Annotated in this window: 52 protein-coding genes and 1 pseudogene (2 of these 53 running past the window's edge); 35 read left to right on the forward strand and 18 right to left on the reverse strand. The window is 65.7% G+C overall.

Translation table 11 applies throughout. From position 1 onward, the window contains the following. A protein-coding gene (locus tag PM1_RS07065; RefSeq protein ID WP_009616624.1) for a Na+/H+ antiporter crosses the window boundary here: on the forward strand, positions 1-907 show its 3' portion. It extends 755 nt beyond the left edge of the window; 907 of the gene's 1,662 nt are visible here — the last part of the coding sequence; its start codon lies beyond the left edge, outside the window; the stop codon is at positions 905-907. A gap of 306 nt (positions 908-1,213) precedes the next feature. Here PM1_RS07065 and dapC read toward each other — a convergent pair whose 3' ends face one another. From dapC to map, 3 genes are all read right to left on the reverse strand, one after another. Then, complete coding sequence (dapC, locus tag PM1_RS07070) at positions 1,214-2,434, reverse strand: succinyldiaminopimelate transaminase (protein WP_009616626.1); 1,221 nt, start codon at positions 2,432-2,434, stop codon at positions 1,214-1,216. Positions 2,435-2,446: 12 nt separating this feature from the next. Further along, positions 2,447-5,149 carry a [protein-PII] uridylyltransferase gene (locus PM1_RS07075; RefSeq protein ID WP_009616628.1) on the reverse strand — a complete coding sequence of 901 codons (2,703 nt, stop codon included), beginning with the start codon at positions 5,147-5,149 and terminating at the stop codon, positions 2,447-2,449. Between the two features lie 141 nt (positions 5,150-5,290). Continuing rightward, the gene (gene map, locus PM1_RS07080; RefSeq protein ID WP_009616630.1) at positions 5,291-6,073 is read right to left on the reverse strand and encodes a type I methionyl aminopeptidase; all 783 of its coding nucleotides are present in this window, start codon (positions 6,071-6,073) and stop codon (positions 5,291-5,293) included. 307 nt (positions 6,074-6,380) lie between these two features. Between map and rpsB the strand changes: the two genes are divergently transcribed. From rpsB to ispD, 26 genes and pseudogenes are all read left to right on the forward strand, one after another. After that, a complete protein-coding gene (gene rpsB, locus PM1_RS07085; protein WP_009616632.1) occupies positions 6,381-7,121 on the forward strand; it encodes a 30S ribosomal protein S2 in 741 nt (246 codons plus the stop codon). 125 nt (positions 7,122-7,246) lie between these two features. Next, on the forward strand, positions 7,247-8,116 hold the full coding sequence (gene tsf / locus PM1_RS07090; protein WP_009616633.1) for a translation elongation factor Ts: 870 nt from the start codon (positions 7,247-7,249) through the stop codon (positions 8,114-8,116). Positions 8,117-8,320: 204 nt separating this feature from the next. Next, positions 8,321-9,058: a UMP kinase gene (pyrH, locus tag PM1_RS07095; RefSeq protein WP_009616635.1), complete on the forward strand. Its 738-nt coding sequence runs from the start codon at positions 8,321-8,323 to the stop codon at positions 9,056-9,058. A 1-nt stretch (position 9,059) separates the two neighbouring features. Then, complete coding sequence (frr, locus tag PM1_RS07100) at positions 9,060-9,617, forward strand: ribosome recycling factor (RefSeq protein WP_009616637.1); 558 nt, start codon at positions 9,060-9,062, stop codon at positions 9,615-9,617. 16 nt (positions 9,618-9,633) lie between these two features. Further along, a complete protein-coding gene (locus PM1_RS07105; protein ID WP_009616639.1) occupies positions 9,634-10,389 on the forward strand; it encodes an isoprenyl transferase in 756 nt (251 codons plus the stop codon). Beyond that, a complete protein-coding gene (locus tag PM1_RS07110) occupies positions 10,383-11,198 on the forward strand; it encodes a phosphatidate cytidylyltransferase (protein ID WP_009616641.1) in 816 nt (271 codons plus the stop codon). Before PM1_RS07105 ends, PM1_RS07110 begins: the two co-directional genes overlap by 7 nt. After that, positions 11,195-12,385, forward strand: coding sequence for a 1-deoxy-D-xylulose-5-phosphate reductoisomerase (gene ispC / locus PM1_RS07115; protein WP_009616643.1), 1,191 nt, complete (start codon positions 11,195-11,197; stop codon positions 12,383-12,385). The genes PM1_RS07110 and ispC overlap by 4 nt, the downstream gene beginning before the upstream one ends. Positions 12,386-12,407: 22 nt before the next feature. After that, positions 12,408-13,760: an RIP metalloprotease RseP gene (rseP, locus tag PM1_RS07120; RefSeq protein ID WP_009616649.1), complete on the forward strand. Its 1,353-nt coding sequence runs from the start codon at positions 12,408-12,410 to the stop codon at positions 13,758-13,760. Positions 13,761-13,832: 72 nt separating this feature from the next. Next, a complete protein-coding gene (gene bamA, locus PM1_RS07125) occupies positions 13,833-16,223 on the forward strand; it encodes an outer membrane protein assembly factor BamA (RefSeq protein WP_009616650.1) in 2,391 nt (796 codons plus the stop codon). A gap of 48 nt (positions 16,224-16,271) precedes the next feature. Further along, positions 16,272-16,775: an OmpH family outer membrane protein gene (locus tag PM1_RS07130; RefSeq protein WP_009616651.1), complete on the forward strand. Its 504-nt coding sequence runs from the start codon at positions 16,272-16,274 to the stop codon at positions 16,773-16,775. Next, positions 16,775-17,836, forward strand: coding sequence for a UDP-3-O-(3-hydroxymyristoyl)glucosamine N-acyltransferase (gene lpxD, locus PM1_RS07135; RefSeq protein WP_009616652.1), 1,062 nt, complete (start codon positions 16,775-16,777; stop codon positions 17,834-17,836). The genes PM1_RS07130 and lpxD overlap by 1 nt, the downstream gene beginning before the upstream one ends. 48 nt (positions 17,837-17,884) lie before the next feature. After that, on the forward strand, positions 17,885-18,325 hold the full coding sequence (gene fabZ, locus PM1_RS07140) for a 3-hydroxyacyl-ACP dehydratase FabZ (protein WP_009616653.1): 441 nt from the start codon (positions 17,885-17,887) through the stop codon (positions 18,323-18,325). Continuing rightward, positions 18,322-19,098 carry an acyl-ACP--UDP-N-acetylglucosamine O-acyltransferase gene (gene lpxA, locus PM1_RS07145; protein WP_009616654.1) on the forward strand — a complete coding sequence of 259 codons (777 nt, stop codon included), beginning with the start codon at positions 18,322-18,324 and terminating at the stop codon, positions 19,096-19,098. Before fabZ ends, lpxA begins: the two co-directional genes overlap by 4 nt. A gap of 2 nt (positions 19,099-19,100) precedes the next feature. Further along, complete coding sequence (gene lpxB, locus PM1_RS07150) at positions 19,101-20,243, forward strand: lipid-A-disaccharide synthase (protein WP_009616656.1); 1,143 nt, start codon at positions 19,101-19,103, stop codon at positions 20,241-20,243. After that, on the forward strand, positions 20,243-20,854 hold the full coding sequence (rnhB, locus tag PM1_RS07155; protein ID WP_009616658.1) for a ribonuclease HII: 612 nt from the start codon (positions 20,243-20,245) through the stop codon (positions 20,852-20,854). Before lpxB ends, rnhB begins: the two co-directional genes overlap by 1 nt. A gap of 145 nt (positions 20,855-20,999) precedes the next feature. Next, positions 21,000-23,500, forward strand: a pseudogene (locus tag PM1_RS07160) (type VI secretion system Vgr family protein). A 39-nt stretch (positions 23,501-23,539) separates the two neighbouring features. Further along, positions 23,540-25,276: an esterase/lipase family protein gene (locus tag PM1_RS07165; protein WP_009616664.1), complete on the forward strand. Its 1,737-nt coding sequence runs from the start codon at positions 23,540-23,542 to the stop codon at positions 25,274-25,276. After that, entirely contained in the window at positions 25,273-26,520 is a 1,248-nt protein-coding gene (locus PM1_RS07170; RefSeq protein WP_024128517.1) for a T6SS immunity protein Tli4 family protein, read from the forward strand. Before PM1_RS07165 ends, PM1_RS07170 begins: the two co-directional genes overlap by 4 nt. 217 nt (positions 26,521-26,737) lie before the next feature. After that, complete coding sequence (gene dnaE / locus PM1_RS07175; protein ID WP_009616667.1) at positions 26,738-30,265, forward strand: DNA polymerase III subunit alpha; 3,528 nt, start codon at positions 26,738-26,740, stop codon at positions 30,263-30,265. Between the two features lie 116 nt (positions 30,266-30,381). Further along, positions 30,382-31,332 carry an acetyl-CoA carboxylase carboxyl transferase subunit alpha gene (accA, locus tag PM1_RS07180; protein ID WP_009616669.1) on the forward strand — a complete coding sequence of 317 codons (951 nt, stop codon included), beginning with the start codon at positions 30,382-30,384 and terminating at the stop codon, positions 31,330-31,332. A 132-nt stretch (positions 31,333-31,464) separates the two neighbouring features. After that, positions 31,465-32,778, forward strand: a complete 1,314-nt coding sequence (tilS, locus tag PM1_RS07185; protein WP_009616670.1) for a tRNA lysidine(34) synthetase TilS — start codon at positions 31,465-31,467, stop codon at positions 32,776-32,778. A gap of 170 nt (positions 32,779-32,948) precedes the next feature. After that, positions 32,949-34,577, forward strand: a complete 1,629-nt coding sequence (locus PM1_RS07190; protein ID WP_009616672.1) for a CTP synthase — start codon at positions 32,949-32,951, stop codon at positions 34,575-34,577. A gap of 2 nt (positions 34,578-34,579) precedes the next feature. After that, positions 34,580-35,425 carry a 3-deoxy-8-phosphooctulonate synthase gene (gene kdsA, locus PM1_RS07195; RefSeq protein ID WP_009616675.1) on the forward strand — a complete coding sequence of 282 codons (846 nt, stop codon included), beginning with the start codon at positions 34,580-34,582 and terminating at the stop codon, positions 35,423-35,425. Between the two features lie 191 nt (positions 35,426-35,616). Continuing rightward, the gene (gene eno / locus PM1_RS07200; protein ID WP_009616677.1) at positions 35,617-36,906 is read left to right on the forward strand and encodes a phosphopyruvate hydratase; all 1,290 of its coding nucleotides are present in this window, start codon (positions 35,617-35,619) and stop codon (positions 36,904-36,906) included. A 75-nt stretch (positions 36,907-36,981) separates the two neighbouring features. Continuing rightward, a complete protein-coding gene (ftsB, locus tag PM1_RS07205) occupies positions 36,982-37,260 on the forward strand; it encodes a cell division protein FtsB (RefSeq protein ID WP_024128518.1) in 279 nt (92 codons plus the stop codon). Next, complete coding sequence (gene ispD / locus PM1_RS07210; protein WP_009616681.1) at positions 37,257-37,970, forward strand: 2-C-methyl-D-erythritol 4-phosphate cytidylyltransferase; 714 nt, start codon at positions 37,257-37,259, stop codon at positions 37,968-37,970. The genes ftsB and ispD overlap by 4 nt, the downstream gene beginning before the upstream one ends. A 233-nt stretch (positions 37,971-38,203) precedes the next feature. Here the strand turns inward: ispD and yedF are convergent, their stop codons facing one another. The 3 genes from yedF to PM1_RS07225 form a co-directional block, all read right to left on the reverse strand. Continuing rightward, a complete protein-coding gene (yedF, locus tag PM1_RS07215; RefSeq protein WP_009616683.1) occupies positions 38,204-38,452 on the reverse strand; it encodes a sulfurtransferase-like selenium metabolism protein YedF in 249 nt (82 codons plus the stop codon). Then, positions 38,418-39,644 carry a selenium metabolism membrane protein YedE/FdhT gene (gene yedE, locus PM1_RS07220; RefSeq protein ID WP_009616685.1) on the reverse strand — a complete coding sequence of 409 codons (1,227 nt, stop codon included), beginning with the start codon at positions 39,642-39,644 and terminating at the stop codon, positions 38,418-38,420. The genes yedF and yedE overlap by 35 nt, the downstream gene beginning before the upstream one ends. A 69-nt stretch (positions 39,645-39,713) precedes the next feature. Next, complete coding sequence (locus PM1_RS07225) at positions 39,714-40,604, reverse strand: LysR substrate-binding domain-containing protein (protein ID WP_009616686.1); 891 nt, start codon at positions 40,602-40,604, stop codon at positions 39,714-39,716. A 190-nt stretch (positions 40,605-40,794) separates the two neighbouring features. On the opposite strand from PM1_RS07225, the gene PM1_RS07230 reads away from it, so the two are divergent. The 8 genes from PM1_RS07230 (at position 40,795) to rpoS (ending at position 48,189) form a co-directional block, all read left to right on the forward strand. Then, on the forward strand, positions 40,795-41,907 hold the full coding sequence (locus tag PM1_RS07230; RefSeq protein WP_009616688.1) for an S-(hydroxymethyl)glutathione dehydrogenase/class III alcohol dehydrogenase: 1,113 nt from the start codon (positions 40,795-40,797) through the stop codon (positions 41,905-41,907). Between the two features lie 414 nt (positions 41,908-42,321). Next, on the forward strand, positions 42,322-43,158 hold the full coding sequence (gene fghA / locus PM1_RS07235) for an S-formylglutathione hydrolase (RefSeq protein WP_009616690.1): 837 nt from the start codon (positions 42,322-42,324) through the stop codon (positions 43,156-43,158). Positions 43,159-43,214: 56 nt separating this feature from the next. After that, a complete protein-coding gene (ispF, locus tag PM1_RS07240) occupies positions 43,215-43,688 on the forward strand; it encodes a 2-C-methyl-D-erythritol 2,4-cyclodiphosphate synthase (protein WP_009616692.1) in 474 nt (157 codons plus the stop codon). Continuing rightward, positions 43,685-44,743: a tRNA pseudouridine(13) synthase TruD gene (truD, locus tag PM1_RS07245; RefSeq protein WP_009616694.1), complete on the forward strand. Its 1,059-nt coding sequence runs from the start codon at positions 43,685-43,687 to the stop codon at positions 44,741-44,743. Before ispF ends, truD begins: the two co-directional genes overlap by 4 nt. Beyond that, positions 44,731-45,489 (forward strand): 5'/3'-nucleotidase SurE, encoded by a 759-nt coding sequence (surE, locus tag PM1_RS07250; protein WP_009616696.1) that lies wholly within the window; start codon positions 44,731-44,733, stop codon positions 45,487-45,489. The genes truD and surE overlap by 13 nt, the downstream gene beginning before the upstream one ends. 22 nt (positions 45,490-45,511) lie before the next feature. Continuing rightward, positions 45,512-46,147 (forward strand): protein-L-isoaspartate(D-aspartate) O-methyltransferase, encoded by a 636-nt coding sequence (locus PM1_RS07255; RefSeq protein ID WP_099049128.1) that lies wholly within the window; start codon positions 45,512-45,514, stop codon positions 46,145-46,147. A gap of 66 nt (positions 46,148-46,213) precedes the next feature. After that, positions 46,214-47,092, forward strand: a complete 879-nt coding sequence (locus tag PM1_RS07260) for a peptidoglycan DD-metalloendopeptidase family protein (protein WP_052059035.1) — start codon at positions 46,214-46,216, stop codon at positions 47,090-47,092. Positions 47,093-47,187: 95 nt separating this feature from the next. Then, a complete protein-coding gene (rpoS, locus tag PM1_RS07265; protein ID WP_009616703.1) occupies positions 47,188-48,189 on the forward strand; it encodes an RNA polymerase sigma factor RpoS in 1,002 nt (333 codons plus the stop codon). Positions 48,190-49,157: 968 nt separating this feature from the next. Here the strand turns inward: rpoS and fdxA are convergent. The 12 genes from fdxA to PM1_RS07325 all read right to left on the reverse strand — a co-directional run. After that, positions 49,158-49,481 (reverse strand): ferredoxin FdxA, encoded by a 324-nt coding sequence (gene fdxA / locus PM1_RS07270; protein WP_009616706.1) that lies wholly within the window; start codon positions 49,479-49,481, stop codon positions 49,158-49,160. A 66-nt stretch (positions 49,482-49,547) separates the two neighbouring features. Next, positions 49,548-52,127, reverse strand: a complete 2,580-nt coding sequence (gene mutS / locus PM1_RS07275) for a DNA mismatch repair protein MutS (protein ID WP_009616708.1) — start codon at positions 52,125-52,127, stop codon at positions 49,548-49,550. After that, positions 52,127-53,389 (reverse strand): site-specific integrase, encoded by a 1,263-nt coding sequence (locus PM1_RS07280; RefSeq protein WP_009616710.1) that lies wholly within the window; start codon positions 53,387-53,389, stop codon positions 52,127-52,129. Before PM1_RS07280 ends, mutS begins: the two co-directional genes overlap by 1 nt. Further along, positions 53,386-53,583 carry a hypothetical protein gene (locus PM1_RS07285; RefSeq protein ID WP_009616712.1) on the reverse strand — a complete coding sequence of 66 codons (198 nt, stop codon included), beginning with the start codon at positions 53,581-53,583 and terminating at the stop codon, positions 53,386-53,388. Before PM1_RS07285 ends, PM1_RS07280 begins: the two co-directional genes overlap by 4 nt. Before the next feature lie 54 nt (positions 53,584-53,637). Continuing rightward, complete coding sequence (locus PM1_RS07290) at positions 53,638-53,892, reverse strand: DUF551 domain-containing protein (protein ID WP_009616714.1); 255 nt, start codon at positions 53,890-53,892, stop codon at positions 53,638-53,640. After that, entirely contained in the window at positions 53,889-54,323 is a 435-nt protein-coding gene (locus tag PM1_RS07295) for a hypothetical protein (RefSeq protein WP_009616716.1), read from the reverse strand. The genes PM1_RS07290 and PM1_RS07295 overlap by 4 nt, the downstream gene beginning before the upstream one ends. Beyond that, on the reverse strand, positions 54,323-54,568 hold the full coding sequence (locus PM1_RS07300) for a hypothetical protein (protein WP_009616718.1): 246 nt from the start codon (positions 54,566-54,568) through the stop codon (positions 54,323-54,325). The genes PM1_RS07295 and PM1_RS07300 overlap by 1 nt, the downstream gene beginning before the upstream one ends. After that, positions 54,565-54,789 (reverse strand): hypothetical protein, encoded by a 225-nt coding sequence (locus tag PM1_RS07305; RefSeq protein WP_024128522.1) that lies wholly within the window; start codon positions 54,787-54,789, stop codon positions 54,565-54,567. The genes PM1_RS07300 and PM1_RS07305 overlap by 4 nt, the downstream gene beginning before the upstream one ends. Continuing rightward, positions 54,782-55,225 (reverse strand): hypothetical protein, encoded by a 444-nt coding sequence (locus PM1_RS07310; RefSeq protein ID WP_009616722.1) that lies wholly within the window; start codon positions 55,223-55,225, stop codon positions 54,782-54,784. The genes PM1_RS07305 and PM1_RS07310 overlap by 8 nt, the downstream gene beginning before the upstream one ends. A gap of 274 nt (positions 55,226-55,499) precedes the next feature. Further along, a complete protein-coding gene (locus PM1_RS07315; protein WP_009616724.1) occupies positions 55,500-55,877 on the reverse strand; it encodes a Lar family restriction alleviation protein in 378 nt (125 codons plus the stop codon). Positions 55,878-56,084: 207 nt separating this feature from the next. Beyond that, positions 56,085-56,489, reverse strand: coding sequence for a hypothetical protein (locus PM1_RS07320; RefSeq protein WP_009616728.1), 405 nt, complete (start codon positions 56,487-56,489; stop codon positions 56,085-56,087). 2 nt (positions 56,490-56,491) lie between these two features. Beyond that, positions 56,492-56,888, reverse strand: the 3' portion of a protein-coding gene (locus PM1_RS07325; protein ID WP_024128525.1) for an HNH endonuclease. The gene runs 119 nt beyond the window's last position; only the last 397 of its 516 coding nucleotides appear in the window; the start codon falls outside the window, past its right edge; it ends in the stop codon at positions 56,492-56,494.

A 56,888-nucleotide genomic window follows, 5' to 3' on the forward strand; every position in this document is an offset into this window, starting at 1 on the left:
GACCGATCTGCTGCCGCGGCAGACCCACACCCGCGTGCTCAACCGCAGCGTCTGGTCGATGCTGGAGTTCGCCTTCAACGGCGTGGTGTTCCTGCTGCTGGGCCTGCAACTGCCGGACATCCTCAAGTCGGTGACGCACCACGCCGGCGACAGCCTGTGGCGTTCCTCGCAGTTGCTGTTCTACGTGCTGGCGGTGTATGCCGTGCTGATCCTGCTGCGCTTCGCCTGGGTCTGGTGCTACTGGAAGCTGTCGCTGCGCTTCGAGCGCTGGTGGGGCATCGAGCTGGGCGGCAAGCCCGGCGAGCCGGTGCTGCGGCTGTCGGCGATCTCGGCGCTGGGCGGGGTGCGCGGGGCGGTGACCCTGGCCGGCGTACTGTCGGTGCCGCTGCTGCTGGGCAGCGGCGAGGCCTTCCCGCAGCGCGACCTGATCATCTTCATCGCCGCCGGGGTGATCCTGGTGTCGCTGCTGGCGGCCACCCTGGGCCTGCCGGCCTTGCTCAAGGGGCTGCCGGTGGCCAGCAACGACCAGTCCGAACTGGAGTACCGCTCGGTATGGCGGCGCACCGCGGTGGCGGCCATCCGCATGCTGGAGAAGGAGGAAATGCCAGCCGGCGAGAAGGTGGATGCCGAGGAGGCCGCGCGGCTGGCGGAGGTGAAGGCGCGGCTGATGGCCGAGTACCGCCAGCAGCTCGACCCGGCTCCGGACAGCGCCGAGGCGCGGGAGCGGGCGCGCAGCCTGGAGCTGGCCGACCAGGCCCTGCGCATCAAGGCGCTGCGTACCCAGCGCCTGGAGCTGTACCAGCTGCGCCGGGAGAACCTGGTGGACGACGAGACCATGCGCAAGGTGCTCGGCGACCTGGACTCCCAGGAAGCCTGGCTGACCAGCAAGGCGGGGCGGTGGGTGTAGGGCGGCGGCAGGTTGCAGGCGGCTTCGAGCTTGACCGCGGCGCGGGCTGAGGCCCAGGTGAAACGGCGGATAACCGCGAACGGTTATTCGCCCTACGTTGCCGGTGGGCTTGGCGTAGGGCGGATAACGCCTACGGCGTTATCCGCCGTTTGGCCTTGGCTGCAGGCGGCTCCGAAGTTGATCTGGGCGCGGGCTTTGGTCTGGGTGAAGCGGCGGATAACCGCGAACGGTTATACGCCCTACGTTGCTGGCGGGCTTGGCGTAGGGCGCATAACGCCTACGGCGTTATCCGCCGTTTGGCCTTGGCTACGGGCGGCTCCGGGTTTGATCTGGGCTGGCCTGGACGAAGCGCTTGATCCGCTCGGCCGCTTCCACGCATTCCGCCAGCGGCGCGACCAGGGCCATGCGCACGCGGTTGGCGCCGGGGTTCTCGCCGTTCACTTCGCGGGACAGATAGGAGCCCGGCACCACGGTGACGTGCTGCTGGTCGAACAGGCCGCGGCAGAACTCGGTGTCGGCGATGGGCGTCTTCGCCCACAGGTAGAAGCTGCCGTCCGGACGCTGTACGTCGAGCACGCCGGCGAGGATGTCCAGCACCGCGGCGAACTTCTCGCGGTACAGGTCGCGGTTGGCGCGCACGTGGTCCTCGTCCTGCCAGGCGGCGATGCTGGCCAACTGGGTCTGCACCGGCATGGCGCAGCCGTGGTAGGTGCGGTACAGGAGGAATTTCTTCAGCACCTCGGCGTCGCCGGCGACGAAGCCCGAGCGCAGGCCCGGCAGGTTGGAGCGCTTGGACAGGCTGTGGAACACCACGCAGCGCCTGAAGTCCGAGCGGCCCAGTTCGGCGCAGGCGCTGAGCAGGCCGGGCGGCGGGTTCTGCTCGTCGAAGTACAGCTCGCTGTAGCACTCGTCGGCGGCGATCAGGAAGTCGTGCTCGTCGGCCAGGGCAATCAGCTTCTTCAGGGTTTCCAGCGGGACCAGCGCGCCGGTGGGGTTGCCCGGGGAGCAGAGGAAGAGGATCTGGCAGCGCTGCCAGACGTCCGCCGGCACCGCGTCGAAGTCCGGATTGAAGCCGTTCCCGGCGCGGCAGGCCAGGTAGTGCGGCTGCGCGCCGGCCAGCAGGGCCGCGCCTTCGTAGATCTGGTAGAAGGGGTTGGGGCTGATCACCAGGCCGTTCTTGCTGCGGTCCACTACCGCCTGGGTGAAGGCGAACAGCGCTTCGCGGGTGCCGTTCACCGGCAGCACGTGGCGCGCCGCGTCCAGCCAGCCGGCGGGGACGCCGAAGCGGCGTTCGCACCAGGCGGCGATGGTTTCGCGCAGCGCCGGCAGGCCCAGGGTGGTCGGGTACACCGCCAGTTGGTCGAGGCTGTCGGCCAGGGCCTTGGCGACGAATTCCGGCGAGCGGTGCTTGGGTTCGCCGATGGACAGCGCGATGTGCGCAAGCCCGGCCGGCGGCTGGGCGCCGGCGAGCAGGGCGCGGAGCTTCTCGAAGGGGTAGGGCTGGAGCAGGTCGAGGTCTGGGTTCATGTGAATCGCTCGTCAGATGCTGATGCGGACCGGAACGGTTTCCTGGCCGTTGGCCTGTGAAAGCTGCTCGACCAGGGCCGCCTGCAGTCGCTTGCACAGGTCCGGGTCGGAGAGTGGCTGGTTGTGCGCGTCGGTGACGTAGAACACGTCTTCCACGCGCTCGCCGAGGGTGGCGATCTTGGCGTTGCGCACCGACAGGTCGAAGTCCAGGAACAGCCCGCCGATGCGCGCCAGCAGGCCCGGGCGGTCGGGGGCGATGACCTCGAGCACGCTGACTTGGCGCGAGGCGTCGGTGGAAATGGTCACCAGCGGCGCGAAGGCGAAGTGCTTGAGCTGCCGGGGCACGCGGCGCTGGATGATGTTCGGGTAGTCGTCGGGGTTCTTCAGCGCGTCCACCAGGCCCTGGCGGATTTCGGCGATGCGCTGGGGATTGTCGCCGATCGAGCCGCCATCGGCGTCGAGCACTATGTAGGTGTCGAGGGTGAACAGGCTGGTGGAGGTGATGATCCGCGCGTCCTGGATGTTCAGGTTGAGCTGGTCCATCGCCGCCACGGTCACGGCGAAGAAGTCGTGCTGGTCGGCGGCGTAGATGAAGATCTGCGTGCCGCCCTCGAACTCGCGCTGGGTGGTTTCCTTGATCAGCACCAGCGGCGTGCCGTCGTCCGGGTGCTGGAGGATGGCCTCGGTATGCCAGGCCACGTCGGCGGCGCTGTGGCGCAGGAAGTAGTCGTCGCCCAGTTGGCTCCAGAGCTGCTCGGCGTCGTCCTGGTCGATGCCGTCGCGCACCAGGATGTCGATGGCCGCGCTCTGCGTCTGGCGAATCTGCTCCTCGCGGTCCAGCGGGTTCTCCAGGCCGCGGCGCAGGGCGCGCTTGGTCTCGGTGTAGAGCTGGCGCAGCAGGCTGGCGCGCCAGGAGTTCCACAGGCTCGGGTTGGTGGCGTTGATGTCGGCCACGGTGAGCACGTAGAGGTAGTCCAGGCGCGTCTGGTCGCCGACCAGTTGGGCGAAGTCGAAGATCACCTGCGGGTCGGAGAGGTCCTTGCGCTGCGCGGTGGTGGACATCACCAGGTGGTTCTGCACCAGCCAGCTGACCAGTTGGGTGTCCCACTGCGGCAGTTGGTGGCGCTGGCAGAACAGCTCGGCGTCCACCGCGCCCAGCTCGGAATGGTCGCCGCCACGGCCCTTGGCGATGTCGTGGTAGAGCCCGGCGAGGTAGATCAGCTCGGGCTTGGGCAGGCGCTCCATGATCTTGCTGGCCAGCGGGTACTTCTCGGCCATGTCCGGGCGCTGCAGCTTGCGCAGGTGCTTGATCAGGTTGAGGGTGTGGGCGTCCACCGTATAGATGTGGAACAGGTCGTGCTGCATCTGCCCGATGATCAGGCCGAACTCCGGCAGGTAGCGGCCGAGGATGCCGTAGCGGTTCATCCGCCGCAGGTTGCGATGGATGCCTTCGCGGCACTTGAACAGCTCGATGAACAGGCTGGTGTTGCGGATGTCGTGGCGGAAGTCGTCGTCGATCAGGTGCCGGCTGTCGCGCAGCAGGCGGATGGTGTCGGCGCGCACGCCCTTGATCGCCGGGTGCTGGGCCATCAGCACGAAGATTTCCAGGAGGGCGAAGGGGGTGCGCTTGAAGACGTTGGAGTTGGTCACCTCCAGGTAGCCGTCGCGGACCTGGAAGCGGCTGTTCAGCGGCGTCACCTGCCCGCCTTCGCCGGCGCGCAGGATGACTTCCTCGAAGTGCTGCATGATCAGGTCGTTCAGCTCGGAGACCGCCATCACCACCCGGTAGTACTTCTGCATGAAGCGCTCGACGGCCAGCTTGGCGTCGTTGTCCTGGTAGCCGAGCATCCCGGCGATGCGCCGCTGGTGGTCGAACAGCAGGCGGTCCTCGGCGCGCCCGGCGAGCATGTGCAGGGCGTAGCGGACCTTCCAGAGGAATTCCTGGCAGGAGGCCAGCACGCTGGACTCGCTTTCCACCAGGAAGCCTTCCTTGACCAGCGCGTGCAGGTTGAGGCTGCCGAAGTGCCGGCGCGCCACCCAGAGGATGGTCTGGATGTCGCGCAGTCCGCCGGGCGAGCCCTTCACGTTGGGCTCCAGGTTGTATTCGGTGTCGTTGTATTTGGTGTGGCGGTGGATCTGTTCCTTGCGCTTGGCCAGGAAGAACTGGCCGCTGGGCCACATCTGGCTGCTGGCCGTGGCTTCGAGCATGCGCTGGCGCAGGTGGTCGGGGCCGGAGATGGTCCGGCACTCCATCAGGTTGGTCACCACCGTCAGGTCGGCACGCGCTTCCTCGGCGCATTCGGCCACCGAGCGCACGCTCTGGCCGACTTCCAGGCCGATGTCCCAGAGCAGGGTGAGGAAGCCCTCGATGGGCTCGCGGAAGACCTCCTGGTCCTCGCTGTCGAGCAGCACCAGGATGTCGATGTCCGAGTGCGGGTGCAGCTCGCCACGGCCGTAGCCGCCCACCGCCACCAGGGCGATGTCGGCGTCCTCGCACCAGGCGAAGCGCTGCCAGGCCTGCTGCAGGATCTGGTCGACGAACCAGGCGCGGTCCTCGATCAGCCGGCGGATGTCACGGCCGCCGTTGAAGCGCGCGTCCAGCACCTCGTTGGCCTGGCGGATGGCCTTCTTGAAGGCGGGGATGGGGCTGGATTTGAGGGCCAGTTCCGCCTGGAACTGCCCAGGGTCGAACAACTCGGGATCCACCTGCGGCATGGCGGCCTTCCTGATTCTGGGATGGGGGAGGGCAGGGGCAAGTCATCGTCCGGGCCTGGGGCGCGTGGCGCCAGGCCCGGCGAGGGTGCCGGGCCGGGATTTCCATGTTCTACCCAGCCGTCGGCGAGATTGCAACGCCGCTCACGCGCTGGTGCGCGGGAAGCTCTCGTCGTTGCGCAGGGTGAGGATCTCGTAGCCGTCGGCGGTCACCAGCACGGTGTGCTCCCACTGGGCGGAGAGCTTGCGGTCCTTGGTGATGGCGGTCCAGCCGTCGCCCAGCAGGCGGGTTTCCGGGCGGCCCTGGTTGATCATCGGCTCGATGGTGAAGATCATCCCTTCCTTGAGTTCCAGGCCGGTGCCGGCGCGGCCGTAGTGCAGCACCTGGGGCTCCTCGTGGAACACCTTGCCGATGCCGTGGCCGCAGTACTCGCGGACCACCGAGAAGCCGTTCTTCTCGGCGTACTTCTGGATCACCTCGCCGATGTCGCCCAGGCGCGCGCCGGGCTTGACCACGGAAATGCCCTTGTACATGCATTCCTGGGTGATCTGGCACAGACGGTCGGCCCACTCCGGGGTCTTGCCCACCAGGAACATCTTGCTGGTGTCGCCGTGGTAGCCGTCCTTGATGACGGTGATGTCGATGTTGACGATGTCGCCTTCCTTGAGCGGCTTCTCGTTGGGGATGCCGTGGCAGACGACGTGGTTGATCGAGGTGCAGATGGACTTGGGGAAGCCCTTGTAGTTCAGGGGCGCGGGGATGGCCTGCTGGACGTTGACTATATAGTCGTGGCAGATGCGGTCCAGTTCGTCGGTGGTGACCCCGGGCTTGACGTGCTCGCCGATCATTTCCAGCACCTCGGCGGCCAGGCGGCCGGCGATGCGCATTTTCTCGATGTCTTCGGGCGTCTTGATGGTGACGGTCATAGAATTCTCGGACGCGGGCGGAAAAAGGCAATGGTAACAGTTTCGCAGGCGGCAGGCTGCCATGGAGGCTGGAGGCTGGAGGCTGGAGGCTGGAGGCTGAACGAAAGAACGTCCTCTGCGTTCCCGCCTCCAGCTTCTAGCCTCCAGCGGCTTTGTGTGATATAAAGCGCCCCGCTTTTGCAGGCTATGGCCTGTTCAAGCCTAACCCACACATGCATCGACACGATGACCTGGGTGCCCTGCGATGCGTTCGGGGGTTGGTCATTGGGATGCATGGAGGCCCAACCCGACTTATCGAGGAACTATCATGTCCCAAGTCAACATGCGCGATATGCTGAAGGCCGGTGTGCACTTCGGCCACCAGACCCGTTACTGGAACCCGAAAATGGGCAAGTTCATTTTCGGCGCGCGCAACAAGATCCACATCATCAACCTGGAAAAGACCCTGCCGCTGTTCAACGAGGCCCTGACCTTCGTTGAGCGCCTGGCCCAGGGCAAGAACAAGATCCTGTTCGTCGGCACCAAGCGTTCCGCCGGCAAGATCGTTCGCGAAGAAGCCGCCCGTTGCGGCATGCCTTACGTCGACCACCGTTGGCTGGGCGGCATGCTCACCAACTACAAGACCATCCGTCAGTCGATCAAGCGCCTGCGCGAGCTGGAAACCCAGCAGCAGGACGGCACCTTCGACAAGCTGACCAAGAAAGAAGCCCTGATGCGCACCCGTGATCTGGAAAAACTGGATCGCAGCCTGGGCGGCATCAAGGACATGGGCGGCCTGCCGGACGCGCTGTTCGTGATCGACGTCGACCACGAGCGCATCGCCATCACCGAAGCCAACAAGCTGGGCATCCCGGTCATCGGCATCGTCGATACCAACAGCAGCCCGGACGGCGTCGACTACGTCATCCCCGGTAACGACGACGCCATCCGCGCCGTTCAGCTGTACCTGGGTTCGATGGCCGAAGCCGTACTGCGCGGCCGTCAGAACGCCCAGGGCGGTGCTGACGAGTTCGTCGAAGAAGCGCCGGCCGAATCCGCCGAAGGCTGATTCCGGGACGTCCAGACGTCCAGCGGTGCGCAAAAAGGGGGCCTGGCCCCCTTTTTGCCACTCCCGAATTCCGCCCGGCCCGCCGGGCGATCTGGTTTTGAGAACCAACTCAAGAGGATTTGCAAATGGCAGAGATCACTGCAGCACTGGTTAAAGAACTGCGCGAGCGCACCGGCCAGGGCATGATGGAGTGCAAGAAGGCCCTGGTTGCCGCCGAAGGCGACATCGAGAAGGCCATCGACGACATGCGCGCTTCGGGCGCCATCAAGGCTGCCAAGAAGGCCGGCAACATCGCCGCCGAAGGTTCCATCGCGGTGAAAGTGGCCGACGACGCCAAGGCCGCCACCATCATCGAAGTCAACTCGCAGACCGACTTCCTGGCCCTGCAGGACGACTTCAAGAACTTCGTCGCCGCCAGCCTGGACAAGGCTTTCGCCCAGAAGCTGAGCGACGCCGCTCCGCTGATCGCCGAGCAGGAGTCCGCCCGTGAGGCCCTGGTCGCCAAGTGCGGCGAGAACGTCAACATCCGTCGCCTGGCACGCGCCGAAGGCGACGTGGTCGGCGCCTACCTGCACGGTCACCGCATCGGCGTACTGGTCACCCTGAAAGGCGGCAACGCCGAACTGGCCCGTGACATCGCCATGCACGTCGCCGCCAGCAACCCGCAGTTCCTGGACCCGTCGCAGGTTTCCGAAGACGCCGTGGCCAAGGAAAAGGAAATCTTCCTGGCGCTGAACGCCGACAAGATCGCCGGCAAGCCGGAAAACATCGTCGAGAACATGGTCAAGGGCCGCATCAACAAGTTCCTCGCCGAAGCCAGCCTGGTCGAGCAGCCGTTCGTCAAGGATCCGGAAGTCAAGGTCGGTGAACTGGCCAAGAAAGCCGGCGCCGAGATCGTCTCCTTCGTTCGCTTCGAAGTGGGCGAGGGCATCGAGAAGGCCGAGGCCGACTTCGCTGCCGAGGTTGCTGCTCAAGTAGCTGCATCCAAGCAATAAGACGGTTTCCACCGTCGCCCCGGAAGAGGCTGCCCGCTCGCGCGTGCGGCCTCTTCGTCAAAGTGGGGAGACCATTCGGGGCGGTCTCCGCGGCTTCGCACCGTTCGTCGGTTCGCGGCGCTGCTAGCCTGGTAGGGCCAGGCTTCCCCGACAGGCGCCCGGTCAGGCGCCACGCATTCCACATCGCCGCAGGAGAAAAAGGTCATGGCTCAGCAGCTGAGCGCACGTCAACCTCGCTATAAACGCATTCTTCTAAAACTGAGCGGCGAAGCCCTGATGGGCAGCGAAGAGTTCGGTATCGACCCCAAGGTCCTGGACCGCATGGCCCTGGAGATCGGCCAACTGGTCGGCATCGGCGTGCAGGTCGGCCTGGTCATCGGCGGCGGCAACCTGTTCCGTGGCGCGGCCCTGTCGGCGGCCGGCATGGACCGCGTCACCGGCGACCACATGGGTATGCTGGCCACCGTGATGAACGGCCTGGCCATGCGCGACGCCCTGGAGCGCTCGAACATCACCGCCATCGTCATGTCGGCCATCAGCATGGTCGGCGTCACCGACCACTACGACCGCCGCAAGGCCATGCGCCACCTCGCCAGCGGCGAAGTGGTGATCTTCTCCGCCGGTACCGGCAACCCCTTCTTCACCACCGACTCGGCCGCCTGCCTGCGCGCCATCGAAATCGATGCCGACGTGGTGCTGAAGGCGACCAAGGTCGATGGTGTGTACACTGCCGATCCGTTCAAGGACCCGAACGCCGAGAAGTTCGAGCGCCTGACCTACGATGAAGTGCTCGACCGCAAGCTGGGCGTGATGGACCTGACCGCCATCTGCCTGTGCCGCGACCAGAAAATGCCGCTGCGGGTGTTCAACATGAACAAGCCGGGCGCGCTGCTGAATATTGTTGTTGGTGGTGCCGAAGGCACCCTGATCGAGGAGGATTGACATGATCAACGAGATCAAGAAAGAAGCGCAGGAGCGCATGGGCAAGGCCCTGGAGGCCCTGGGCCACGCCTTCGCCAAGATCCGCACCGGCCGTGCGCACCCGAGCATCCTGGACAGCGTCATGGTGTCCTACTACGGCTCCGACACCCCGCTGCGCCAGGTCGCCAACGTCACTGTCGAGGATTCCCGCACCCTGGCCCTGAACGTGTTCGACAAGAGCATGATCCAGGCGGTCGAGAAGGCCATCATGACCTCCGACCTGGGCCTGAACCCGGCCACCGCCGGCACCACCATCCGCGTCCCCATGCCGGCCCTGACCGAGGAAACCCGCAAGGGCTTCACCAAGCAGGCCCGCGCCGAGGCCGAGCAGGCCCGCGTCTCCGTGCGCAACATCCGCCGCGACGCCCTGGCCCAGCTCAAGGACCTGCAGAAGGAAAAGGAAATCAGCGAGGACGAAGAGCGTCGCGCCGGGGACGAGGTGCAGAAGCTCACCGACAGGTTCGTCGCCGAGATCGACAAGGCCCTCGAGGCCAAGGAAGCGGATCTGATGGCCGTCTGACGGCCAGGTTGCAGTCATGGACAAGACCAAGCAGGTGGCCGCGGTGCCACGTCACGTGGCCATCATCATGGACGGCAACAACCGCTGGGCGAAGAAGCGCCTGCTGCCCGGCGTTGCCGGGCACAAGGCCGGCGTCAGCGCGGTGCGTGCGGTGGTCAAGACCTGCGCCGAGGCCGGTGTCGAGGTCCTGACGCTGTTCGCCTTCTCCAGCGAGAACTGGCAGCGCCCGGTCGACGAGGTCGGTGCGCTCATGGAGCTGTTCCTCATGGCCCTGCGCCGCGAGGTGCGCAAGCTCGACGAGAACGGCATCCGCCTGCGCATCATCGGTGATCGCAGCCGCTTCCACGCGGAGCTGCAGGCCGCAATGCGCGAGGCGGAGAACCTCACCGCCGGCAACAAGGGGCTGCTGCTGCAGGTGGCGGCCAACTACGGCGGCCAGTGGGACATCACCCAGGCCGCCCAGCGCCTGGCCCGCGAAGTGCAGGCCGGGCACCTGGCGCCGGACGACATCACCCCCGAGCTGATCCAGGGTTGCCTGACCACCGGCGACCAGCCCTTGCCGGACCTGTGCATCCGCACCGGCGGCGAGCACCGCATCAGCAACTTCCTGTTGTGGCAGCTGGCCTACGCCGAGCTGTACTTCTCCGATCTCTACTGGCCGGACTTCAAGAGCGCGGCGATGCGCGAAGCGCTGGCCGACTATGCCACCCGCCAGCGTCGCTTCGGCAAGACCAGCGAGCAGGTGCAGGCCGAGGCCCCCCCGTCATGCTGAAACAACGGATCATCACGGCGCTGGTGCTGCTGCCCATAGCGCTGGGTGGTTTCTTCCTCCTCGATGGCCTCGCCTTCGCGCTGTTCATCGGCCTGGTGGTGACCCTCGGCGCCTGGGAATGGGCGCGCCTGGCCGGCTACAACGAGCAGCCGGCCCGCGTCGGCTATGCCGGCGGGGTCGCGCTGCTGATGCTGCTGCTGTACTGGCTGCCGCAGCTGGCCGGGGCCGTGCTGCTGCTGGCGGTGCTCTGGTGGCTGCTGGCTACCGTGATGGTGCTCACCTACCCGGACAGCGCCTCCAGCTGGGGCGGCCGCTGGCGCCGCCTGCTGATCGGCCTGCTGATCCTGCTGCCGGCCTGGCAGGGGTTGGTGGTGCTCAAACAGTGGCCGCTGGCCAACTGGCTGATCGTCGCGGTCATGGTGCTGGTCTGGGCCGCCGACATCGGCGCCTATTTCTCCGGCAAGGCCTTCGGCAAGCGCAAGCTGGCGCCGCGGGTCAGCCCCGGCAAGAGCTGGGAAGGCTTCTACGGCGGCCTGGCGCTGAGCCTGGCGATCACCTTCGCGGTGGCCATCTACCGTGACTGGTCGGTGCGCGAACTGCTGATGGCGCTGCCCTGCGCGGCCGTGGTGGTGGCGCTGTCGGTGGTCGGCGACCTGACCGAGAGCATGTTCAAGCGCGAGTCGGGCCTGAAGGACAGCAGCAACCTGCTGCCGGGCCACGGCGGCGTCCTCGACCGCATCGACAGCCTGACCGCGGCCATCCCGGTCTTCACCGTGCTGCTCTGGGCCACCGGCTGGGGCACGCCATGAGCGCGCCGCAGCAGGTCTGCGTGCTGGGGGCCACCGGCTCCATCGGCCTGAGCACCCTGGACGTCCTCGCGCGGCATCCGCAGCGCTACAGCGTCTTCGCCATCACCGGGCATTCCCGTCTCGCCGAGCTGGAGGCCCTGTGTTTGGCCCACCGGCCGCGTTTCGCGGTGGTCGCCAGCGACGAGCAGGCCCGCCATCTGCGGGGCGCCCTGCAGGCCGAAGGCCTGGCCACTCGCGTACTGGTGGGCGAGCCGGGGTTGTGCGAGGTCGCCGGCCATCCCGAAGTGGACGTGGTCATGGCCGCCATCGTCGGTGCCGCCGGCCTCAAGCCGACCCTGGCGGCGGTGCAGGCCGGCAAGCGCGTGCTGCTGGCCAACAAGGAGGCGCTGGTGATGTCCGGCGCCCTGTTCATGCACGAAGTGCAGGCCCACGGCGCGGTGCTGCTGCCGATCGACAGCGAGCACAATGCCATCTTCCAGTGCATGCCTGGCGACTACGCCCGGGGCCTGGGCCAGGTCGGCGTGCGACGCATCCTGCTGACCGCCTCCGGCGGCCCGTTCCGCGAGACGCCGCTGGATCAACTGTCGGAAGTTTCCCCGGAGCAGGCCTGTGCCCACCCCAACTGGTCCATGGGGCGGAAGATTTCCGTCGACTCGGCGAGCATGATGAACAAGGGCCTGGAGCTGATCGAGGCCTGCTGGCTGTTCGATGCCCCGCCGTCGAAGGTGGAGGTGGTGATCCACCCGCAGAGCGTGATCCATTCCCTGGTCGACTACGTGGATGGCTCGGTGCTCGCCCAGTTGGGCAACCCCGACATGCGCACACCCATCGCCCACGCCCTGGCCTGGCCCGAGCGCATCGACTCCGGGGTGTCGCCGCTGGACCTGTTCGGCATCGCCCGCCTGGACTTCCAGGCCCCCGACGAACAGCGCTTCCCCTGCCTGCGCCTGGCGCGCCAGGCGGCCGAGGCGGGCGGCAGCGCGCCGGCGATGCTCAATGCCGCCAACGAGGTGGCGGTGGCCGCATTCCTCGAACGGCGCATCCGTTTCACCGAGATCGCGGTTATCATCGACGAGGTGCTGAACCGCGAGGCTGCCACGCCGGTCGAAAGCCTCGACGTGGTGCTGGAGGCCGACCGCCGTGCGCGCGAGGCCGCGCAGGCCTGGTTGCATGGGCGTGGTCGCTAGGCCCTGAGCCCTGGAGGTAGAGATGAGCGCACTTTACATGGTCGTCGGGCTGATCATCGCCCTTGGCGTCCTGGTGACATTCCACGAGTTCGGTCACTTCTGGGTGGCGCGCCGCTGTGGGGTCAGGGTGCTGCGCTTCTCGGTGGGCTTCGGCACGCCCCTGGTGCGCTGGCACGATCGCCACGGCACCGAATTCGTGGTGGCCGCCATTCCCCTGGGCGGCTACGTGAAGATGCTCGACGAGCGCGAGGGCGAGGTGCCCCTCGACCAGCTCGACCAGGCCTTCAACCGCAAGACGGTATTCCAGCGCATCGCCATAGTCGCGGCGGGCCCCGTGGCCAACTTCCTGCTGGCCATCCTGTTCTTCTGGATCCTCGCCATGCTGGGCACCCAGCAGGTGCGCCCGGTCATCGGCTCCATCGTGCCCGACAGCCCGGCGGCGCTGGGCGGCCTGGCCGCCGGCCAGGAAGTGCTGGCGGTGGATGGCGAGCCGGTGGACGGCTGGGCGGCGGTCAACCTGCGCCTGGTGCGGCGCCTGGGCGAGACCGGCGAGCTGAGCGTCAGCGTGCGCGAGCCGGGCTCCTCGGCGCAGAGCCTGCACCAGTTGCCGATCAAGGCCTGGCTGAAGAGCGCGGACAACCCCGATCCCATCGGCGGCCTGGGCATCCAGCCGTGGCGCCCGGCCATGCCGCCGGTGATCGCCGAACTGGACCCGCAGGGCCCCGGCAAGGCCGCGGGCCTGGCCATCGGCGACCGGCTGCTGCGAGTGGACGGCCAGGCGGTGGACGACTGGCAGCAGGTGGTCGACAAGGTACGCGCCCGTCCGGAGCAGTCCGTGAGCATCGCCCTGCTGCGCAACGGCCAGGAGCGCGAGCTGACCCTGAAACTGGCGGCGAAAGGCGAGGGCAAGGCCCGTGCCGGTTACCTGGGGGCCGGTGTGGCCGGTGGCCAGTGGCCGGCGGAAATGCTCCGCGAGGTCAGCTTCGGTCCGGTCGCCGCAGTGGACGAAGCGCTCTCCCGAACCTGGTCGATGAGTCTGCTAACCCTGGATTCTCTAAAGAAAATGGTGCTGGGCCAGCTCTCGGTAAAAAACTTGAGCGGGCCGATAACCATTGCTAAAGTGGCGGGCGCTTCGGCCCAGTCCGGCGTAGGGGATTTTCTGCATTTCCTCGCCTATCTGAGCATAAGTTTGGGGGTTCTCAACCTGTTGCCGATACCCGTCCTCGATGGCGGGCATCTGTTGTTCTACCTGGTCGAGTGGGTGCGTGGCCGCCCATTGTCAGAGCGGGTCCAGGCTTGGGGGATGCAGATCGGCATCAGCCTGGTCGTTGGGGTCATGTTGCTGGCCCTGGTCAACGATCTGAGTCGACTGTAGCTGCCATTGGGTTTCGGATCTGCCGCCTCACGCGGCAGATTCTTTATTTGTCAGTTGGAAAAAAAGGACTCCATGAAACGCTTTCTGTTACCCGCGGCTCTTTCCGCGTTGATGATCGCCCAGGTTCACGCAGAGTCCTTCACAGTTTCCGACATCCGCGTCAACGGCCTGCAGCGCGTATCCGCGGGTAGCGTGTTCGCCGCCCTGCCGCTGAACGTCGGTGACCAGATCGATGACCGCCGTCTGGTCGAGGCGACCCGCTCGCTGTTCAAGACCGGCTTCTTCCAGGATATCCACCTCGGCCGCGATGGCAACGTACTGGTCATCGACGTGGTCGAGCGCCCGTCCATCTCCAGCATCGAGATCGAAGGCAACAAGGCCATCAGCACCGAGGACCTGATGAAGGGCCTCAAGCAATCCGGCCTGGCCGAAGGCGAAATCTTCCAGCGCGCCACCCTCGAAGGCGTGCGCAACGAGCTGCAGCGCCAGTACGTGGCCCAGGGCCGCTACTCGGCCAACATCGAGACCCAGGTCACTCCGCAGCCGCGCAACCGCGTGGCGCTGAAGATCACCGTCAACGAAGGCACGGTTGCAGCCATCGCCCACGTCAACGTGGTCGGCAACACCGTGTTCTCCGACGAGGACCTGACCGGCCTGTTCGAGCTGAAGGAAAGCAACTGGCTGTCCTTCTTCAAGAACGACGACAAGTATTCCCGCGAGAAGCTCTCCGGCGACCTGGAGCGCCTGCGCTCCTACTACCTGGACCGCGGCTACATCCACATGGACATCGCTTCCACCCAGGTGTCCATCACCCCGGACAAGAAGCACGTCTACATCACCGTCAACATCAACGAGGGTGAGAAGTACAAGGTCCGCGACGTGAAGCTGACCGGCGACCTCAAGGTGCCGGAAGAGGAAATCAAGAAGCTGATGCTGGTCGAGCCGGGCCAGGTGTTCTCGCGCAAGGTGATGACCTCCACCTCCGACCTGATCACCCGCCGCCTGGGCAACGAGGGTTACACCTTCGCCAACGTCAACGGCGTGCCCGAGGCCCATGACGACGACAAGACCGTGTCCATCACCTACGTGGTCGACCCGGGCAAGCGCGCCTACGTCAACCGCATCAACTTCCGCGGCAACACCAAGACCGAAGACCAGGTGCTGCGCCGCGAGATGCGCCAGATGGAAGGCGGCTGGGCCAGCACCTACCTGATCGACCAGTCCAAGCAGCGCCTGGAGCGCCTGGGCTACTTCAAGACGGTCAACGTCGAGACCCCGGCGGTGCCCGGCACCGACGACCAGGTGGACGTCAACTACAGCGTGGAAGAGCAGCCCTCCGGCTCCATCACCGCCAGCATCGGCTTCGCCCAGGATGCGGGCCTGATCCTCGGCGGCTCGATCAGCCAGAACAACTTCCTGGGTACCGGCAACAAGGTCAGCATCGGCCTGACCAAGTCCGACTACCAGACCCGCTACAACTTCGGCTTCGTCGACCCCTACTGGACCGTCGACGGCGTGAGCCTGGGCTACAACGCCTTCTACCGCAAGACCGACTACGACAAGCTCGACGTCGACGTCTCCGACTACTCGGTGAACAGCCTCGGCGCCGGCGTCAGCATCGGCTACCCGATCAGCGAGACCTCGCGCCTGACCTACGGCCTGACCGTGCAGCGCGACACCATCGACACCGGCGCCTACACCGTCGACGAGATCTTCGACTTCCTCGAGAAGGAAGGCGACAACTTCACCAACTTCAAGGCCTCCATCGGCTGGTCCGAGTCCACCCTGAACAAGGGCGTGCTGGCCACCCGCGGCCACTCGCAAAGCCTGGTGCTGGAATCGACCATCCCCGGCAGCGACCTGTCGTTCTACAAGCTGGACTACCGCGGCCAGATCTTCGCGCCGCTGTCCGACACCTACACCATGCGCTTTCACACCGAGCTGGGCTACGGCGACGGCTACGGCTCCACCGAGCGCCTGCCGTTCTACGAGAACTACTACGCCGGCGGCTTCAACTCGGTGCGCGGCTTCAAGGACAGCTCCCTCGGCCCGCGCAGTACGCCGAGCCGTGTCGTTGACCCGGCCACTGGCGCCGTGGTATCCGGGCCCGATGGCAAGGGCCGCTACACCGACCCGGACCAGGACCCGCAGGCCTTCGGTGGTAACGTGATGATCACCGGCGGCGCCGAACTGCTGTTCCCGCTGCCCTTCGTCAAGGACCAGAGCCAGCTGCGTACCGTGCTGTTCTGGGACGTGGGCAACGTGTTCGACTCGGACTGCCCGCTGTCCACCACCCAGGGTTGCGACGGTATCAAGCTGAACGACATGGCCATGTCCGTGGGGGTGGGCCTGACCTGGATCACCGCGCTCGGCCCGCTGAGCTTCAGCCTCGGTACCCCGATCAAGAAGCCGGACAACGCGGAAACCCAGATCTTCCAGTTCTCCCTGGGGCAGACCTTCTGATTCGCCATCTTGTTGTATAGACAACCTAGCTTTGTGCAGGAGTGCAATGTGCGTAAGTTGACCCAGTTCGTCCTGATCACCGCCGCCCTGATGGCGAGCCCCGCGTTCGCCGACATGAAGATCGCGGTGCTCAACTACCAGATGGCGCTCCTCGAGTCCGATGCGGCCAAGCAGTACGCCGTCGATGCCGAGAAGAAATTCGGCCCGCAGCTGAGCAAGCTGCGCGCCCTGGAAAGCGACGCCAAGGCCCTGCAGGACAAGCTGGTCAATGGCGGCAGCAAGCTGTCCAAGTCCGAGCGCGACAAGGCCGAGGACGACTTCAAGCAGAAGGCCCGCGACTTCCAGTTCCAGTCCAAGGAGCTGAACGAAGCCAAGGCCTCCGCCGACCGCGAAATGCTCAAGAAGCTCAAGCCGAAGCTGGACCAGGCCGTCGAGGAAACCATCAAGAAGGGCGGCTACGACCTGGTGGTCGAGCGCGGCGCGGTGGTCGACGTCAAACCCCAGTACGACATCACCCGCCAGGTCATCGAGCGGATGAACCAGCTGCGCTGATGATGAGCCCGCGGTCCCATACCCTCGCCGAACTGGCCGCTCAGCTCCAGGCGGAGCTGCGTGGCGACCCGGCCGTGGTCATCCACGGCCTGGCTACCCTGCAGGATGCCGGCCCGGAGCAACTGAGCTTCCTGGCCAACCCGCAGTACCGCAAGTTCCTGGCCGACAGCCGGGCCGGCGCGGTGCTGCTCACCGCCGCCGACGCCGAAGGCTTCACCGGCAACGCGCTGGTGGTGCCAGACCCCTACCTGGCCTACGCCGGGCTGTCGCACCAGTTCGATCCCAAGCCCAGGGCGCCTGCCGGCATCCATCCCACCGCGGTGGTCGATGCCAGCGCCAGCGTCGATCCCTCGGCCAGCATCGGCCCCTACGTGGTGATCGAGGCCGGCGCGCAGATCGGCGCCGGCGTCACCCTCGGCGCCCACTGCTTCGTCGGCGCGCGCAGCGTGATCGGCGAGGGCGGTTGGCTGGCCCCGCGCGTGACCCTCTACCACGACGTGCGCATCGGCAAGCGCGTGGTCATCCAGTCCGGCGCGGTGCTCGGCGGCGAAGGCTTCGGCTTCGCCAAGCAGCAGGGCGCCTGGCAGAAGATCGCGCAGATCGGCGGCGTCACCATCGGCGACGACGTCGAGATCGGCGCCAACACCACCATCGACCGTGGTGCGCTGTCCGATACCCTGGTTGGCAACGGCGTCAAGCTGGACAACCAGATCATGATCGCGCACAACGTGCAGATCGGCGATCACACCGCCATGGCCGGCTGCTGCGGGATTTCCGGCAGCGCCAAGATCGGCAGGCATTGCATGCTCGCCGGCGGCGTCGGCCTGGTCGGACACATCGAGATCTGCGACAACGTCTTCGTCACCGGCATGACCATGGTCACCCGCTCGATCACCGAGCCGGGCGCCTACTCATCCGGCACGGCCATGCAGCCCGCCGCTGAATGGAAGAAGAGCGCTGCCCGTATTCGCCAGTTGGACGACATGGCCCGTCGTCTGCAACAGCTGGAAAAGCGCCTGGCCGCCGTGACCCCGAGCGGAGACACTCCATCTGATGCGTGAGTCACGCATTTTTTGGCGTTTCCCTTTTCTGAACAGGCTCCCCTGAACATGATGGACATCAACGAGATTCGCGAATACCTGCCTCATCGCTACCCCTTCCTGCTGGTGGACCGGGTGGTAGAGCTGGACATCGAAGGCAAGCGCATTCGCGCCTACAAGAATGTCAGCATCAACGAGCCGTTCTTCAATGGCCACTTCCCGCAGCACCCGATCATGCCCGGCGTGCTGATCATCGAGGCCATGGCCCAGGCGGCCGGCATCCTCGGCTTCAAGATGCTCGACGTGAAGCCGGCCGACGGCACCCTGTACTACTTCGTCGGCTCCGACAAGCTGCGCTTCCGCCAGCCGGTGCTGCCGGGCGACCAGTTGAACCTGCATGCCCAGTTCATCAGCGTGAAGCGCGGCATCTGGAAGTTCGACTGCCACGCCACCGTCGATGACAAGCCGGTGTGCTCGGCCGAAATCATCTGTGCGGAACGCAAACTATGAGTTTGATCGATCCTCGCGCCATCATCGATCCGCGGGCAAAGCTGGCCGACGACGTAGAGGTGGGCCCCTGGTCCATCGTCGGGCCGGATGTGGAAATCGGCGAAGGTACGGTGATCGGTCCGCACGTGGTGCTCAAGGGCCCCACGAAGATCGGCAGACACAACCGGATTTTCCAGTTCTCCAGCGTCGGCGAGGACACTCCCGACCTGAAGTACAAGGGCGAGCCGACTCGCCTGGTGATCGGCGACCACAACGTGATCCGCGAGGGTGTGACCATCCACCGCGGCACCATCCAGGACCGCTCGGAAACCACCATCGGCGACCACAACCTGTTCATGGCCTACGTCCACGTCGGCCATGACAGCGTGATCGGCAACCACTGCATCCTGGTCAACAACACCGCCCTGGCCGGCCACGTGCACGTGGACGACTGGGCGATCCTCTCCGGCTACACCCTGGTGCACCAGTTCTGCCGCATCGGCGCCCACAGCTTCTCCGGCATGGGCACCGCCATCGGCAAGGACGTACCGGCCTACGTGACCGTCTTCGGCAACCCCGCCGAGGCGCGCAGCATGAACTTCGAGGGCATGCGCCGCCGTGGCTTCAGCGCCGAGGCCATCCACGCCCTGCGCCGGGCCTACAAGGTGGTGTACCGCCAGGGCCTGACAGTGGAAGAGGCGCTCGCCGAGCTGGCCGAATCCGCCGCGCAGTTCCCGGAAGTCGCGGTGTTCTGCGACTCCATCCAGAGCGCCACCCGCGGCATCACCCGCTGACCATGGCTGCGGGCACCGGCAAGCTGCGCGTCGCCCTGGTGGCGGGCGAGGCCTCGGGGGACATCCTTGGCGCCGGCCTGATGCAGGCGCTGCGCGAACGCCACCCCGAGGTCGAGTTCATCGGCGTGGGCGGTGCGCGCATGCAGGCCCAGGGCCTGGTTTCCGAATTCCCCATGGAGCGCCTGGCGGTCATGGGCCTGGTCGAGGTCCTCGGCCGCCTGCGCGAGCTGCTGCGCCGGCGCAAGGACCTGGTCCGCAACCTGATACTCGCGCGCCCCGACGTCTTCATCGGCATCGACGCGCCGGACTTCAACCTCGGGCTGGAGCTGCAACTGCGCCGCGCCGGCATCCGCACCGTGCACTACGTCAGCCCCTCGGTCTGGGCCTGGCGGCAGAAGCGCGTGCTGAAGATCAAGCAGGCCTGCGACCTGATGCTGGCGCTGTTCCCCTTCGAGGCGAAGTTCTACGAAGAGCACGGCGTGCCGGTGCGCTTCGTCGGCCATCCGCTGGCCAACACCATCCCCCTGGAAGCCGACCGCGCCGCCGCGCGCGCGCAGCTCGGCCTGCCGGCCGGCGCCCAGGTGGTGGCGCTGCTGCCGGGCAGCCGCGGCGGCGAGGTGGGCAAGCTCGGCGCGCTGTTCCTGGATACCGCCGAACGCCTGCTGCAGCAGCGCCCGGGCCTGCGCTTCGTGCTGCCCTGCGCCAGCCCCGAGCGGCGCGCACAGCTGGAGCAGATGCTGCAGGGCCGCCAGTTGCCGCTGCAACTGCTCGACGGCCAGTCCCACGAGGCCCTGGCCGCCTGTGACGCGGTGCTGATCGCCTCCGGCACCGCCACCCTCGAAGCGCTGCTGTACAAGCGGCCGATGGTCGTGGCCTACAAGGTCGCGCCGCTGACCTATGCCATCCTCAAGCGCCTGGTGAAGAGCCCCTACATCTCGCTGCCGAACCTGCTCGCCGGGCGCCTGCTGGCCCCCGAGCTGATCCAGGACGCGGCGACCCCCGAGGCCCTGGCGCAACACCTGTTGCCGCTGCTGGACGACGGCAGCGCGCAGACCGAATCCTTCGACGCCATCCACCGCGCGCTGCGCCAGGATGCGTCCGCGCAGGCCGCCGAGGCGGTGCTCGCCCTGGTGGAGAAACGCTGATGCAGATGGGCCTGGATTTCGACCTGGTCGAGGAACTGGTGGCCGGGGTCGACGAGGTGGGCCGTGGCCCGCTCTGCGGCCCGGTGGTCACCGCCGCGGTGATCCTCGACCCGGCGCGGCCGATCATCGGCCTGAACGACTCGAAGAAGCTCAGCGAGGCGCGCCGCGAGGTGCTGTTCGACGAGATCCGCGAGAAGGCCCTGGCCTGGTTCATCGCCCGCGCCGAGGTCGAGGAGATCGACCAGCTGAACATCCTCCACGCCACCATGCTGGCCATGCAGCGCGCGGTGGAGGGCCTGAGCGTCACCCCGAAACTGGCGCTGATCGACGGCAACCGCTGCCCGAAACTCAGGGTGCCGGCGGCCCCGGTGGTGCAGGGCGATGCCAAGGTGCCGGCCATCGCCGCCGCCTCCATCCTGGCCAAGGTCTCCCGCGACCGCGAGATGCAGGAAATGGAAGCCCTCTACCCGGGCTACGGCATCGGCGGGCATAAGGGCTACCCGACCCCGGTGCACCTGGAAGCCCTCAAGCGCCTGGGGCCGACGCCCATCCACCGGCGCTCCTTCGCCCCGGTGCGCGCGCTGCTGGAAAGCCCGTCCGGCATCCTCTGAGCGCTGCGTAGTAGCGGTTGCCTGAGAGCCTGTTTAGGGCATGTTTATGGGGGCCTAAAGAAACATCTTGCAAGCTCCAGGGAAATACCTGGCATTTCACCAGTGGCAACCACGGTAGATTGGCTCTCTTCCTCGTGAGCCTAGGATGCCTGCCGTGCCCAGCCAATCCGACCTGCGCTTCACTTTCTTCGTGGGCGAAACCGAATTCGAGGTCATCGAGTTCACTCTCGACGAGGGCCTCAGCGAGAGCTACCAACTGGCGCTGGAGCTGGCCAGCCGCGACCCGGCCATCGACTTCGCCAAGGTCCTCGACGCCCCCGCCCACTTCATCCTCTGGCACGGCGAGCAACCGGTACGCCATGTCCATGGCCAGGTCAGCCGCTTCGAGCAAGGCACCACCGGCTTCCGCCGCACCCGCTACCGCGCCCTGGTCGAACCGCCCCTGGCACGGCTCGAGCTGTGCGCCGACTGGCGCATCTTCCAGCAAAAAACCGTGCCGGAAATTCTGAACCTGCTGCTCGCCGAGCACGGTATCGCCCCCTACCAACAGAACCTCACCGAAGACCACCTCACCCGCGAGTACTGCGTCCAGGCCGGCGACACCGACCTGGACTTCCTCCTGCGCCTGGCCGCCGAGGAAGGTCTCTTCCACCGCTTCGAGCACCGCCCCGACGGCTGCACCCTGATTCACGGCGACCGCCTCTATATCCAGGGCGCCATCGCCGGCGGCCCGGTACCCTACAACCCCACGCCCGGCGGCGACCGGCCCGAACCGGCCCTGCGCACCTTCACCTACGCCGAGCAGGTGCGCACCACCCGCCAGACCCAGCGCGACTACACCTTCAAATACCCGCAGCACGATCAGCAGCACAGCGCCGTAGCCGAACGTCCACGCGCGGCCGAGCAGGACTACGAGCACTACGCCTATCCCGGCCGCTACAAGCAGGGAGAAAGTGGCGAAGCCTTCTCCCGCGACCGCCTGCGTGGCCTGCGGGGTGACGCGCAGACCGCCACGGTCGAAGGCGACGACCCGCGCCTGGTCCCCGGCCTGGCCTTCGACCTCATCGGCCATCCCCGCCAGGACTGGAACCATGGCTGGCGCCCGGTGCACATCCGCCATGAGGGCCGCCAGCACACCAGCCAGGCCGAAGAGAGCGCCGGGGCGCAGAGCGGCACCCACTACCAGTACACCGCCCAACTGGTGCCCGACCGCATCGAATGGCGGCCCGCGCCGCGGCCCCGCCCGCTCATCCCGGGCCCGCAGGTGGCCACCGTCGTCGGCCCCGAGGGCGAAGAGTTCCACGTCGATGAATTCGGCGCGTGCGCGTGCAGTTCCCCTGGGACCGCGAAGGCGCGCACAACGAACACAGCTCCTGCTGGATTCGTCCGCTGCACGGCTGGGCCGGCAGCGGCTGGGGGCAAATCACCCTGCCGCGCATCGGCCAGGAGGTCATCGTCGACTTCTTCGATGGCGACCCGGACCAACCCGTGGTCACGGGCCGCAGCTACCGGGTGGGCAACCGCCCGCCCTACGAACTGCCCAGGCACCAGGTGCTCAGCACCCTCAAGAGCAAGGAACACAAGGGCCAGCGCGCCAGCGAACTGCGCCTGGACGACACCACCGGCGAAATCAGCGCCGCGCTGATGAACGACCATGGCCAAAGCCATCTCCACCTGGGTTACCTCACCCACCCGCGGCCCGACGGCGGCCAGCCGCGCGGCGAAGGCTTCGAGCTGCGCACCGACCTGCACGGCGCCTTGCGCGCGGCGCAGGGGATGCTGCTCAGCACCGAGGCACAAGCCAACGCCAACGGCGGCCTGCTTGACCGCGCCCAACTGGTCAGCACCCTGGAGGCGGCGCTGGAGCTGGCCAGCACCCTGGGCGACTACGCCGGTGAACACCAGGGCCTGGCCCACCAGGCCAAGCCGCAAGAAAACCTGACCGAGGCCGTGCGCGCCATGGGCCATGGCGCCAACGACCAGGCCGATGGCGGCGGCAATGGCAGTGAACCGGTCATCGCCCTCTCCGCCCCGGCCGGCATCGCCCTGGCCAGCCCACGCAGCATCGCCTTGGGCGCCGGAGAACACCTCGATGCCGCCGCCCAGCAACACCTGCAACTGACTGCCGGCGAACAGATGCTGCTCAACGCCGGCAATGGTCTGGGCACCTTCGCCCAGAGCGGCGACATGCGCCACATCGCTCACCAGGGCCAGTTGCTCCTGCAGGCGCAGCACAACAGCGTTCGTCTGGAGGCCGACCAAAGCGTGGAGATCAGCGCCAGCAATGAGCACATCCAAATTTCGGCCAAGGAGCATCTGACCCTGTTGTGTGGCGGCGCCTACCTGAAACTGCAGGGCGGCAATATCGAACTGGGCATGCCCGGCAACTTCACCGCCAAGGCGGAGGACCACCAGTTTCTTGCGCCCAGCAGCGCCTCGGCGGCCTTCAACACCTGGGATCGAGCCCCGTTCGATGAGCGTATCCAACTCATGCGCAATGGCCGTTCCTTGCCGAATTATCGCTATGAAATTGTGCGGACCGACGGCACTCGCATTCCTGGTGTGACCGACAGCGAAGGCTGGGCTGATCTTCAGCGTGGCCTTGGCACCGAAGGTTATGAAATCCAGGTGCTGGGGCCGGCTTGAGGTCGGGCGACCATTGATTGTCAGAGAGGAATTTCAGTCATGACCGACACCCCCCGTCCCGTGCCGGTGGAAATCGGCCCGGATGGTCGGACAAGGGCCAGAGTCACCATGACGCCCTCGTCCAATACCCAGCGCGTGTCGATAGAGGTACCGCCGGACCAGGCAATTCCCATCGTGTTCGTACCGGGCATCATGGGCAGCCCGCTGCTGGCAACGGGGGAGAATGCCCAGGTCATGGGCGAGGATAATCGTTGGGCTTGGTTTCCCGATGATGCGCTTGGTTGGGTCGCAGGCATGACTCGGTGGAAAAGCTATAGCCGTTTAACTCCGGCCGAACGTAAACGACTCTTGTCGCCTGCGGATACCCGGGCGCTCTCCACTCCCGAAGATGCCGATCGCGAAACCGTCGCCAAGCACTGCTCCACACTGTATGTCGAGGAAGCCCTGCAACGCGGCTGGGGTTCGGTGATGCTCGGTTCCTATGGCGCTATCCTCAACTTCCTCGAAGCACAACTGCGCTACATCCTTACGCCCCAGGGCCAGCCCTACCCGGGCATCCAGGGGGCCATGCCCCGTGAGCCCGCCGACTGGGGCGAACTCAAGGGCTATGTCCCTCTGGACCCGGAACGCCTGCGCCAGGCGGCGGAATTCCGTTACCCGGTCTACGCGGTGGGCTACAACTGGCTGAACTCCAATGCCGATGCCGCCGACTACCTGGCCGAGCGCATCCGCGCCATTCTCGAACGCTGCCAGCGCGATACCTTCGTCAAATGCCAGCACGGGGTGATCCTGGTTACCCATTCCATGGGCGGGCTGGTGGCGCGTCTGTGCGCCAAGCGTTATCCGCAACTGATTCAAGGCGTGGTGCATGGCGTGCAGCCGGCGACGGGAGCGGCCACGGCCTACCGGCGGGTGCGCGCCGGCTGGGAAGACCTGGCGGGCGCCATCGGGCTGGGCGGCACCGGGCGCAAGATCATGCCGGTATTCGCCAATGCCGCCGGCCCACTGGAACTACTGCCCAGCCAGCGCTATGGCTCGGGTTGGCTGCGGGTTACCTGCAACGGCAAGGAGTTGCTGCAGTTGCCCAGGTCCAGTCCGGACGGCATCGATCCCTATACGCAGATTTACCTGGAGCCGGATGCATGGTGGCGCTTGATGGATCCGGCCTGGATTGATCCGGTCGATACCGAGGCTCCCAGCAATGTAGCTGCTCCATCCCTGACTGCTGCTTGGATGGCCTATAGAAAACAACTGAATCGTGCAAAGAGCTTCCATGCAGATCTGGGCGACTACTACCATCCTCATAGCTATGTGCATTACGGCGCAGATGAGGACTACCCGTCTTTCCGCTGCGTCACCTGGGACTTGAAAGGCAGCTTCATCGCTTATCAGCTACCGGGGCAAAGCGGAACGCGCGCGACGCTCGCCGGCTCAGAGCACGCCGCCAACCTGCGGCTGGTCGATGACAACCACGAGGGACGGGTTCGCCTGGTCAATGACCAGAGCGAGCAGCAGTGGATCAATCAACATGGCGTCGGGGTGGTCCACGATACCCGTGGCGACAGCTACATCGCCGAGTTGCAAGGCCAGGATCAAGGCGGCGACGGCACCGTACCGGCGCACTCGGCCGAGGACGCGGAAAAACGGGCGGTATTCGCCGCGCGCATGCACGGCTACGAACATCAGGGTTCCTACGCCGATGCCCGGGTCCAGCGTCTAACGCTCTACTGCGTCTTGAGCATTGGCGCCCAGGCCAGGGAGCTCTCCCCGACATGACCCGCAAGCACATACTTCTGTCCCTGATCGCCACTGCCATGCTGCTCGGTGCCTGCGCCTACGGCTGGCGCCAGTGGCGTCTGGCCCATCCTGACCGGAGCCATGAGATGACCGCATTGACCCAGAACATGCGCACCCACTGTGTGGGCCGCCTGCTGATCGACCTGCCCGAGGGCAGTACCTGGAAGCCTGACGCGAGTGGCGCAACTATAGGCGGCATTAAACTTGCCGTCGAAACGGATATAAGACAAGAGCGGTTCAAGGAGCGGGTGGAAAAGCGCTGGAGGGAAGTCGAAGCAATAAAACTCGATAACTATAGGAAAAGATATGTCCGCCCATCTGAACGACATGACCCAACTGCCAATGCCGCAGTGTTTCTTTATGAGTTTGAATATATAGATGGTCCGAACCTGCAGGGAGTATGGAGCAAGGATCTGTTTTACCAAGTTGAGGGCTACTACTGGGCTGATGGCACCCTGTTCAAACTGGGCCCCGCGCTCAATGGCCAGGAAAAAATCGCCGCGTTGTTACCCCGCCTATATGCGCGCAAGGCAGATGAGATTCCCTTTTCGCCAGGGCTATGCCTGAACGGTGGATTCGTGAGGGGGTACTACGACCTTGGCGAAAGCGAGGAGGTCAGTTGGGGGTTTTCTCTTCCCCGGATGCTTGGCCTGGTTATCCGCCACACGGCTGTTCGAAGCCCTATGCAACCTCTCCTTGAACGTAACCGTGAGGCCGAGCGGGAAATGGCTGCGTTTGTCGCCCGAATACTGGCGCAGTCAAATGTCGTCGCCGGTAACACGGTCTATCGACAGGCTGCACGTTCCGAAGGAGCCATGGATGGGCAGGAATACGCCATGGGGGGCACACAAGAGGAAAATCCTGCTTCATTCAAAACCAATGTAGCCGCTGAGTGGGCGTTCCCCGGCGCAGGGCTACCCTCGCCGCAACCCAGCGTAGCCGTGAGTATGGGCAGCACATTCCGTACATCATCCAAGCCCTTATCACTAGGGGCATTTCCGGAAGCGCAAGACACCCCAGATGGCCCCACCGAAGCCGAGTTCTTCGAGGTCTGGGATGCCGTGGTGGCCAGCGTGCGCTTCCGCCCCGGCGCACTGACGCCGCCGCCGCTCAAGCCCGACCCGGCGCCGCCGATCTCCCGTGAACAGGCCGAAGTGGACCAGCGAGCGCTGGACGACTTCATCGCCAGCCGGCCAGGTGTTTCAGGTAAGCCATCGGAGTAAGGGAAGTCATTAACCTGTCGGCTACGCCTTCGTCGCTCGGGCAATGCCTCCTGACGGAAGACGCTGCTATCGTCGGCTTCTGCGGGTCTGCTCTGGCTCGCGGCACAATGAACGAAGTCCAAGATCGCGAAGTGCAGTGGCGATCTGAAGCCTGTAGCTTTGCGGAGCGGGCCGGTACAATCGGCCGCTTATCGTTTCCGCGTTGCATAGGACCACCATGACCGCCTCCTTCGTCCACCTGCGTCTGCACTCCGAGTACTCCCTGGTCGACGGCCTGGTCAGGGTCAAACCGTTGTGCAAGGCAGTGGCCGGCGCCGGCATGCCGGCGGTGGCGATCACCGACCAGAGCAACATGTGCTCGCTGGTGAAGTTCTACAAGACCGCCATGGGCGCCGGCATCAAGCCGATCTGCGGCGCCGACATCTGGCTGGCCAGCCGCGACGAGGACGGCCCGCTCAGCCGCCTGAGCCTGCTGGTGATGAACGCCAAGGGCTACCGCAACCTCACCGAGCTGATCTCCCGCGGCTGGCAGGAAGGCCAGCGCAACGGCGAGATCATCATCGAGCGCGACTGGGTGAAAGAGGCCGCCGAAGGCCTGATCGCGCTGTCCGCGGCCAAGGAAGGGGAGATCGGCCATGCCCTGCTCGACGGCGAGGACGCGCTGGCCGACTCGCTGCTGGCCGAGTGGATGGAAGTCTTCCCCGACCGTTTCTACCTGGAAGTGCAGCGCACCGCGCGGGTCAACGACGAGGAACACCTGCACGCCGCCGTGGCGCTGGCCGAGCGCAGCGGCGCGCCCCTGGTGGCCACCAATGACGTGCGCTTCATCAAGCAGGAAGACTTCGAGGCCCACGAGACCCGCGTGTGCATCGGCGAAGGCCGCGCCCTGGACGACCCGCGCCGCTCGCGCAACTACTCCGACCAGCAGTACCTGAAATCGCCGGCGGAAATGGCCGAGCTGTTCAGCGACCTGCCCGAGGCCCTGGAAAACACCGTCGAGATCGCCAAGCGCTGCAACATCGAAGTGCAGCTGGGCAAGTACTTCCTGCCCAACTTCCCGATTCCCATCGAAGGCATGGACATCAACGACTACCTGCGCCATGTCTCCTACGAAGGGCTGGAGGAGCGCCTGGCGGTGCTGCTGCCCAAGGACACGCCGAACTACGAGGAAAAGCGCCAGGTCTACGTCGACCGCCTGGAGTTCGAGCTGGGCACCATCATCCAGATGGGCTTCCCCGGCTACTTCCTGATCGTGATGGACTTCATCAAGTGGGCCAAGAACAACGGCGTGCCGGTGGGGCCGGGCCGGGGTTCGGGTGCCGGCTCGCTGGTTGCCTACGTGCTGAAGATCACCGACCTCGACCCGCTGGCCTACGACCTGCTGTTCGAACGCTTCCTCAACCCCGAACGTATCTCCATGCCCGACTTCGACGTGGACTTCTGCATGGAAGGCCGCGACCGGGTGATCGACTACGTGGCCGACGCCTACGGGCGCAACGCAGTGAGCCAGATCATCACCTTCGGCTCCATGGCCGCCAAGGCGGTGGTGCGCGACGTGGCGCGGGTGCAGGGCAAGTCCTACGGCCTGGCCGACAAGCTGTCGAAGATGATCCCCTTCGAAGTCGGCATGACCCTGGACAAGGCCTTCGAACAGGAGGAAATGCTCCGCGACTTCCTCAAGTCCGACGAGGAAGCCCAGGAAATCTGGGACATGGCCCTGAAGCTGGAAGGCGTCACCCGCGGCACCGGCAAGCACGCCGGCGGCGTGGTGATCGCGCCGACCAAGCTCACCGACTTCTCGCCCATCGCCTGCGACGAAGAGGGCGGCGGCCTGGTGACCCAGTTCGACAAGGACGACGTGGAAGCCGCCGGCCTGGTGAAGTTCGACTTCCTCGGCCTGCGCACCCTGACCATCATCAAGTGGGCGATGGAGATCATCCATCGCATCCAGCGCAAGGCCGGCGACGAGAACCTGGTCGACATCGACCGCATCCCGCTGGACGACAAAAAGACCTACGACCTGCTGCAGAAGGCCGAGACCACCGCGGTGTTCCAGCTGGAATCGCGCGGCATGAAGGAGCTGATCAAGAAGCTCAAGCCGGACTGTCTGGAAGACCTCATCGCACTGGTGGCGCTGTTCCGCCCCGGCCCGCTGCAGTCGGGCATGGTGGACGACTTCATCAACCGTAAGCACGGCCGCGAGGAAATCTCCTACCCGCACCCGGACTACCAGTATGCGGGCCTGGAGCCGGTGCTCAAGCCCACCTACGGCATCATCCTGTACCAGGAACAGGTGATGCAGATCGCCCAGGTGATGGCCGGCTACACCCTCGGCGGCGCGGACATGCTGCGCCGCGCCATGGGCAAGAAGAAGCCCGAGGAGATGGCCAAGCAGCGCGGCGGCTTCATCGAAGGCTGCGCCAACAACGGCATCGACAAGGACCTGGCGGGCAACATCTTCGACCTGGTGGAAAAGTTCGCCGGCTACGGCTTCAACAAGTCGCACTCGGCCGCCTACGGCCTGGTGTCCTACCAGACCGCCTGGCTGAAGACGCACTGGGCCGCGCCCTTCATGGCCGCGGTACTCACCGCGGATATGCAGAACACCGACAAGGTGGTGACGCTGATCGAAGAATGCCGGCACATGAAGCTGCGCATCGTCGCCCCGGACGTGAACAACTCCGAATTCCGCTTCACCGTCGACGACGACAACCAGATTGTCTACGGCCTGGGCGCGATCAAGGGCGTCGGCGAAGGCCCGGTGGAAGCCATCACCGAATGCCGCGCCGAGGGCGGGCCGTTCAAGGACCTGTTCGATTTCTGCGACCGCATCGACCTCAAGCGCATCAACAAGCGCACCCTCGATGCGCTGATCCGCGCCGGCGCGCTGGACCGCCTGGGCCCGTATTTCCACGAAGAGCCCAAGGCCTACCTGGCCGATATCGACCGCAACCGCGCGGTGCTGCTGGCGTCCATGGAGGAAGCCATCAAGGCCGCCGAGCAGACCTCGCGCAGCCATGACAGCGGCCACATGGACCTGTTCGGCGGGCTGTTCGCCGAGCCGGAAGCCGACGTTTACGCCAACCACCGCAAGGCCAAGGAGCTGACCCTCAAGGAACGCCTGAAAGGCGAGAAGGACACCCTCGGCCTGTACCTCACCGGCCACCCGATCGACGAGTACGAAGGCGAGGTGCGCCGCTTCGCCCGCCAGCGCATCGTCGAACTGAAGCCGGCGCGCGACACCCAGACCGTGGCTGGGCTGATCGTCAACCTGCGGGTGATGAAGAACAAGCGCGGCGACAAGATGGGCTTCGTCACCCTCGACGACCGCTCCGGGCGCATCGAGGCCTCGCTGTTCGCCGAGGCCTTCGCCGCCAACCAGGGCCTGCTGCAGACCGACGCCATGGTGGTGATCGAGGGCGAGGTCAGCCAGGACGACTTCTCCGGCGGCCTGCGCCTGCGCGCCAAGCGCGTGATGGGCCTGGAGGAAGCGCGCACCGCGCTGGCCGAGAGCCTGCGGCTGAAGGTCGCCGCGGATGCGCTCAAGGGCGACCGCCTGCGCTGGCTGGCCGAGCTGTGCGGCCGCCACCGCGGTAACTGCCCGGTCACCGTCGACTACAGTTCCAGCGACGCCCGCGCCCTGCTGCAGTTCGGCGACGACTGGCGCATCGACCCGGCCGATGCGCTGATTCAGGCATTGCGTGACCAGTTCGGACGCGACAACGTCTTCCTCAACTACCGCTAGCGTGGCCGGTGGCCGAACGCCGCCCGCCCGCCAGTCTCGACCCTGGGCGCCCGATACCGTAAGGTAGGGCGCCATACGGACCAGGCCCTGCCGCCATTCAGCACGACGGATAGCCCATGAACCCGAACTTCCTCGATTTCGAACAGCCGATCGCCGACATGCAAGCCAAGATCGAAGAGCTGCGTCTGGTCGGCAACGACAACTCCATCAACATCAGCGATGAAATCGCCCGCCTGGAAGACAAGAGCCGCGCGCTGACCGAGAACATCTTCGGCAACCTGAGCAGCTGGCAGATCGCCCAGCTCGCGCGCCACCCGCGCCGGCCCTACACCCTGGACTACATCGAGCACATCTTCACCGAGTTCGAAGAACTGCACGGCGACCGCCACTTCGCCGACGACGCCGCCATCGTCGGCGGCGTCGCCCGCCTGGACGAGCAGCCGGTGATGGTCATCGGCCACCAGAAGGGCCGCGAAGTGCGCGAGAAGGTGCGCCGCAACTTCGGCATGCCGCGTCCGGAAGGCTACCGCAAGGCCTGCCGCCTGATGGAAATGGCCGAACGCTTCAAGATGCCGATCCTGACCTTCATCGACACCCCCGGCGCCTACCCGGGCATCGACGCCGAAGAGCGCGGCCAGAGCGAGGCCATCGCCTGGAACCTGCGCGTGATGGCGCGCCTGAAGACGCCGATCATCGCCACCGTCATCGGCGAGGGCGGCTCCGGCGGCGCCCTGGCCATCGGCGTCTGCGACAACCTGAACATGCTGCAGTACTCCACCTACGCGGTGATCTCCCCGGAAGGCTGCGCCTCGATCCTCTGGCGCACCGCCGAAAAGGCCCCGGAAGCCGCCGAAGCCATGGGCATCACCGCGGCGCGCCTGAAGGACCTGGGCATCGTCGACACCGTGATTCCCGAACCGCTGGGCAGTGCCCACCGCGACCCGGCCGCTGCCGCGGAAAGCATCCGCAACGCGCTCAAGTCGCAACTGGCCATGCTCAAGGGCCTGAGCACCCAGGAACTGCTGGCGCGTCGCTACGAGCGGCTGATGAGCTACGGGATCGCTTGAGGGGGGGGAGGCTATAGGCTGGAAGCTGGAAGCTGGAAGCTGAAGGCAAGAGCGAAAAGCCCGCCTCCCTCACGCTCTTCGGCTTCCAGCTTCCAGCTTCCAGCTTCCAGCTCCCAGCTCCCAGCCCCCTCTATGCCCCTACCATCCCGCCTGCTCTCCGCCCTGGCCCCCTGGCGTCAGGCCCCGGCGTGGCGGGTAGGCTTCTCCGGTGGGTTGGATTCCTCCGTGCTGTTGCACCTGCTGGCGCAACTGGCCAGGACCGAATCCCTGCCGCCTCTGTCCGCCATCCATGTCCACCACGGCCTGCAGGCCGCGGCCGATGCCTGGCCGGCGCACTGCGAGGCGTTCTGCCGCGAGCTGGGCGTCCCTCTGCTGGTCGAACGGGTGACGGTATCGACGGGCGCGAGCCTGGAGCAGGCCGCGCGCCGCGCACGCTACGAGGCTTTTGCGAAACACCTGAAAACGGGCGACTGCCTGCTGGCCGCCCAGCACCGCGACGACCAGGCCGAGACCCTGCTGTTCCGCCTGCTGCGCGGCGCCGGCGTGCGTGGCCTGGCCGGCATTCCCGCAGCCCGGCCGCTGGGGCGTGGCATGCTGCTGCGGCCCTTGCTGGACGTCTCCCGCGCCGAACTCGAAGCCTACGCCCGCGAGCATGGCCTGCGCTGGATCGAAGACCCGTCCAACACCGACACCGCCTTCGCCCGCAACTACCTGCGCCAGCGCGTGCTGCCGCTGCTCGCCGAGCGCTGGCCGCGGGCTGTGGATAACATCGCCCGCAGTGCCGCGCACCTGGCCGAGGCCGAGGCGCTGCTGGCCGAACTGGCGCAGCAGGACCTGGCAGCGGCACTGCCCGGCAACGACTTCGACTGGCTGCACGTACCCTCGCTGGCCTTGGCTCCGCTGCTGGCGCTTGGCGAAAGCCGCCAACGCAACGCTCTGCGCCACTGGCTGGCGCCCTTCACGCCGATGCCGGACAGCGCCCATTGGGCCGGCTGGCAGGCCCTCCGCGATGCCGCCGGAGATGCCGCGCCGGTCTGGCGCCTGGGCGGCGGCGAGCTGCAGCGCAGCGGCGGGCGGCTCTGGTGGCTGTCGGGCGCCTGGCTGCAGGCGCCGGCGTGCGAGCTGCCCTGGGACGACCCGTCGCAGCCCCTGGCGCTGCCCGGCAATGGCCTTCTGCACCTGGAAGGTGCACCGCCCGTCGGGCCGCTGCGGGTGACCTGCCGGCGCGGCGGCGAGCAGCTGGAACTGGCCCTGCGCGGCCATCGCGACCTCAAGCGGCTGCTCAACGAAAGCGCCGTGCCGGCCTTCGTTCGGCCGCGGCTGCCGCTGCTCTGGCGCGGCGGGCAACTGCTCGGCGTGGCCAACCTGCCGACGCTGCGCCAGGCCGGCGAGACGGGCTGGCGCCTGCGCTGGACAGCCCCGACGAATGACCCGGGTTTGAGCTGAAAGGGCCTTTCCGGTAGACTACGCTCCCGTCTTATACCGCTCCCGTCGATTCCCACGGAATCGGCGGGAGTTCGCTATTGAGCGCGGCATGCGCCGCGGTTTGGGCCGCGGCCCATTCATTCGCTTCCCCGGCGGCCCAGCCGCCTAAACGCTGACATTCAGGGCTTTTCATGACGCGCTACATCTTCGTCACGGGTGGTGTTGTTTCTTCATTGGGGAAAGGCATCGCCTCGGCTTCCTTGGCTGCCATTCTGGAAGCGCGTGGCTTGAAGATCACGATGCTCAAGCTGGACCCCTACATCAACGTCGATCCGGGCACCATGAGCCCGTTCCAGCACGGTGAGGTGTTCGTCACCCACGATGGCGCCGAGACCGACCTCGACCTGGGCCATTACGAGCGCTTCGTGCGCACCACCATGACCCAGAACAACAACTTCACCACCGGCCGCGTCTACATGGACGTGCTGCGCAAGGAGCGCCGCGGCGACTACCTGGGCGCCACCGTGCAGGTGATCCCGCACATCACCGACGAGATCAAGCGGCGCATCATCAAGGGCGCCGGCGATGCCGACGTGGCCCTGGTGGAAGTCGGCGGCACCGTCGGCGACATCGAGTCGCAGCCGTTCCTCGAGGCGATCCGCCAGCTGCGCGTGGAAATCGGCTCGCGCCGCGCCATGCTGATGCACCTGACCCTGGTCCCGTACATCGCCACCGCCGGCGAGACCAAGACCAAGCCGACCCAGCACTCGGTCAAGGAGCTGCGCTCCATCGGCCTGCAGCCGGACGTGCTGGTCTGCCGCTCCGACCACCCGGTGGACGTCTCCTCGCGCCGCAAGATCGCCCTGTTCACCAACGTCGAAGAGCGCGCGGTCATCTCCCTGGAAGACGTCGACACCATCTACCGCATCCCGTCGGTGCTGCACGCCCAGGGCCTGGACGACATCGTCGTCGAGCGCTTCGGCCTGGAGTGCGGCCCGGCCGACCTGTCCGAGTGGGACCGGGTGGTCGACGCCAAGCTCAACCCCGAGCGCGAAGTCACCATCGCCATGGTCGGCAAGTACATGGAACTGCTCGACGCCTACAAGTCGCTGATCGAGGCCATGACCCACGCCGGCATCCAGAGCCGCACCAAGGTCAACCTGCGCTACATCGACTCCGAGGACATCGAGCAGCAGGGCACCGGCCTGCTCGACGGCGCCGACGCCATCCTGGTCCCGGGCGGCTTCGGCCTGCGCGGCGTGGAAGGCAAGATCACCGCCGTGCAGTACGCCCGCGAGAACAAGGTCCCCTACCTGGGCATCTGCCTGGGCATGCAGGTGGCGGTCATCGAATACGCCCGCAACGTGCTGGGCTGGAAGGACGCCAACTCCACCGAATTCGACAAGTCCAGCGGCCACCCGGTGGTCGGCCTGATCACCGAATGGCAGGACTCCACCGGCGCCACCGAAGTGCGCACCGAAGCCTCCGACCTGGGCGGCACCATGCGCCTGGGCGCCCAGGAATGCCAGCTCGAAGCCGGCACCCTGGTGCACGACTGCTACGGCAAGGACGTGATCGTCGAGCGTCACCGCCACCGCTACGAAGTGAACAACAACCTGCTGCCGCAACTGCAGGAAGCCGGCCTGAAGATTTCCGGCCGCTCCGGCGACGGCGCGCTGGTGGAAGTGGTCGAGTCCCCGGACCATCCGTGGTTCGTCGCCTGCCAGTTCCACCCGGAGTTCACCTCCACCCCGCGTGATGGACACCCGCTGTTCAGCGGCTTCGTCAACGCCGCCCTGAAGCAAGCCGGGAAGGCCTGAGCATGAGCCAGAAGATCATCCGCGTCGGCGACATCCAGATCGGCAACGACTTGCCCTTCGTGCTGTTCGGCGGCATGAACGTGCTGGAGTCGCGCGACCTGGCCATGCAGGTCTGCGAGGAATACGTGCGGGTCACCGAGAAGCTCGGCATCCCCTACGTGTTCAAGGCCAGCTTCGACAAGGCCAACCGCTCGTCCATGCACTCGTACCGCGGTCCGGGCATGGAAGAGGGGCTGAAGATCTTCGAAGAGATCAAGAAGACCTTCAAGGTGCCGGTCATCACCGACGTCCACGAGCCCTTCCAGGCCGCCCCGGTGGCCGAGGTCTGCGACATCATCCAGCTGCCGGCGTTCCTCTCCCGGCAGACCGATCTGGTCGTGGCCATGGCCAGGACCGGCGCGGTGATCAACATCAAGAAGGCCCAGTTCCTCGCGCCCCAGGAGATGAAACACATCCTGACCAAGTGCGAGGAAGCCGGTAACGACCAACTGATCCTCTGCGAGCGTGGCTCCTCCTTCGGTTACAACAACCTGGTGGTGGACATGCTCGGCTTCGGCATCATGAAGCAGTTTCAGTACCCGGTGTTTTTCGACGTGACCCACGCCCTGCAGATGCCGGGCGGCCGCGCCGACTCCGCCGGCGGCCGCCGCGCCCAGGTCACCGACCTGGCCAAGGCCGGCATGAGCCAGGGCCTGGCCGGCCTGTTCCTCGAGGCCCATCCGGACCCCGAGCACGCCAAGTGCGACGGCCCGTGCGCCCTGCGCTTGAACAAGCTCGAGCCTTTCCTGTCCCAGCTCAAGCAGCTGGACGATCTGGTGAAAAGTTTCCCCACCATCGAGACCGCCTGAGAACCTGACAATGTCTGCCTGCGCTTGCCCATGCTGCGTTGGAAACAATCGAAAAGATGCTCATTTACTCTATGTAAACTGCGCTTTTTCGCTTGCTTCCGCCTTGCCTGAGCTGCGCTCGGCGAGACCTTGAACAGGTTCTAAAGTCTCACCAGCCGCCCCGTTTATCTATCTTCGGAGTGTTATCAAGAATGGCAAAGATCGTCGACATCAAGGGCCGTGAGGTCCTGGACTCCCGCGGCAACCCGACCGTTGAAGCGGACGTGATCCTGGACAACGGCATCGTCGGCAGCGCCTGCGCCCCGTCCGGTGCTTCCACCGGTTCCCGCGAGGCACTCGAACTGCGCGATGGCGACAAGAGCCGTTACCTGGGCAAGGGCGTGCTGAAGGCCGTGGCCAACATCAACGGCCCGATCCGCGACCTGCTGCTGGGCAAGGACCCGGTCGAGCAGCGGGCGCTGGACCAGGCGATGATCGAACTCGACGGCACCGACAACAAGGCCAAGCTGGGCGCCAACGCCATCCTGGCCGTGTCCCTGGCCGCCGCCAAGGCCGCCGCGCAGGCCAAGGGCGTGCCGCTGTACGCGCACATCGCCGACCTGAATGGCACCCCGGGCGTGTACTCCATGCCGGTGCCGATGATGAACATCATCAACGGCGGCGAGCATGCCGACAACAACGTCGACATCCAGGAGTTCATGGTCCAGCCGGTAGGCGCCAAGACCTTCGCCGACGCGTTGCGCATGGGCGCCGAGATCTTCCACCACCTCAAGGCCGTGCTGAAGGCCCGTGGCCTGAGCACCTCGGTGGGCGACGAAGGCGGTTTCGCACCGAACCTGGCTTCCAACGAAGACGCCCTGGCCGCCATCGCCGAAGCCGTGGCCAACGCCGGCTACAAGCTGGGTGACGACGTGACCCTGGCCCTGGACTGCGCCTCCAGCGAATTCTTCAAGGACGGCAAGTACGACCTCGAAGGCGAAGGCAAGGTGTTCGACGCCGCCGGCTTCGCCGATTACCTGGCCGGCCTGGCCGAGCGCTTCCCGATCATCTCCATCGAAGACGGCATGGACGAGTCCGACTGGGCCGGCTGGAAAGTCCTCACCGACAAGATCGGCGGCAAGGTGCAACTGGTCGGCGACGACCTGTTCGTGACCAACACCAAGATCCTCAAGGAAGGCATCGAGAAGGGCATCGGCAACTCCATCCTGATCAAGTTCAACCAGATCGGCTCGCTGACCGAGACCCTCGAAGCCATCCAGATGGCCAAGGCTGCCGGCTACACCGCGGTGATCTCGCACCGCAGCGGCGAAACCGAGGACAGCACCATCGCCGACCTGGCCGTAGGCACCGCCGCCGGCCAGATCAAGACCGGTTCGCTGTGCCGTTCCGACCGTGTGTCCAAGTACAACCAGCTGCTGCGCATCGAAGAGCAGCTGGGCGCCAAGGCGCCGTACCGTGGCCGCGCGGAATTCCGCGGCTGAGGCTAGTCTGGTACGGTGAAGGGGTGGCGCGAGCCACCCCTTCGCACATGGAGTCCACAATTGCGTCTGAGTAAGCTGCGCAGCCCCTACTGGCTGTTCCTCGTCCTGCTCCTGGGCCTCGCCGGCCTGCAGTATCGCCTGTGGGTAGGGGACGGCAGCCTGGCGCAAGTGCGCGAGCTGGAGAAGCAGATCGCCGACCAGCAGGGCGAGAACCAGCGCCTGCTCGAGCGCAACCGCATCCTCGAGGCCGAGGTGGCGGAACTGAAGAAAGGCACCGAGACGGTCGAGGAGCGTGCCCGCCACGAACTCGGCATGGTCAAGGACAAGGAAACCCTCTACCAGCTGGCGCAATGAAATTCCGCGACATCTCCCTGCCGGCCTTCTGGGCCGTGATCCCCGCCGCGGGCATCGGTTCGCGGATGCGCGCAGACCGCCCCAAGCAATACCTCGACCTCGCCGGCCGCAGCATTCTCGAACATACCCTCGACTGCTTCCTCGGCCACCCCATGCTCAAGGGCCTGGTGGTCTGCCTGGCGCCTGACGATCCCTGGTGGCCGAACCTGCCCTGTGCCGCCGACCCGCGCATCCTGCGTGCCGAAGGCGGCCGCGAGCGCGCGGACTCCGTACTCAACGGCCTGCTGCTGCTCAACGAACAGGGCGCTGGCAGCGACGACTGGGTGCTGGTGCACGACGCGGCGCGGCCTAACCTGAGCCGCGGCGACCTCGACCGGCTGCTCGGAGAACTGGACAACGACCCGGTGGGCGGCCTGCTCGGCGTGCCGGCGCGAGACACGCTCAAGCGCGTCGGCGCCGATGGCCGGGTGCTGGAAACCGTCGACCGCAGCGTGGTCTGGCAGGCCTACACGCCGCAGATGTTCCACCTGGGCGCCCTGCACCGCGCCCTAGCCGATGCCCTGGTGGCGGGCGCGGCGATCACCGACGAGGCCTCGGCGATGGAATGGGCCGGCAACGCGCCGAAGATGGTCGAGGGCCGCGCCGACAACATCAAGGTCACCACCCCGGAAGACCTGCAGCGGTTGCAACGCAGCTTCGTTCCGCGCTGAGCCCGTGCCACCGGGGCGTCCGGCGGTGCGTTGAATCCAATCGCGGACGGAGTCCGCTCCTACAGTTCCAGGAAAGCCCGTAGGATGGGTTGAGCGAAGCGATACCCATCGCCACCGCCGCATGGGTTTCGCAAGCTCAACCCATCCTACGAAAAGCACCTCGGCGCAGCCGGCAAGACAGAAGCACTGGCGTAGGAGCGGACTCCGTCCGCGATTTCGCGCGCCAGGTGCGCTCACCCCAGCAACGGCACCTCGATGAGGAAACGGAACAGCGCCCCATGCTGTTCCACCGCCAGGCAGTTGTAACCGTGGCGCTTTGTATCCTCGGGGATGCCGTGCACCGACTGCGAGCAGTCGGTGACCACTTCCAGCAGGTCGCCCGGCTTCAGCGTCTCCAGGGTTTCCAGGGTGGCGATGGCGTTGTACGGGCAGTGCTCGCCGCGCAGGTCAAGCGACAGCGTCGGCGTCTTGTTCGCGCTCATTGGCGGTTTTCCTCGAACGGGTGAAACGGTTGGCGTTCAGCTGTACCAGCAGCATGCACAGCGCCAGGCCGGCGAAGGTCAGCAGCAGGCCGCCGCCGGGGCCGAACATCTGCAGCAGGTTGAGCTTGGGATAGGGCAGGGCCAGGGCGCTGCCCAGCGCATCCCAGTACACCGCCACCAGGGTGCCGCCGATGACGTTGCCGACGCCGACCACCCAGAAATGCACCTGCCCTTCCATCGAGCGGTACATCCAGCCGGTCTCGCAGCCGCCGGCCAGGACGATGCCGATGCCGAACAGCACGCCGCCGATCACCGCGTTGGGACCCATCCAGAAGGTCTTCGGCGCCACGCCCAGGTGGATCGCCGCGAAGGTGCCGACGCAGGCCGCGGCCATGCCCAGCAGGATGCCGAAGGCGGCCTTGGTCCGGCCGGTGGTCCAGAGGTCGCGGGCGGCGCTGGTGAAGCAGATCTGCGCGCGTTCGATCAGGCCGCCGAACAGCAGGCCGAACAGGGTGGCCAGGCCCAGCACCAGCGACACCTCGAAGCGCCAGGCGGCGAACAGCGCGGCCACGGCCAGCACCGCCAGCCCCAGGCGCCACTGCACCTTCGCGCGGCGGGCGAGGCTCGCCGCGTCGGGCAGGCTGGCGGCCTTGCCGGTGACCTTCAGCGGCGTGCGCAGGAACGGCAGCAGGCTCAGCTTCACGCCGAACCAGGCGCCGATCACGGTGGAAAGCATGAAGGCCCAGGCGTGCACCGAGAACATCGGGATGCCGGTGAAGAACGCCGCCAGGTTGCAGCCCATGGCCAGGCGCGCGCCGAAGCCGGCGATGATGCCGCCCACCAGGCCCTGCAGCAGGCGGCGCCGGCTGGTCGGCCAGCGCAGGCTGACGTTGCCGGCCCAGAGCGCGCAGCACAGCGCGCCGAGGAACATGCCGATGATCATCACGCCGTCGATGCGGTCCAGCGGCGTGCCCTGCAGGCCGATGATCTTGAAGTAGCTCCAGTCCTGCACCGGCACGCCGAACCAGGACAGCACGTGGCCGCCCCAGCGGGTGAATTCCCCGGTGACGGCCCAGAAGGTCCCGGTCAGGGCGAAGTAGTAGGCAGAGGCGACGCCGAGCGCGACCAGGGTCGGCAGCGGTGACCAGAAGCGCAGCAGGTAGCGCTCGCGGAAGGCAGAAAGAGCGGACATGGCGGCATCCTTGGCAGGGTAGCGTGATAAACCGGTAATTCTAACCGAATTGCCGGAAACCACCCTGTTTCAGGACAACCCCGGATGCGTCCGCTGCAGGCCGTCCTTGAGGAAGTCCACCAGTTGCCGCACCTTCGGCGACAGGTGCCGCTGCTGCGGGTACAGCGCCCAGACCGCGGTGTTCGGCGGCTGGTGTTCCTCCAGCAGGGAAACCAGCCGCCCGCTGCGCAGGTGCTCCAGCACGTAGTAGTCCGGCAACTGGCACAGGCCGAAGCCGCGCAGCGCGGCGTCGAGCACCGCCTGGCCGCTGTTGCAGCGCCAGTTGCCCTGCACGCGGTGCTGCGTCTCGCGGCTGTCCTCGAGGAAGGTCCAGATGTCGCTGCTGCCCACCAGGCAGTTGTGCTGCGCCAGTTCCGCCGGCGAGCGCGGCGCGCCGTGGCGCTCCAGGTAGCCGGGCGTGGCGCACAGGTACATCAGCCGCGGCGCCAGGCGCGTGGCCACCAGGCGCGAGTCGCTCAGGCGGCCGAGGCGGATGGCCAGGTCGAAGCCCTCGTGGAGCAGGTCGAGCTGGCGGTTGGACAGCTCGATGTCCACCCGCAGCTGCGGGTAGTCGGCCATGAAGGCGTTCACCAGCGGCACCACGAAGCGCTCGCCGTAGGCCACCGCGCAGGTCATGCGCAGCAGGCCCTTGGGCTCGGCGGAGAGGTCGCTGACCGCGCGCAGCGCCTCGTCGCGGGCGTCCTGCAGGCGCTGGCAGTGTTGCAGGAAGGTCTGCCCGGCTTCGCTCAGCGACACGCGGCGGGTGCTGCGGTAGAGCAGACGGGTCTGCAGGCGTTCCTCCAGGCGGGCGATCTGCCGGCTGACGTGGGAGGAGGACACGCCCAGGCGTTCGGCGGCGGCGGTGAACTGCCCGGTTTCCGCCACCGCGACGAATTCGTCGAGGCCTTCCCAGCGATTCATCTGGATTGTCCCTGTATGGCAATAAAGTTTTGATTATTGCCTGATTATTTCTTTCCAGGCACTTTTCTACACTTTCAAGGCTGTGCCCTGCGCTTTGCGCCGGGCCACCCGGTTTCCGCCGGCCTCCATCGCCGGCCGCTTCCGCCCAGAAGACGGAAGCCCCATGCATCAACCCGCCAGGAGTTCCGAGATGATCAAGTCCCGTGCCGCCGTCGCCTTCGCCCCCAACCAGCCGCTGCAGGTGGTCGAGGTGGACGTGGCGCCGCCGAAGAAGGGCGAGGTGCTGGTACGCATCGTCGCCACCGGGGTCTGCCACACCGACGCCTACACCCTGTCCGGCGAGGATTCCGAAGGCGTCTTCCCGTGCATCCTCGGCCACGAGGGTGGCGGCATCGTCGAAGCGGTGGGCGAGGGCGTGACCTCGCTGCAGGTCGGCGACCACGTGATCCCGCTGTACACCGCCGAATGCCGCGAGTGCAAGTTCTGCAAATCCGGCAAGACCAATCTCTGCCAGGCCGTGCGCGCCACCCAGGGCAAGGGCCTGATGCCCGACGGCACCAGCCGCTTCTCCTACAACGGCCAGCCGATCTACCACTACATGGGCTGCTCGACCTTCTCCGAATACACCGTGCTGCCGGAAATCTCCCTGGCCAAGATTCCCAAGGACGCCCCGCTGGAGAAGGTCTGCCTGCTCGGCTGCGGCGTGACCACCGGCATCGGCGCCGTGCTCAACACCGCCAAGGTGGAAGAGGGCGCCACCGTGGCCATCTTCGGTCTGGGCGGCATCGGCCTTGCGGCCATCATCGGCGCCAAGATGGCCAAGGCCTCGCGGATCATCGCCGTCGACATCAACCCGGCCAAGTTCGACATCGCCAGGGAACTGGGCGCCACCGACTTCGTCAATCCGAAGGACCACCAGAAGCCGATCCAGGAGGTCATCGTCGAGATGACCGACGGCGGCGTGGACTACTCCTTCGAGTGCGTCGGCAACGTGCAGCTGATGCGCGCGGCGCTGGAGTGCTGCCACAAGGGCTGGGGCGAGTCGACCATCATCGGCGTCGCCGGCGCCGGCCAGGAGATCAGCACCCGGCCGTTCCAGCTGGTCACCGGGCGCGTCTGGCGCGGTTCGGCGTTTGGCGGCGTGCGCGGCCGCACCGAGCTGCCCAGCTACGTGGAGAAGGCACAGAAGGGCGAAATCCCGCTGGACACCTTCATCACCCACACCATGGGCCTGGACAAGATCAACGAGGCCTTCGACCTGATGCACGAAGGCAAGAGCATCCGCTCGGTCATCCATTACTGAAAAGCCGACGAGAGCGCTGGAGGCTGAAGGCTATACGTAGCGCTTTTTCGTCCAGCCTCCAGCGCTTTCCTCGTCCTTACACGGAGCTTTTTATGGAAATCGTCGAGGCCTTTGACCTGATGCACGAAGGCAAGAGCATCCACTTGGTCATCCATTACTGAAAAGCCGACGAGAGCGCTGGAGGCTAAAGGCTAGACGTAGCGCTTTTTCGTCCAGCCTCCAGCGCTTTCCTCGTCCTTACACGGAGCTTTTTATGGGAATCAACGAGGCCTTCGACCTGATGCACGAAGGCAAGAGCATCCACTTGGTCATCCATTACTGAAAAGCCGACGGGAGCGCTGGAGGCTGAAGGCTATACGTAGCGCTTTTTCGTCCAGCCTCCAGCGCTTTCCTCGTCTTTACACGGAGCTTTTTATGGAAATCGTCTCCAGCACCAAGAGCTTCGGCGGCTGGCACCAGCGCTACCGCCACCGTTCCCAGGCGCTCGGCTGCGACATGGTGTTCGCCATCTACCTGCCGCCCCAGGCCGAGCCCGAGGCCGGACTGCCGGTGCTCTACTGGCTGTCGGGGCTGACCTGCACCGACGAGAACTTCATGCAGAAGGCCGGCGCCCAGCGCCTGGCCGCCGAACTGGGCCTGGTGATAGTGACGCCGGACACCAGCCCGCGCGGCGCGGACGTGCCGGGCGACCCGGAGGGCGCCTGGGACTTCGGCCTGGGCGCCGGCTTCTACCTCAACGCCACCCAGGAACCCTGGGCGCGCAACTACCGCATGCACGACTACGTGGTGCACGAGCTGCCGGCGCTGATCGAGGATAACTTCCCGGTATCCAGCCGCCGCGGCATCGCCGGGCACTCCATGGGTGGCCACGGCGCGCTGGTCTGCGCGCTGCGCAACCCGGGGCGCTACCAGTCGCTGTCGGCCTTCGCGCCCATCGCTCATCCCAGCGACTGCCCCTGGGGGCAGAAGGCCTTTGGCCGTTACCTGGGCGAAGACCGCAGCGCCTGGGCCGAGTGGGACGCCTGCGAACTGCTGGCCGGCGCGAGCGAGCGCCTGCCGATCCTGGTCGACCAGGGCGAGCGCGACGACTTCCTCGCCACCCAGCTCAAGCCCGAGGCCCTGCGCCAGGCGGCGGAAGCGGCGGGGCACCCGCTGGAGCTGCGCCTGCAACCGGGCTACGACCACAGCTACTACTTTATCGCCAGCTTCATCGACGACCACCTGCGCCACCACGCGCGGGCGCTGTCCTGAAGGCGTCGCGGCTTTCCGGTAGAATCGACGCCCTGACTGACTCAGGGCGTTTTTCTATGCGTATCGGCCATGGCTACGACGTACACCGCTTCGGCGAGGGCGACTTCATCACCCTCGGCGGCGTGCGCATCCCCCACAAGTTCGGGCTCGTCGCCCACTCCGACGGCGACGTGCTGCTGCACGCGCTGAGCGACGCGCTGCTCGGCGCCTGCGCCCTGGGGGACATCGGCAAGCACTTCCCCGATACCGACCCGCGTTTCAAGGGCGCCGACAGCCGCGCGCTGCTGCGCCACGTGGTGGCCCTGGTGCACGGGAAGGGCTACGTGATCGGCAACGTCGACGCCACCATCATCGCCCAGGCGCCGAAGATGGCGCCGCACATCGAAGCCATGCGCGGCAGCATCGCCGAGGACCTGCAGGTCGACCTCGAACAGGTCAACGTCAAGGCCACCACCACCGAGAAGCTCGGCTTCACCGGGCGCGAGGAAGGCATCGCGGTGCACGCCGTCGCCCTGCTGGTCCGTCCATGACCGAGCTGGAGCTGCTGGGCCCGCGCGCCCATGGCGAACCCTGCGGGCAGGCGGTGCTCAAGGCGGTGGCCGAGGACTTCCAGGTCGACGAGGTGCTGGACATCCCGCTGTCCGGCGAAGGCGAACACCTCTGGCTATGGGTGGAGAAGCGCGGGCTGAACACCGAGGAGGCCGCGCGCCGCCTGGCCCGCGCGGCCGGGGTGTCGCAACGGCTGATCAGCTATGCCGGGCTCAAGGATCGCCAGGCCCTGACGCGCCAGTGGTTCAGCCTGCACCTGCCGGGCAAGGCCGACCCTGACCTGGCCGCGGCCGAGGACGACGCCCTGCGCATCCTCAAGCGCACCCGCCACCAGCGCAAGCTGCAGCGTGGCGCCCACGCGGCCAACGGCTTCACCCTGCGCCTGACGCAACTGCAAGGCGAGCACCAGGCGCTCGACGAGCGGCTGCGACGTATCGCCGCCGCGGGCGTGCCCAACTATTTCGGCAGCCAGCGCTTCGGCTTCGACGGCGGCAACGTCGTGGACGCCCGCAGCTGTGCCGAGCGCGGCATCCTGCCGGAGCAGCGCAACCTGCGCTCACGACTGCTCTCCGCCGGGCGCAGCTACCTGTTCAACCAGGTGCTGGCGCGGCGGGTGACGGACGGTAGCTGGAACCGCGCCCAGGTCGGCGACCTGCTGGCCTTTACCGACAGCCGCAGTTTCTTCCCGGCGGGCGAGGCGGAATGCGCCGACCCGCGCCTGGCCGAACTCGACCTGCACCCCACCGGACCGCTCTGGGGCAAGGGCGCCTCGCCGGCCGGCGGCGCCAGCGGCGAGCTGGAAAATGCCGTGGGCGCCGCCGAGGTGGCGCTTTGCCAGTGGCTGGGCAATGCTGACCTGGCGCACGAACGGCGCATCCTGCGCCTCCCCATCCAGGCCCTGGCATGGCATTATCCGGCCCCTGACATTCTGCAACTGGAATTCGTCCTGCCGGCAGGCTGCTTCGCCACCGTCGTCGTGCGCGAGCTGGTCGAGCTGGTACCGGCAGGGCAGACGGAAAACCCATGCGCATACTGATTGCCAACGACGATGGGGTGAACGCACCCGGTATCGCCGCGCTTTACGACGCGCTGAGCGAACATGCCGAATGCGTGGTGGTCGCTCCCGAACAGGACCGCAGCGGCGCCAGCAGCTCGCTGACCCTGGACCGGCCGCTGCACGCGCAGCGCCTGAGCAATGGATTCATCGGCGTCGACGGTACGCCGACCGACTGCGTGCACCTGGGCCTCAACGGCCTGCTGGACACCTTGCCGGACATGGTCGTCTCGGGTATCAACCTGGGCGCCAACCTGGGCGATGACGTGCTCTATTCCGGCACCGTGGCCGCCGCCATCGAGGGCCGTTTCCTGGAACGGCCGGCGTTCGCCTTCTCGCTGCTCTCGCGCCAGCCGGACAACCTCTATACCGCCATGCATTTCGCGCGCCTGCTGGTGCTGGCGCACGAGCAGCTCGAACTGCCGCCGCGCACCGTGCTCAACGTCAACATCCCGAACCTGCCGCTGGAGCGCATCCGCGGCGTCCAGCTGACCCGCCTGGGCCACCGCAAGCGCGCCGCGGCGCCGGTCAAGGTGGTCAACCCGCGCGGGCGCGAAGGCTACTGGATCGCGGCGGCGGGCGACGTCGAGGACGGCGGCGAGGGCACTGACTTCCATGCGGTGATGCAGGGCTATGTCTCGGTCACGCCGCTGCAACTGGACCGAACCTTCCGCGAGGCGTTCAATGGACTGCAGGACTGGATCGGAGGGCTGGACCATGGCCGATGAACTGAGTCGCCGCGGCATCGGCATGACCTCCCAGCGCACCCGCGAACGGCTGATCCAGCGCCTGTACGAGGAAGGCCTGTCCAACGCCCGGGTGCTCGAGGTGATCCGCCGCACGCCGCGCCACCTGTTCGTCGACGAGGCGCTGTCGCACCGCGCCTACGAGGACACCGCGCTGCCCATCGGCCACAATCAGACCATCTCGCAACCCTTCATGGTGGCGCGGATGACCGAGCTGCTGCTGGCCGCCGGCCCCCTGGACAAGGTGCTGGAGATCGGCACCGGCTCCGGCTACCAGACCGCGGTGCTGGCGCAACTGGTCGAGCGGGTGTTCTCCGTCGAGCGGATTCAGGCCCTGCAGGACCGCGCCAAGGAGCGCCTTGCGGAGCTAAACCTGAGAAATGTTGTCTTTCGCTGGGGGGATGGCTGGGAAGGCTGGTCGGCGCTGGCACCGTACAACGGTATCATCGTCACCGCGGCAGCCGCCGAGGTCCCGCAGGCGCTGCTCGACCAGCTGGCGCCGGGCGGGCGCCTGGTGATCCCGGTGGGTAGCGGCGAAGTGCAGCAACTGATGCTGATCGAGCGCACCGGCGACGGATTCGACCGGCGCGTGCTGGATTCGGTGCGCTTCGTTCCCCTGCTCAACGGCCCCCTGGGCTGAGCGGCGGCGGGAGCGCCGTCGCGCAGCCAGGGGGAGCATAACGGCGAGATGCCGGGCACATATTCGATGGATAAGGGGGAAGGGGTGAGCCCTATCGCGGCCCAGAAACAATGGATCTGGATTCGGAGCGGCGTGCGCATGCTGCTGGCGGCAGCATTCTGTTCCCTGCTCGCGGCCTGCGCATCCTCCTCCGGGGGCAAGGTCAAGGTGGTCGACCGCAACCAGGCCGATCGCACGCCGGCGACCACCAGCGGGCAGTACGTGGTGCGCCGCGGCGACACCCTGTACTCGATCGCCTTCCGCTACGGCTGGGACTGGAAGGCCCTGGCCGCGCACAACAACATCCCGCCGCCCTACACCATCCGCCCGGGGCAGGCCATCCGCTTCGGCGGTGCCGGCTCCAGCACCTCGGCACAGCCCGTCGTCGCCAAAACCACACCGTCCGTCGCGCCGGTGGTGGTCGGCAAGCCCGCCGCCGGTTCTCCGGCACCGGCCAAGCCCGCTCCCGCGGCTACCGTCAGCAATTCGACACCCCCCGCCAGCACTGCCCCTTCGCAGGCTTCCGGCAAGGGCGTGGAGGGCTGGATGTGGCCGACCAGTGGCACTTTGATAGGCCGCTTTGCATCAAACGGGAGTTTGAATAAAGGGATTGATATAGCCGGGCAATTGGGCCAGCCTGTCCTGGCTGCGTCGAATGGCACGGTTGTGTACGCCGGTAGTGGTTTGCGGGGCTACGGCGAACTCGTGATCATCAAGCACAGCGATACCTACGTGAGTGCCTACGGCCACAACCGCAGGCTGCTCGTTCGGGAAGGGCAACAGGTCAAAGTCGGGCAGAGCATTGCCGAGATGGGCTCCACGGGCACGGACCGGGTGAAGCTGCACTTCGAGATTCGCCGTCAGGGCAAACCCGTGGACCCCTTGCAATACCTGCCACCTCGTTGATCGACCGCCGCATCCCGCGTGGGTGAGCGGGCTTGGACGTCCCAAGGATATGGATTCGTCCGGGCTTGTTGTCGAACTCAGCAAGGGATAACGACATGGCACTCAAAAAAGAAGGGCCGGAGTTTGACGTGGATGACGAGCTGCTGTTGCTGGAGCCCGCCATCACATTCGACGAGTCACTTGCCGAAGAGCAGGTCTCACTTCAGGTCACCGGCAAGGCCAGTTCGCTGTCATCGAAGCAGCACAAGCACATCGATTACAGCCGGGCGCTGGATGCCACGCAGCTCTACCTCAACGAAATCGGTTTTTCCCCACTGCTGACTCCCGAGGAGGAGGTCCACTTCGCGCGGCTCGCGCAAAGGGGCGATCCCGCCGGGCGTCGGCGCATGATCGAAAGCAACCTGCGCCTGGTGGTGAAGATCGCCCGACGCTACGTCAACCGCGGCCTGTCCCTGCTCGACCTGATCGAGGAGGGCAACCTGGGGTTGATCCGGGCGGTGGAGAAGTTCGATCCGGAACGGGGTTTCCGCTTCTCCACCTATGCGACGTGGTGGATTCGCCAGACCATCGAACGGGCCATCATGAACCAGACCCGCACCATCCGCCTGCCGATCCACGTGGTCAAGGAACTCAACGTCTACCTGCGCGCGGCCCGCGAGCTGACGCACAAGCTGGACCACGAGCCGTCCCCCGAGGAAATCGCCAACCTGCTGGAGAAGCCGGTCGACGAGGTCAAGCGCATGCTCGGCCTCAACGAGCGGGTGACTTCGGTGGATGTGTCCCTCGGCCCGGATTCGGACAAGACGCTGCTCGACACCCTGACCGACGATCGTCCCACCGACCCCTGCGAACTGCTGCAGGATGACGACCTGAGTCAGAGCATCGACCAGTGGCTGTCCGAGTTGACCGACAAGCAGCGCGAGGTGGTGATCCGCCGCTTCGGCCTGCGCGGCCACGAAAGCAGCACCCTGGAAGAGGTCGGCCAGGAAATCGGCCTGACCCGCGAGCGGGTGCGGCAGATCCAGGTCGAGGCGCTCAAGCGTCTGCGGGAGATCCTGGAGAAGAACGGCCTGTCGAGTGACGCGCTGTTCCAGTAAGGCGCCGCCCGTAACGAAAAAGCCCGGAGCGTTGGTTGCCGGGCTTTTTTTCGCCTGTGCCAATTGTGGGAGCGGGCCTTGCCGCGAATGGGGTTTGCCGATGGTTGTTGTGCCGGGTTCCAAGAGCGCCCTCTCCCCAACCCTCTCCCGCAAGCGGGAGAGGGGGCCTTTCGTGCCACCGGGGCGTCCGGCGTGGTCGGTGTATCCAATCGCGGACATACAGGTAGCCGGGAAGCACGGCATTCCTCCCCCGTAGGAGCGGACCTTGTCCGCGATGACCGGATGTTCCGGCGCGGTTCGCGGATGAGATCCGCTCCTACAGTTCCAGGAAAGCCCCGTAGGATGGGTTGAGCGAAGCGATACCCATCACCATGGCCCGATGGGTTTCGCAAGCTCAACCCATCCTACGCACCTCGACGCAGACAGTTGCTCCTACGCCCGAGCTTCGAGCTTGCGAAACCCATGCGGTTGCGCTGATGGGTATCGCTTCGCTCAACACCATCCTACGAAAAGCCATGCTCGCTCGTGCGGTAGGAGCGGACTCCCCGGCCGCTCGAACCAGGCGAGACAGCAGTTTTTGAGTTTGGTTTTGTAAGCCATCGCTTACACGTGCTGTGAGCCTTTGACGATTCGGTTTGCCGGCAAGGGGCCCTTTTCTTCAGTTTTTATAAATAAGCAATTGAATTTAAAGGGCTTTATTTTCGACTGCGCTAATCCTGGCCCTACCGGGGTGCGACCCGCAGCCGCTTGCCGCTTTTGTACGGAAAGCTAATATCACTCTTGCGTACAGGGAATGACGCAGGCCGACAGGGATGCCGGTCAGGACGTCGCGGGATGCGATTCATCAGGATGATGGGGTAGGGAAAAAAGGGCGGGCCATCCCGCCCCTTTTTTTCGCCCGCGAAAAAGTGCCGTCACAGATGGCACAAGGCCCGCGCGAGGCGGGCCTTGGAGCTTGGAGGAAGCGATCAGCGCTCCAGGTGCTTGAGCTTGTCGGCGACGCCGTCCCACTCTTCCGCATCCGGCAACGGGTCCTTCTTCTCGGTGATGTTCGGCCAGACCTCGGCCAGATCCTTGTTCAGCTCGATGAACTCCTGCATGTTCTCCGGGACCTCGTCCTCGGAGAAGATCGCCTGTGCCGGGCATTCCGGTTCGCACAGGGCGCAGTCGATGCACTCATCCGGGTGAATCACCAGGAAGTTCGGGCCTTCGTAGAAGCAGTCCACCGGGCAGACTTCCACGCAGTCGGTGTATTTGCACTTGATGCAGTTGTCGGTGACGACGAAGGTCATTTTCTAATTCTCTCCTCAGGCGGGCGGCTAAGCGCGCGCGATTCTAGCAGCTTGTTCCGCTGTCCGTCAGATTCGCGTCTTCCATGCATATAACAAATCGAGCGCCTGGCGCGGTGTCAGGTCATCGGGTTTGATGCGTGCAAGCTCGTCGATCAGCGGGTGCGGCAGGCTGGCGAACAGGTCGCTCTGCATCGGCGCGGCGGGCTGGCCGGCCTCCTGGCGCGGCGCCTCGTGGGGCAGGCTGGTGGTTTCCAGGCGCGCCAGGTGCTCGCGGGCGCGCAGGATCACCGGGCCGGGCACGCCGGCCAGTTGCGCCACCGCCAGGCCGTAGCTCTGGCTCGCCGGGCCGGGCAGCACGTGGTGCAGGAAGACGATGCGCTCGTTGTGCTCGGTGGCGTTCAGGTGCACGTTGGCCACCACCGGTTCGCTTTCCGGCAGCACGGTCAGCTCGAAATAGTGGGTGGCGAACAGGGTGAAGGCGCGCAGGTGCGCCAGGTGCTCGGCGGCGGACCAGGCCAGCGACAGGCCGTCGAAGGTGCTGGTGCCGCGGCCCACTTCGTCCATCAGCACCAGGCTGCGGTCGGTGGCGTTGTGCAGGATGTTGGCGGTTTCGCTCATCTCCACCATGAAGGTGGATCGGCCGCCGGCGAGGTCGTCGGACGAGCCGATACGGGTGAAGATGCGGTCTACCAGCGACAGCTCGCAGCGCGCCGCCGGGACGAAGCTACCGATGTGCGCCAGCAGCACGATCAGCGCCGTTTGCCGCATGTAGGTGGATTTACCGCCCATGTTCGGGCCGGTAATCACCAGCATGCGGGTGTCTTCGTCGAGCTTCAGGTCGTTGGCCACGAAGGGCGTGTCCAGCACCTGCTCCACCACCGGGTGGCGGCCCTGCTCGATGAGGATGCCCGACTCCTCGACGAAGCGCGGGCGGTTCAGGTCGAGGTTCAGCGCGCGCTCGGCCAGGTTCGCCAGCACGTCCAGTTCGGCCAGGGCGGCGGCGGTGTCCTGCAGCGGCGCCAACTGGGCGATCAGCAGTTCCACCAGTTCCTCGTAGAGCTGCTTCTCGCGGGCCAGGGCGCGGCTCTGGGCGGACAGCGCCTTGTCCTCGAAGGCCTTCAGCTCCGGGGTGATGAAGCGTTCGGCGCCCTTCAGCGTCTGGCGCCGCTGGTAATCGGCCGGCGCCTGCTCGGCCTGCATGCGCGGCAGCTCGATGTAGTAGCCATGGATGCGGTTGTAGCCGACCTTCAGACCCGACAGCCCGGTGCGTTCCTTCTCGCGGATCTCCAGGTCCATCAGGTACTGGCCGGCGTTCTCGCTGAGTGTCTGCAGTTCGTCCAGCTCGGCGTCGTAGCCGCGCTTGATGACGCCGCCGTCGCGGATCACCGCCGGCGGGTTGTCGATGATCGCGCGCGCCAGCAGGTCGGCCAGTTCCGGGTAGGTGCGGATGCTGGCGGCCAGTTCGCCCAGGTGCGGAGCTTCCAGCTCGGTCATGCCGCGTTGCAGCTCCGGCAGAGCGGCCAGGGCGTCGCGCAGGCGCGCCAGGTCGCGCGGGCGGGCGTTGCGCAGACCGATACGGGCGAGGATGCGCTCGACGTCACCGATTTCCTTCAGCTGTGGCTGAAGGTTCTCGAAACGGTAGCGTTCCAGCAGGCAGGCGATGGATTCCTGGCGGGCCTCCAGTACGGCGCGGTCGCGTAGCGGGCGGTTCAGCCAGCGCGTCAGCAGGCGGCTGCCCATGGCGGTCTGGCAGCGGTCCACCACCGATTGCAGGGTGTTGTCGCGGCCGCCGGAGAGGTTGGTGTCCAGCTCCAGGTTGCGGCGACTGGCGCCGTCGAGGATGACGGTGTCGTCCAGGCGCTCGTGGCGCAGGCTGCGCAGGTGCGGCAGGGCGGTGCGCTGGGTTTCCTTGGCGTAGGCCAGCAGGCAGCCGGCGGCGCCGATGGCCAGGGTCAGGTCCTGGCAGCCGAAGCCCTTCAGGTCCTGGGTGGCGAATTGCTGGCAGAGGCTCTTGAACGCCGAGTCGCGGTCGAAGTCCCAGGGCGCACGACGCCGCACACCACGGCGCTTCTCCGCCGGCAGGCCGGCGGGCCAGTCGTCGGGGATCAGCAGTTCCGCGGGGTTCAGGCGCTCCAGCTCGGCCAGCAGGGTTTCCCAGCCGCGGATTTCCTGGACGCTGAAGCGGCCGCTGGTGATGTCCAGCACCGCCAGGCCGAACAACCGCTCGTCGCCCAGCAGGGCGGCCAGCAGGTTGTCGCGGCGCTCGTCGAGCAGCGCCTCGTCGCTGACCGTGCCGGGGGTAATGATGCGCACCACCTGGCGTTCCACCGGGCCCTTGCTGGTGGCCGGGTCGCCGATCTGTTCGCAGATGGCCACCGACTCGCCCAGCTTGACCAGCTTGGCCAGGTAGCCCTCCACGGCGTGGAAGGGGATGCCGGCCATGGGAATCGGCGTGCCGGCGGACTGGCCGCGGGTGGTGAGGGTGATGTCGAGCAGCTTGGCGGCCTTCTTGGCGTCCTCGTAGAACAGCTCGTAGAAGTCGCCCATGCGGTAGAACAGCAGTTGTTCCGGATGCTGTCTCTTCAGCTTCCAGTATTGCTGCATCATTGGAGTATGCGCGGATAAATCTATTTTTTCGTGCTGCATCAAGTAGTTACGCTTACGGTCTCTAGTTTGTGGGGCAGCATTGGGGCAATTTTGTGGATGTTCTGCATGCCCTTCCAGATGCGGTTTAGCTCGCTGGGCGACTCGTCATCCATCCAGGCCGCATAAACTTTCACCAGCATCGTGAAATCCTTATGCCCCATCTGTTTGGCGATAAACGCAAGGTTACCATGCGCGGTCAGGCACCAGCAGGCGTAGGTGTGGCGCGTCTGGTAGGGCCGGCGAGGGCGAATACCGGCGCGGCGCTGGATGTTGTGCCACTTCGAGTTCCAGGATGTGGGCCTGAACCAGGGGTTCACTTTCTTCCGCTTGGCCTGCAGCAGCGGTGAAATCAGCGGGGTGACGGTGTCCACTCTCGATTCGTGCCGGTTGATCTGAACCGTGACTTCGTGCTGCGGAGCCGGGCTGGGAATGTCGAGCAGGATCCGGCAGGCCTCCAGCGCGGGCGGGAGCAGGAGTATCGTTCGCGCCTTCCCTGTCTTGGGGACCTTGAAGGTTCCGCTGTTCGTGATCGAGCGCCGCACTTCGAGTTTTCCGCTTTCCAGGTCGATGTCTTCCCTTGCAACCCCGCAAAGCTCCCCAGGCCGCAGGCCGGAATAGACGGCGAGTGTGATCGATGCCCCGTCCGCAGGATGCAGGCAGCCCTTCGTCTTCACCAGTTCATATTCCGAGTAGTTCAGCGGATCGGGCGTTCTGTCGCTGACCTCGAAGCGGCTGCATTCCTCTGCCAGCCCCGGCCGGCAGTACTCATTTTTTTCGCACCAGGCCAGGAAGCCGGCCAGCGCCGCCAGGTAATGGTTGACCGTCGTCAGCTGTCGGCCGGCCAGCAGGTCGACGCGCAGGCGCTGGATGTCTTCCGAGAGAAGGATGCTGGCATACCGTTCCGGCCCCAGCAGGTCGATGCAGATATCCAGGGCCAGGCCGTAGCGGCGCTCGGTCTCATGGGTAATGTCAACCGCCTTGAGCGGCTTGTAACGGGCGGCCAAGACCTTGAGTCGCTCATCGCGTGTCCGGCTGACGTTCTTGGCATGCTTCGAGTCAGGGAAGTGCTTGGCATAATCGAAGGTGCCCTGGCCAATATCGTGGAGAACGGCCTCCCGTTTCCTGACGGCGAACTTGATGTTGGCCTTGGTCACCGGCAGGGATAGGGTTTCGCGATAACGATTGCGGCGCCATGTGAACGAGATACGCAGGGACTTTCCGTGAATCTCAATGCCTTCAGGCATATCCAGTTTCGTCATCATGCCGCGTCCTGCGGAGCGCTCTCCACCCACTTGTCTACCTCCTCAATGTTGATGAAGATTCGCCCATCGTGGCCTTTGCGCCAGATTCGGCCTTGAGCCCAAGTTCCATTCTTGACCTTGTGGCGGATGGCGTCTTCGGAATAACCGGTGAGCTCGGATGCTCTTTTGATGAGCACCCATCGTGGACTGTTCATGGGCAATACCTCATCGCGCCGGCATGCGGCCGGCGATGGTGGAATGGGGTTGGGTTATGCTGAGAGTGGTGCGGGGAGGGGCATCCAGTGGGTTGGGGGCTCTTCTTCAGTGAACCCGCCATCCCAGGTCGCCCAGTTAGCTCCGCTGTCGTACTCGACCTGACCGAGGTATTCGCCAGTTGTGGAGTGGTGTTCTGCAGCAGACTTGCTCCACTCAATCCAGGCGCCGGAAGTGACGCGCTCGCCTCGGCGCAGGATGATCTCGGTGCCATCCTTCGGAGCGGTATCGATTGGCTGCCACTCGCTCATCTCCCGCCTCCTTCCAGGGCTGCGTCGATTGCGGTCGTAACTCCTTGTCTGGTTTCGTTGTGGTCGTGCCAGCTCACGGCTTCGATATCGCCGCGCGGCTCTGGCCCGACGTACCATGCGGATGCGCACAGCCACCGATACCGCTCAGCATCCTTCGCCATCCGACGCAACTGCTCGGGGATGCTCACGTCGCCGCCGTCGGGTAGGTCCATGTAATACGGACCTGGAAGGGCTGCCGCGCACTCGCTGAACATGCGCAGGCTATTGCCATACCACTCGCGCAGCCGCTCCACCTCGGCAATCAGCCCGAGGATGGCCTGGGGGTTGGCGGTGCTGCGGAACTCAGTGATTGCCGAAGAGTGTTCGAGACTGGGGGCTCCGTGCAGTGCAGAAGCCAGCTCCGCCAGCTCCTTCAGCTTGTTGGTGTCCATTAGAAGCATTCCTCCGAATAGAACGGCTCAGCGCCTTCTGGCAGTTCGTCGTTGTCGTCGATATAGCCTGGCTCGGTGCGAAGCCCATCCCAAGCAGGGGCGCGCACCGCAGTGCAGTGGTAGTATTCCCACTCCCAGGCAGAGCGCCGGCCAAGGTGGCGCGCCTGGTTGCGCGTCTCCGCCCAAACCAGTGTTGCGCCTTCCGATGGGTAGCCATCGGATGCATAGACCATCCATGCTTTCATGGCTTCACCTCGATTCCGGCTTGCTGGAGGGCTTCGACTACCTCGGAGTAATGCGGGAACTCCCAGTCCGGCAGCTTCACCCTCAGAGCCGCGCGGCTGGCTTGCCAGGCATGCAGCATCCACTTCTCTATGGCATCACCAAGCGGCTCAAAGCCTCTAGCCTCCACTCTTTCTCGAACTCCAGCGATATACTCTTCAAACTCTTCTCGAATGTCAGGCACGGTCGTTCTCCTTGGGGCGCTTCCAGCCTTCCTGATCATCCTCGCGGCCGCCCCATTCGATCTCGGGCTTGCTCCATCCCTTGATCAGGCCGTCGGCGCCCACCTTGAAGATGATGTAGTCGCCATAGCCGTTCTCGGTTGGGCAGAGGAAGTTGTCCGGTACGTAGTAGCCGGCCCACTGGGCGACTCGGTTCCGGCTGTCACCGAGCAGCCAGTACTGACCCGCATCGCAGACCTTGTAGTGGATGTCGGCGATCATGCCGGCCGGCCAGTCCATGATCAGGCCGTCTTCCAGACGGATCACCGGGCACCAGAGGTCGCCACGGCGAAACGGCACCAGAGAGCCGTCACTGTCCTCCTGCCCGTTGATCTTGGCGTCTTCCCAGTAGCGCACTTCGGCGCTCACTTCGATGTAGGTTGCTTGAATGTCAGGCACGGTCGTCCTCCTTGCACACTGTGCAGCCGTCGCAGCCTCGGGCGGCGCATTGGAATTTGGTTCGCTCGAGCAGGCCAAGGATCGCCTCGGACAGCTGCTGCTCGGCGTGAACATCGACGACACCTTTGCCGCCGCATTTGTGGCACCAGCTGGCTTCCAAGGCATAGCCTCGGCAGGCTGGGCATGGACGAAACTCGGGCACAGTTCTGACTCCCATATGGGTATGCGGTTAAGGGGATATGAGCCGGCTATGAGCTTCTATGAGCCGGCGGGGTTAGGGCTGGAGGAGGGCGCGGAGCTCGTCGGCTTCCGCAATGTCGCGCAGGTACTTAGGCCGGATAGCCGGGTGATCCTTGACGCCAGAGTAGTGCGCCTCAATCTCGCAGCGCAGGCTTTCCTCTACCCGGGCAAGCAACTCCCTCGGCACCAGCACACGGTCGGCGGGGATGGCGCGGCGGTTCCATGCTGAGGCTGCGTTCTCTTGAGCCGCTTCCGCCGTTTCGCCTGAGCCCATTTGGTGGGCTGTAGCTGAGTAACCACCGCAGAAGCAAGCGATAAACCACACGTGTTTTACGTCTTCGTTCGGCGAAGCTGGTCTGCCTTTGCTTTCCGGCTTGGCCCCGCAGAACGGGCAGTCTTTAAGCTCACTCATGCTCATTCCCCTCGCCGAGCAGGTCGCTATCCCTAACGGGCCCAACCTCAGATAGAGCCTCATTGGCTAATTCGAAGTTCACACCATCGCAATAGCCGAGGTCTCTGAACTGAGCTTGACCGCAAGTAAGGCACTCTCTGAACTGCGTCTTGTGGCCGTTATAGCTCGGCAAGAGCCGGGACCACATTCCCCATGAATGGAAGTGGATCATGAGCCTGACTCCTTTTCATCGCCGAGAAGTTCCCGAAGCCCTTCGCAGTCGCTCCACATGATTCCATCGGTGTCAGCGCGAGAAAGACGCCGCAACAGCCCCTCGCTCACCGCCTTGCCGTTGAGGCGCTTGACCTCATCGACAACCTTCATTCCGAGGTTGGCTGCCCAGTTCGTAGTGCCGGTGACGTTCGTCTTCTCGTTCCACTGGTAGCGCATGACGATGTTCATGACGCTATCGACGCTTGGGAGAACCACCACCCTTGCGCGCAGGGCTGCGAGTTGCTCCCTGAGCGCCTGGGCCTCGGCTTCGAGCTTGTCGGCGTCATCGGCCAACACCACCTCACGATTAAGCGGGCCGAGGCATCCGGGAAAGAACACATTCGCGTCATATCGTTTCATGGTCACTCTCCCTGCGCCGGCGCGGCGACGATCTGAACATGCTTCCAGCGCTTGCGCTTGATGATTGCGTCAATAGCTGCTCGGGACATTCCATACATATCCTGAAGCTCCTTGGCGGAAGTGCCGTCAGCATGCAGCCGAAGAATCTCTGCTACCTGCTCATGGCTAAGCTTCGCCGTATGCACTCGCTCGCCGAATGGATGATTTCCGCGTCTCTTAGACTCCCGGTCATCCATGTTTTCCTGGTGAGTACCAAGGAATAGATGTTCAGGATTTACGCAGCGTGGGTTATCGCAACGATGGCAAACGCATAGGCCTTCAGGGATAGGGCCCTTGTGGAGTTCGAAGGAGACTCGATGGACTGTCTTTGTTTGGCGGGTGTTATCGAATCTGTAGCCG

The organism is Pseudomonas sp. M1 (assembly GCF_022760135.1).
GTDB classification, from domain to species: Bacteria; Pseudomonadota; Gammaproteobacteria; order Pseudomonadales; family Pseudomonadaceae; genus Pseudomonas; species Pseudomonas citronellolis.

Excerpts from the sequence above, each read along its gene's own strand:
- dapC (WP_009616626.1), bottom strand. The coding sequence starts at position 2,434 with ATGAACCCAGACCTCGACCTGCTCCAGCCCTACCCCTTCGAGAAGCTC.
- PM1_RS07075 (WP_009616628.1), bottom strand. The coding sequence starts at position 5,149 with ATGCCGCAGGTGGATCCCGAGTTGTTCGACCCTGGGCAGTTCCAGGCG.
- map (WP_009616630.1), bottom strand. The coding sequence starts at position 6,073 with ATGACCGTCACCATCAAGACGCCCGAAGACATCGAGAAAATGCGCATC.
- rpsB (WP_009616632.1), top strand. The coding sequence starts at position 6,381 with ATGTCCCAAGTCAACATGCGCGATATGCTGAAGGCCGGTGTGCACTTC.
- tsf (WP_009616633.1), top strand. The coding sequence starts at position 7,247 with ATGGCAGAGATCACTGCAGCACTGGTTAAAGAACTGCGCGAGCGCACC.
- pyrH (WP_009616635.1), top strand. The coding sequence starts at position 8,321 with ATGGCTCAGCAGCTGAGCGCACGTCAACCTCGCTATAAACGCATTCTT.
- frr (WP_009616637.1), top strand. The coding sequence starts at position 9,060 with ATGATCAACGAGATCAAGAAAGAAGCGCAGGAGCGCATGGGCAAGGCC.
- PM1_RS07105 (WP_009616639.1), top strand. The coding sequence starts at position 9,634 with ATGGACAAGACCAAGCAGGTGGCCGCGGTGCCACGTCACGTGGCCATC.
- PM1_RS07110 (WP_009616641.1), top strand. The coding sequence starts at position 10,383 with ATGCTGAAACAACGGATCATCACGGCGCTGGTGCTGCTGCCCATAGCG.
- ispC (WP_009616643.1), top strand. The coding sequence starts at position 11,195 with ATGAGCGCGCCGCAGCAGGTCTGCGTGCTGGGGGCCACCGGCTCCATC.
- rseP (WP_009616649.1), top strand. The coding sequence starts at position 12,408 with ATGAGCGCACTTTACATGGTCGTCGGGCTGATCATCGCCCTTGGCGTC.
- bamA (WP_009616650.1), top strand. The coding sequence starts at position 13,833 with ATGAAACGCTTTCTGTTACCCGCGGCTCTTTCCGCGTTGATGATCGCC.
- lpxD (WP_009616652.1), top strand. The coding sequence starts at position 16,775 with ATGATGAGCCCGCGGTCCCATACCCTCGCCGAACTGGCCGCTCAGCTC.
- fabZ (WP_009616653.1), top strand. The coding sequence starts at position 17,885 with ATGATGGACATCAACGAGATTCGCGAATACCTGCCTCATCGCTACCCC.
- lpxA (WP_009616654.1), top strand. The coding sequence starts at position 18,322 with ATGAGTTTGATCGATCCTCGCGCCATCATCGATCCGCGGGCAAAGCTG.
- lpxB (WP_009616656.1), top strand. The coding sequence starts at position 19,101 with ATGGCTGCGGGCACCGGCAAGCTGCGCGTCGCCCTGGTGGCGGGCGAG.
- rnhB (WP_009616658.1), top strand. The coding sequence starts at position 20,243 with ATGCAGATGGGCCTGGATTTCGACCTGGTCGAGGAACTGGTGGCCGGG.
- PM1_RS07165 (WP_009616664.1), top strand. The coding sequence starts at position 23,540 with ATGACCGACACCCCCCGTCCCGTGCCGGTGGAAATCGGCCCGGATGGT.
- PM1_RS07170 (WP_024128517.1), top strand. The coding sequence starts at position 25,273 with ATGACCCGCAAGCACATACTTCTGTCCCTGATCGCCACTGCCATGCTG.
- dnaE (WP_009616667.1), top strand. The coding sequence starts at position 26,738 with ATGACCGCCTCCTTCGTCCACCTGCGTCTGCACTCCGAGTACTCCCTG.
- accA (WP_009616669.1), top strand. The coding sequence starts at position 30,382 with ATGAACCCGAACTTCCTCGATTTCGAACAGCCGATCGCCGACATGCAA.
- tilS (WP_009616670.1), top strand. The coding sequence starts at position 31,465 with ATGCCCCTACCATCCCGCCTGCTCTCCGCCCTGGCCCCCTGGCGTCAG.
- PM1_RS07190 (WP_009616672.1), top strand. The coding sequence starts at position 32,949 with ATGACGCGCTACATCTTCGTCACGGGTGGTGTTGTTTCTTCATTGGGG.
- kdsA (WP_009616675.1), top strand. The coding sequence starts at position 34,580 with ATGAGCCAGAAGATCATCCGCGTCGGCGACATCCAGATCGGCAACGAC.
- eno (WP_009616677.1), top strand. The coding sequence starts at position 35,617 with ATGGCAAAGATCGTCGACATCAAGGGCCGTGAGGTCCTGGACTCCCGC.
- ispD (WP_009616681.1), top strand. The coding sequence starts at position 37,257 with ATGAAATTCCGCGACATCTCCCTGCCGGCCTTCTGGGCCGTGATCCCC.
- yedF (WP_009616683.1), bottom strand. The coding sequence starts at position 38,452 with ATGAGCGCGAACAAGACGCCGACGCTGTCGCTTGACCTGCGCGGCGAG.
- yedE (WP_009616685.1), bottom strand. The coding sequence starts at position 39,644 with ATGTCCGCTCTTTCTGCCTTCCGCGAGCGCTACCTGCTGCGCTTCTGG.
- PM1_RS07225 (WP_009616686.1), bottom strand. The coding sequence starts at position 40,604 with ATGAATCGCTGGGAAGGCCTCGACGAATTCGTCGCGGTGGCGGAAACC.
- PM1_RS07230 (WP_009616688.1), top strand. The coding sequence starts at position 40,795 with ATGATCAAGTCCCGTGCCGCCGTCGCCTTCGCCCCCAACCAGCCGCTG.
- fghA (WP_009616690.1), top strand. The coding sequence starts at position 42,322 with ATGGAAATCGTCTCCAGCACCAAGAGCTTCGGCGGCTGGCACCAGCGC.
- ispF (WP_009616692.1), top strand. The coding sequence starts at position 43,215 with ATGCGTATCGGCCATGGCTACGACGTACACCGCTTCGGCGAGGGCGAC.
- truD (WP_009616694.1), top strand. The coding sequence starts at position 43,685 with ATGACCGAGCTGGAGCTGCTGGGCCCGCGCGCCCATGGCGAACCCTGC.
- surE (WP_009616696.1), top strand. The coding sequence starts at position 44,731 with ATGCGCATACTGATTGCCAACGACGATGGGGTGAACGCACCCGGTATC.
- PM1_RS07255 (WP_099049128.1), top strand. The coding sequence starts at position 45,512 with ATGACCTCCCAGCGCACCCGCGAACGGCTGATCCAGCGCCTGTACGAG.
- PM1_RS07260 (WP_052059035.1), top strand. The coding sequence starts at position 46,214 with ATGGATAAGGGGGAAGGGGTGAGCCCTATCGCGGCCCAGAAACAATGG.
- rpoS (WP_009616703.1), top strand. The coding sequence starts at position 47,188 with ATGGCACTCAAAAAAGAAGGGCCGGAGTTTGACGTGGATGACGAGCTG.
- fdxA (WP_009616706.1), bottom strand. The coding sequence starts at position 49,481 with ATGACCTTCGTCGTCACCGACAACTGCATCAAGTGCAAATACACCGAC.
- mutS (WP_009616708.1), bottom strand. The coding sequence starts at position 52,127 with ATGCAGCACGAAAAAATAGATTTATCCGCGCATACTCCAATGATGCAG.
- PM1_RS07280 (WP_009616710.1), bottom strand. The coding sequence starts at position 53,389 with ATGATGACGAAACTGGATATGCCTGAAGGCATTGAGATTCACGGAAAG.
- PM1_RS07285 (WP_009616712.1), bottom strand. The coding sequence starts at position 53,583 with ATGAACAGTCCACGATGGGTGCTCATCAAAAGAGCATCCGAGCTCACC.
- PM1_RS07290 (WP_009616714.1), bottom strand. The coding sequence starts at position 53,892 with ATGAGCGAGTGGCAGCCAATCGATACCGCTCCGAAGGATGGCACCGAG.
- PM1_RS07295 (WP_009616716.1), bottom strand. The coding sequence starts at position 54,323 with ATGGACACCAACAAGCTGAAGGAGCTGGCGGAGCTGGCTTCTGCACTG.
- PM1_RS07300 (WP_009616718.1), bottom strand. The coding sequence starts at position 54,568 with ATGAAAGCATGGATGGTCTATGCATCCGATGGCTACCCATCGGAAGGC.
- PM1_RS07315 (WP_009616724.1), bottom strand. The coding sequence starts at position 55,877 with ATGAGTGAGCTTAAAGACTGCCCGTTCTGCGGGGCCAAGCCGGAAAGC.
- PM1_RS07320 (WP_009616728.1), bottom strand. The coding sequence starts at position 56,489 with ATGAAACGATATGACGCGAATGTGTTCTTTCCCGGATGCCTCGGCCCG.